The sequence below is a fragment of the Celerinatantimonas sediminis genome, from assembly GCF_046054195.1.
In the GTDB taxonomy this organism is placed as follows: Bacteria; Pseudomonadota; Gammaproteobacteria; order Enterobacterales; family Celerinatantimonadaceae; genus Celerinatantimonas.
In genome coordinates this window covers 57,672-109,857 of record NZ_JBEQCS010000015.1, presented here as the reverse complement: position 1 = coordinate 109,857, position 52,186 = coordinate 57,672, and the positions used below count along the sequence as shown (strand labels likewise).

Below are 52,186 nucleotides of genomic sequence, written 5' to 3'. Positions count from 1 at the left end.
AATCTGCCACCGGCGGCTTACCGAAAACAACTGGGAAACTCTACTTTAGAACTGTCTCATTAATGGGGAAGTGGACAGTAACCAATATCTATTTTGATAAAAAAGCAGAAAAACCAATAGAATCTCAATCAATAATAAATAAATTATTAAATAATAGTCGGACTATAATTACTAAAATCATGAATATGGTCTGTCCACAAAGGTGGTTGATAAGATTACTATTAGCAGCTATTTTTAGTGTAATCTTAATCACATTAATCATAAGTATCTGGTATTATCCTTTACGCAAATGGGTAATGAGTTTCACCTTTAGTATTTTATCCTCACTCGCCATTATAATACTTATGCTATCAATAATAGCAGACCCCTACTTTAGCGAATTTCAAGTACCTATCAGCCTTGGATTTATCATATTTATTGGGGTTATCTTGATATTTATCCGTACTCTGAATAAAGAAGGAGACAAACCTTAAATTATTTTCAAAAATTCTATAGATAACCTATGTAAAATCATCACCTTTTATAGGAGATAGATATATGCAAATTATCTCCTTTTTTATCAATCTGCGTTTTACGTACTGTAGTGATGCTTTTTCTTAAATAAAAAACCAACCGAAGTTTATCAGGATGCATTCCTATTACAACTTTAAAAACAGGCCCTTTTTTTAAAGAATATATACGAGAACCTCGATTTATCCACTTTCCATGGACATCAATAACAATACATTTTTTATCAGAAATAACAAACGAACTAACGAGGCCAATAGGTTTATTCATTTGTAACGCTGTAACTAAATCATTTAATCCTTGTTTAAAACTTATATTATTTAAAGATCCCAAGGAATTGTGTACCGATGATTTTTTATGATCATCGATAGCACTTTGCATATAATTTCTATCAGATTTTGCTCCTTCAAGCGCTAAAGAATCGATAGTATGTTCAACCACATCTTTACGAACCGTATCACGCACTAGAATTGATGATTCTATTTTTTTAGGGGTAACATCTGACTGCAATTTTGCAGTTTCATTTTCACTTTTATTTAACGTGTTCTGAACAACTTCTTGAACATCAAATAAGAAGTTATCAAAGTCTCCCCAAATTGTGAGTAAAAAAATACTCCCTGAAGCTAATAACCAAAATAAAAAAAACACCATATAAAAATTACGATACAGAACAATTTTCAATTTATTTCTCCGTTTACGTAATTACCAGCTATGTACGATAGTATTAGGAATACTTATCGGGTGAATATTTAACAAATCAACCACTGGCTCACCACCCTGGATAGAAAACCTAACATTAATAGTTGAAATATTAAGGTTCAGCAGTACCTTTTTCTGAGAGGGGAAATCATCTGGCGTAAATTTAACACTGCCATTATTAAAATCTTTAAGAAATTTAGGAAAACCAAGTTCACCAGAATACGACTTAACAAGTTCAAATTCAGGGAATTTAATGTCAATAGAAGTCGTACTATAAACTCCTTTCTTCCAATTCAATTTCTGTTGTACAGGAAAATTAAAGTTATCCAATTGAAAAGTTTTTTTAGGACTGTTGACTATGAGGCTGGTTTGATAAGGCTCAACTTTAGCACCACGATTTACTGATGTCGGAATAGCTGAAATCAAAACAGTATATTCTGGTTGAATTTGTTGAACACCTCTTTCCCCATCTCGAAGAAAATCGAAAAACTCTTCTGTAAACGGAAATTTAGTGCCATATACTGAACGAGTAGTCCATCCTTGCGCATTCCGCTCTAAAAACGGACTTGCTGCACCATCTAAAAACTTGTCAACAACACCCGTTTTACCAAATAACACATCCCGCATCTTGTTATCAGGAACATGAGTAACTTTTGATAGCACTTCACCTTCCCACATACTTTGCAGCTCATCAGCAGACTCTTGTACAGTAACATATACAATATAATCTAGTGGACCAGAGATTAACTTCCAAAAAACATCGTCTTCAGATTTAATTCCCATCAATTGCTTCAAGGTAAATAATGCTTTATCCGCAGAATTAGCAGGGCTGTTATTGGAAGGGTTTCCTGCAATAATGCTTTTAAGTAGTTGTGAAGCGGCACCAAATGCAACATCATTCGTATCAGTATACGGAACTAATGTAGTTAACACTTTCATATAGTTATCTAAATTATAATTTGCCCTTACTTGATGCTCCGCTTCTTTACCTAGTTTACCACCGAATTTTGCTATAACTTTTGTCACCCCTTCTTGTGCATCTGCTGATGCTTTATCCACGCCTTTGGATTTTCTCTGCCGATAATCATCCATTACAGAATTAAACATGAAGACTTGTTTAACCCATAACTGAGGAGCAGCTATTTTTTCGATAGGTTCTAGCTCATTTTTCATCTGTTTAATAAGCAAAAAATAAGGGTTATCAAGGGTAGACATTTTCACAGCCATTTGCCTAAACTCATAATGAGTATGAAGTAAATGGTACCCTTGTGGAAATTTAGATGAAAAGTTATGCCAAGCTTGATAATACTGTTTGGCATACCAACTCCAAAACCTTTTACTCCAAATATCAAGATCTTTACTATCTGACAAAGAAGAATGCAATCCAGCTATAAATTTTTGTAAAAATTGATATCCTGCTTTTGTAAATGCGGGAGCAACAAAGATATTGTCATTTTGTTCTGATGACACGCCCCCCCAAAAATCGCCAAGCATTACTGGAGACAATGTTTCATTCTGATTAGCCCAATTAACTAACCAAAAATAACTGGACTGTTTTAATTTAAAATCAACTAAATTCTCTAGTTTAGCTTGATAAAGAGTTTCAGATTTCTTTATGTTAGATAAATTTTCAGACCACCTTAAATAGGCCTTATAAGCGTTTATAAATAAAGGGGTAAGATCTTCTTGAAAATCAGGTATTGCATACGCAATAGCTTTACCTGACGGAGGTTCTGGTATAATAGCTTGTGTGTCACCTAAACGAACTTTTGATAATTCGATATACCATACCAAATTACGCATATATTCATTTTCTAATTCACTAGGAATTTCTTTATTTTTATCTAAAAAAGAATAATTTAATGGGTCCAAAATATGCTTCTCAAATTCTACACAATAGAATTTTTTAAATCTTTGCTCTGCATTTAGACTTACATTAATCCCCATTCTAGGTATCCACCAGTTATGATTTAGTGCTGACATCTGATCAATTTGCTGCCTAAACTGATCTAACACCAATAAATTAGAGTCAACTTTCTCTCCCAAAATAGGATGTTTAGGAAGATCATCAAACACCACTTCCATTGCTCTAGAGTTTTCTATATAGGACACACTAAACAATCCAACAATAAAAAGAAGCATTAAAAAAAGAAATGACATTCCAAGATTTCTAATTAATAACTGCCAGCGCAGAAATTCCTTAAGAGGTGTGAATATACTACGATCACTAGGTAAGATTTTTGCAAACAAGTCTCTCAAAAAAAGCCCTTTATGGGACTCAGCTCGAGATGGCTCCAATTTTTTAAATGATTGTAATTTCTGTAAAGAACAAACTGGATTACCTTCTTGCTTTCCGCTTGAGAAAAATATGCCTCTCAATAATGGGTCTTCTATATAAGAATTTGAACTAAACATAGCCTCAGTAAATTGCTTTAAACCACTACGTAAACGCTCAAATCCGCTAGAAATTAAAAGAATACTGGGATCAATAACTCCATTCTGTTCCAATAAAATGAGACGGATAGCTCTTAATCTTTCTATAACAAAATCAATTGTTTTATCAACAAATATATCGGGTGCAGCAAGAAATTTCTCATCAATCAAACCAAGTGGTTCTGAAAGTACACTTTCAGGAAGAAGATCAGAGAGGCTTTTCACTCCTAGAATAAGATCAACTTTAGTCACTAAAATATAAATTGGAAATTTAGCTCCAACTGACTTCATAAGTTCATATATTTTGCGTCGTAATGCCATTGCATATTCACGCAATTCATCAGGGTCCTCATTAAGAAGTTTTTCCACGGATACTGTTAAAATCAATCCATTTAGAGGTTCCTTCTTACGATATCGAACAAGTAAGGAAAGAAACTGTTGCCATTCACTGCTATCCCGACCTTCTTCCAATGCAACAGCATATCGTCCAGCAGTATCTAAAATAATGGCCTCTTCAAAAAACCACCAATCACAGTTTCGAGTTGTCGAGATACCAGGAATAGGCCCTACATCAGTTAAAATAGACGTCAGCTTGCTACTATTAACAGCGGTTGTTTTACCTGAATCTGATTCACCAAAAATCATATACCAAGGTAAAACATAGAGAGGATTTCCATATTTTTTTAGTTTAGATGTCTGTAAAAGTCGGATAGCTTGCATCCACCGCTCTTGTAGGCTTTGCAAGTGCTGCTGTTCTTCAGATGGTATTGCAGCGATAGCAGAATTATCTTGCTCTATAATTCTTTTTACAAATTTTCTCTCATGTCGGCGTAAATACCATTTACGGATAAATAAGACACCAACAACAAGACCGATAAGAGCACCAAACAAACAGGCTCCAATCCACCATGGCCAATCTTTATATTGCACTAATGCGAAACATCCAATAGAGACACAAACAAATAGCAATATTAGCAACAGGGCTTTTATTAGCTGAAATAAAAATTTTTTCATAAACTAACCCTTTGTAACAAAATTTACTAGCTTATTAGCCAAACCAAAGCTCTAAACTTTGTTGCAATAATCCTTGATAAATAAAGAAAATAGCTATTACAGTTAAAACTGATACTGACGCAATAACAATCGAAGAAAAATTAAATATTTTACCCATTTGAGAATTTTTGATGTTTTTATTACTTTTAACTTTTTCATCATAATTAAAAAAGTAAATTTTATTTTCTTCTTGAGGTAATATCTGCTCAACAGACTCTTTTTTAAGTTTATTCAAAAAACTACCATCTTCATTAAAATATTTTCCAGAAAATCCCATAGCTATACTTAGTGTATAGACCTCCAGCACATCCTGAATAGAAGAAAATGATTGTTCTAAAGAATCTTCTAATAATTCATTAGAATTCTCAGAAGATAGTGATAAACATTGCGCCTTAAGTTTGTCCATTCTAACGAAAAATTCTTCACCAGCATTAACCGTTCCATAATATTGACGCTGTAACGTATTTTTTATCCACTGCTTAGCGCCAATCCATGATGAACATAAAATAGTTTCATCAGCCCATGCAAAAACAGCAAATCTAGCCTGATCATATTGCTCTGGCAGTAACTCTAATTGGGTAGATTTACTATCCATTTGTTTAATGAGAAGCTCAATGTCATCTCGAACAGTTTCATAATCAGGTAGATCATCTTTAGCTGAAGAAACTAAATATTGAATAAATGAAAAAAACTCTAAAAATATTTCGCATAGATGCACAATTAACCTCCTAATACAACAAGAAAGGCAGCCATATCAGCAGGAGCTGTATCCCAATATAGAGATAATGAACCAGAAATCTCTACATCGTGCCAAGCACGAGACAAATTGTTAATTTTTAAACATACAGCATCTTTCGTTTGCGGTAACCCCGGTGGTAATGGGTCAACCTCAATGAGTTCAATACCAGAAACCGCTCGGGCCAATAGTGAACTCATCCCTTTTGTAGCAGAAAGTTTTGCAACACCCAAAATATCTTTTTTAGCTTGTTCAGGATTTTTAGTCCGAAAAATAATCCAATAGGAATAATTTGGCTCAAAAACCTGCGAAGGAATCTCAATGGTGAAATATGGATCATCAAATATAAATTGACCAGAAAACTCAGGACCAGCAGTCAGACTATCTAAAATTCGTGAAATAACAGAACGGATAGCCTCAAAACCTATTCCGGGGCTTTTATGATCATAGTCGGGAATCAATTGCTGTCCTTTAGAATCGTCGCCTAATACCGAAATATTTTGAGAAAAAATAGACAACTCACCAACAAGTTGGCGTAAAACTCCGTATATTTGCCAAGGATGAATATATGGTGTCTGAAGCAAATGATGCAAAATTGGAATGTAGCGATTCAGTGTTTGAAGAGCAAAAAGAAATATTGTTGAGGTGAAGCTCAACTCACCAGAAGTAATCCCTCCGGGACTTTTATATTCCTCCAATTTACGACACCTAGAACACAACTGATCGAAAATATTTTTAACAATATCGGTCAAACTTTGTGAAGCAGAAATCGTTAATAACGGCGGAATAAACTTTTGATCGATACTAATCCGTTCACCATCTTTGGAAAGGCAAAGCAAAGGAATCACAGTGTAATCACCTAATTTATCTAGTTCTGACTCCCAAAACAATCGCAGTACATAGCGCAAATATTTTACATGTGCTTGTGGGCCATGACCTAAATAATCAGTGACTTCTTCAGGGTTAGCTGTGGCTGAAAATCTTGTCGAAGGTTCAAAATGTGCTGTCTCGTCAAGAACAGTGACATTATCTCCTTCAGGATTAAGTTTACGCAAACCAATATATACGGGGAAGCGTTCTTCACTTTCTGGCCAATCTTTCTCAAAAGAACGGGAACAAAGTGTTGCATTGCCAGGAAAAGAAACCCAATCACCATCTTCAAATAACAGCTCAAGATTAGAGACTTCTAAAGAATTTTGCTCAAGAGCGCCTTCTCGAATTTGTAACCTAGCAATTCCCCAACAATAGGGATAGGCATACGTTTGCAATATATTAAGACGATGCTGTTGATGCAAATCCGACAACTGAAAATGTTGAGGCTGTAAAAAGAGCCCCTGATACCAAAATAACGATTTATCGACAATCACTACTTCCCTACCTTTTGTAAATGATGAGGACCCAATATTAGAATCGCTGATAATTTCCCCGGGGTATATAAAGTATCTTGCCAAAAAAATATGCCTGGTTTATCTACATTGACTGGTATAGACCAAATTTTTGAGACTCCATTTATATTTCTTTTGAAATATCCAGCTACAACTGATAAATATCTAGCCCCTTCCGCTCGATTCAAACTAAACGTAATAGTTTGACCTGGTTGAATAAACTTTTGTTGAGATTGCACAATTGATTTATCAAAGCTATTACATTGCAGTAATTTCTCTTGTCCTGATACTGTACTAATGAGTTCTGCAAATAGATTCTTATCAGAAAGTTGATACAAACATAGTGCTAAAGTATGAGGCATCTCATCATACTCATTAAGTAACTTGTCAGCCCTCACCTCAAGTGAAATTGCTTTATCTTGATAAGTCCAATGTACATCATTAGGACTAGTCGCAGGAATAACAACAGATGCAGGATCTTTTGCTTTTTTAGAGCTAGAACAACTTGCAATAAAAAATATTGATATAATAACAAAAAGTAACAAGCCTTCCCGTTGCAATTGCCTAATATGAATCATTTCCCACTCCAATATTACAGTGTGAACATAAGACATTCATAATATAAAGCTAAACATCGAAGGCTACAGTAACTCTATATTTTTATATAAACTCTACCAATAGGTATATAAATCAACTCCGAACAACCGAATAAAGACACTTGTTCAATTTAATAATTGATAGGACTTTGATCACAAAATTAAAATTTAAATCAGATAAGTTCAATTTAATTCTAACAAGTGAAGAAAACATGTATTTTTATATAAAGCAACCAGATAAAAAAAGCAACTAATTAGCAGTGTTAAAAATACAATTTTATGATAATAAAATTGATTAATATAATTTAAACGAATATAGTTCTGCTGAATCAGATTCATCATATTCTCCAAAGACAATGCTTTTAGGAAAGCCGGTCACTTTCACATAATAAGACTCACCATTACTTAATAAATTTTTCGTTGCCCAACTGAGATATAACTCATTGTTTAACTCTAATTTAATTCCTTGCATGGGATAATTAAGCACACACGATTTGGGTAATTGACCAGCACTACCAACCCCATGAGCAGCAATATCAGCATCACCACTAACGCCAAACATGGCACCTTGCCAATTTGCTCCTTTTGAGGGACCAATCTCGAACCAAAGGCCTAGCCCCGGCAAAGGATGAAGATCTAATCGATATTCCATGTCTCTTTTTAATGGAATATTGGCTTTGGCTGCAAGTTTTGCCCCCAATTTCTCTTGCTCAACATATTCTGCATGCTGAAGTATCGTCGGCAAAGACAGTGGATCAATCACACCATCATCACACAATAGGATAATGGGAAAATTTCGTCCCTTACGTGTAAAAAGTACTGACGCAAGCAGCGATAACCCACAGAGTGTCTTATCAGAAGAGTAACTTTCGAGGCTTCCTTTTATTAACCAAACACCAACATCTTCAGCACACATTTCGGGAATAGGACCAGCCCATTCCATTTTTTCCATATTATCTGACCAAAAATGTCCTTTAACAGCTAATCCATAGCGTGTAATAGTCGAAAATAGATTTTTCCCCTTTGCTTCATCTTTTTCGAGCATTGATATATATACAGTTTTTGCCATAACAGTACTCCCTATCCAAGAGTCAATACAGTTGTCTGGCTCGGTGATGATGTTACACCAACGGCATTTTCTAACGTTTCAAGTGCATTTTGGCCAGTAACACTTGTTAAACGCTGTACTGGCATACCGTCAGCAAAAATAGTGGTGCAACCCACTGAATATAACGTTTCGCCTGAAATCATATGTGAAACGACACCGAGCAAAAGACCAGCTTCATCGCCTTCGCTGACTAACGACACTGAAGATTCATTCAAGGCCGGCATACACTCTATGAGTAACGAGTCGGCGGTAGGCTCTGTAGTCGCTGTTTCAGAGATATTCGGATAAGGTACAGAGACGACGACAACAGCTTCAGTTAAACAAACGTCAATAGCCGTCACATTCATCCCGGTCCCCATAGTTAGTGCATACATGAACTCACTCCTATCCCATATGAATCAGTTCTGCATCAATTTTTACGTCTTCATCAGAGAGAATCAGCGTATTTTTACTTTGTATTGCGAGTGTTTCATCCACTAGCTGACGATGAGACTCAGCCTGGCATTCCTCGTGTTCTTTGGTAAATCGAAAATAATTAACCACTCGCCGAGTAAATTCTTGGCTAATACTTTCAATAGTGTTAGCAACAACTTTGATTCGTTCCACCTGACTTAAATATACGCTGGCGACTATAGATAGATGCTCAACACTTACCTCAGCTTTCGCAGCTGATAAACTCGCTTTTGGACTGACACAAGTTAAGTTTGTATCGGGGGCAATTGTTAATCCCCCATTTTGAACATGCAGCACAGTATCCCCTGCTGTTTCTAATACAGTCTGAGTCTGCGGCGTGCGCTCTAAAATCGACAAAACCCACACCATACCTTGAGAATCAACAGAGACTAGCACCTTATCACCCACTTGAGGCCTTACCAAGCAGCTAACGGCTCGCTCTGCATTCAATTGCCCTTCATCCGTATCGATTTTAAGTCCAGACTCAGATTGAGTAACAAAACCGTATTCCAACACTGGCTGAAGTATTTCGTGTTGTCGTGCCACATTATCCATACTATTTCTCCATCATAAATTATGAGTAGAAAACCAATTTTCAGCTTCCTCTAAATCTTTATCAGTTCCTCGCAGACCTAATAGATTAGCGCCATCCCAGTTGGTATTTTTATCGATTACTTTATGTAAACGCGCATGGGCTAATGAAGCTCTGGTAAAATTTGCATGAGTTAAATCTGCATACGAAAAATCGGCATGCTGAAGCTGAGCCGTAGAAAAATCTGTAGCCTGACAAACAGCATGCTCAAAAATGGTGTGAATCATCCGCGCACCAGAAAATCGCGCAAGGCTGGCATTTACAGCTCCAAAATACGATTTAGATAAATCAGCGTCAGAGCATTGCGCTCCCTGCATCTGCGCTCCTTTAAACATACAGCTAATCGCTTTTACATTCGATAGATTCGCCTCACTCAAGTCTGCACCAGAAAAGATAGACATACTTAAATCAGCCCCAGATAAGTTAGCCCCTTTAAGATTTGCACCAGCTAAAAGTATCTGAGAAAACTGCTGTCCAGAGATGTCTTGTCCTGCCAATTGAGCTTGGCGAAGCATAACTTTAAACCAAGAAGCACCCTTTAATTTGGCATCTAGCAAACTTGCTCCGCTAAATGATACTCGCTCAATCTCTGAGCCAGAAAAATCGACTCTATCCAGTTTGCAATGGTCAAAAAATGATTTAAAAAGTTGCATAGATTGCATAGTGGCATCAGAAAAATTTGCATGTTGTGCCATTGACCACGAAAAATCAGCTCCAGTAAAATCAGCTTTTGAAAAATCGGCTGACTGCAATAACGATTTATGAATATAAGCTTCGCGAAAAGAAGCATTAGCTAAACACATTTTTCGAAAATCAATTTTAATTAATTGTGATTTTTCAAATGAAGCGTGGGTGAAATCGCAACTTTTAAATCCTGTTTTATCAATTTTTGCCTGTGAAAGATTAGCATCGGCCAGACATACATTTTCAAAGCGCCCACCAGTTAAATCAGCCTCCGAAAGATCCAATCCTGACAGGTCACAATCTCTTAATGTGGCATTATCTGCGATAGATTTAAGCACTTGTTCTCGAGTCATAGTGCTCATTATTCTTTCTCCAACAAATCTATATTGCCATCAAGCTGACTTAATTTAAGATTACACCCCTCAAACCGAGTCTCACCCACTTCAACTTTATAAAAATTACATGCGTACAAATTAGATCCACGAAAATCAGTTCGTACTAGCCGAGATTTACGCAAGCTCCCCGTCATCAGATCAAACGCACGCATATGAGCACCTTCTAGATTACATTTGATAAATCGAGCTTTACGCGCCTTAGCACGATTAAAATCAGCATCAATAAAAATAGATGCTTCAAGAATAGCTTCAGCTAAATCCGCTTGGCGAAAATCAGCTCCGGTAAAATCAGTTTCTCTTAATCCAGCTTGATATAAATTGGTTTTCGTAAAATTAGCGTATCGAAATTCACAATTTCGACCGGTGAAGAATTTAGCTAAATCAGCACCAGCAAAATTTACATGTTCCCCAACGACTTCGTTCAATTTACAGTGATGAATAGCTCCATCGCGAAAATCGGCCTGCTCCAATGACATTTTTTTTATAAGGCATTTGCCCAAAGACGCTTGCCGAAAATCCGCTTTATTGGCGATTCCAGAAATAATTGATAAATAGAAATGAGCAGCGATACAAGATATTTGAGTAAAATTGACGTCATCAAATCCACACATACGAATATTAGCGCCATCTAAAGTAGCTCGCTCAAATACCGCTTTATTAAAAGCGGTCTTGTTTATATTGGCCTTAGATAAATTTGCATCAGTGAAATTAGCCGATTGCATAAAACTATCTTGCATTGAACAATCAAGAAGAGAAGCACCAACAAAACTAGCAAACTGTCCTTTTGACTTATTAAAAGAACTTTTATCAAGCTTGGAACTTGAGAAATTTGTTTTATTTAAATCACATCCTGAAAAATCAGCACCGGATAAATTTAAGTAAGAGAGATCAACATTCGCTAAAATGGCACCAGCTATAGGCTCTCCATTTTGATACATTTCAACCACTTCTTCTCTTGTTCTAGGGACCATTGCATCGATATTAATACCAGCTTTAGCAAATTCAGCAGCACTTTCTGGTGACACACCATTTCCATCGAATCTTTTTTTTGCCTCTGCTAATTTAGCTAATCCTTTATCAAGCATGGCACGTCCCTTAGCTTGTAAAGTTTCAGCTTGGGCACTCATAGTTGTTATTTCTTGAGCTACTTTTTTTAATGAATCTAGTTTGTCAGCGGGAACATTTTTTTGAAATTCAGTTTTATTTAACTGCTCATTAATTTTCGCTACGAATTGTTTCCCTAACTCATTTGGCGATAAATTTTTAATCGATGTTTTTTGAGTGCTAGGCTGCAACATATCTTTAAGTGTTTTATCAATATCAATCCCTTGTTTTTCCAAAACTTTTTGCGAACTACCTAGTTGGGTTTTCACCTTGTCAGCAATGTCTGCTAACTTTTTGGCTTGAGCCTCAGGGGAAAGACCATGTGCGTTGACCAAATGAGACTTAACTTCCTCTCTCACACCCGACAAAATTTCCTTTAGATTAAATGGAAAAGAAAGATCAAGTTTTTTGAGAGGAGCTAATTTATTAGCCTCTGCTGGTTTTTCTTCTGAAACATCGGCCGATGTAACATCTTTAGGCAGAGCCTCCATCACCCATTGGCGAAGATCCTGTCCCGCTGCCTGGGCATCAAAAATACTTTTTCCAACTGGTAACTCTATAGATTGCGCTTTTTTAAACGTTGCAACCCATTTACTCCAAACCATATCGAGACTTGAATTTTCAGCAGCTCCATTAGGCCGCACAACTAAAAAGACATCACTTTTTTCAATTGCCTGCTTAGCCTCTTTACTTAACGGCTGCTCAGGAGATACTAACACCAAAATAGAGATGCAATCTCCCACGAGCTGCTCCATTAAAATACCGGTCAGCTCATTATCAACACATAATATTGGAGCCCATAAAGCGGAGCAATAACCAGGAAGATTAACCGTAGTTGCACTTGGTAAAAATAGAGATATTGGATCAGATCCGGGGACCAACATCTCTTGATCCCATTTTGAATCTTTATATACGCAACGTATTCTAGCTAACTGATCGCCGATAAAATAGGGAACAATAAGCCCAGCCGGAAGAGTAAACTGTTCAGCCTTATCAAGCCCCCATAACTCTTGCGAATCAACCAAATCGTCACAATTACAGCCAAGCCAATAATTTTTTATAGTACTCGTGCTCAAACCTAGCTTTTTCAAGCTATCCAGCATATTAGGATTAGTTTCCAGGTTTTTTCGCCACTGAACAACCAACGGAAACCCTCTGTCGTGCCAAGGACCCTTCGATGGCTCAGAGAAAATATCATCAGGAATAATCGTGTTAGGGTCAAATGGCAAATCACGCCCTTTCGGCCACTGTTTTTTTAAATTTTTTGCACTCTCAGTCAACTTCTCTCGCAATATATTCATGTGCGAATTAACTGATGCTTTTGCCTCCTTTTGCTTAGTGACTAAGTGGCTGATATTTTTCTCAAAGTTTGCTTCAAACTCATCTAATGTTCGATGGCTAGTCGCAAATTGAGTGAGATCGAACTCTACAAGGTGGCCAAATTTTGAGTGTAAACGACGAGTCATTTGCTCAGACGAATCCAACAAAGCTCGTTTTTTGTTAAGTATCTGCTTTAAATTTAACAATCTCTCTTCTGGAGGGCGAGGCGGCATCGTAGGGCGATTACCTAGCGCATGTTGGCGTATCGAATTGATAACTTTTGGAAGATTTCTCACCTGAATCATACTTTCATTTGCTTGCTGCACCGCTTGATCCATCTGTTCTGAATCAATATTCACCCCACGGTTTAACAATGACATCTGCAAATCACGATAATATTCAATTGATTTTGCTGGTTCATCCATGAGTTCATGACGGATGAGTACCCGCAATACATCGGAATATTCCTCATCAATAATATCGGTTAACCCACGAAACAATAGTACCCCGCGTAAAATTGTCGGAAAAAACCACACCGTTTCTAAATGCATCAGAACTTCTTTAAATACCTCATGCTCTTTGAGCTGATGAGAAGCTAAAGAATTTACGGGAAAATCATATAACTTGAACTTTGGATTTTGAGAAACAAACAAACGCATCCGCAGCCGCGGTATATTTCCCTCGATGACAGGAAGATCAGGATGGACATTTTCTAACCGATACGGTTCCCCACCAGCAAAATAGCCCGGTAACATCTGATCACTGCTAGCGAGATTAAAAAACTCATAGTTCATATCTTCAGGAAAATAGGGCCAGCGCTCAGCCTTCCATTTTGCATCGTATGTTCCATTTTTTTTTGCACGCTGTGGCCACTGCATGTCAATCGGGCCAAAGGAGGCAGGATGAGGCCTATCTGAGGGCGCGCCTATTTGCTGATGCGAATATTCTAAATGCGGTAAATTGATCGCAGACGAGCCATCGGCTAGCACATTTTTATTGATTCCCAACCCTAAAGGATTTTGCGCAAATGCAGGACCTCCAAACGCATTTGACCAATTCAGAGCAACTGAACTAAACGGCTGAGGGTGAGTAATGACACCTTTTTTCCAATACCTAGTACCATAAATGCTAATTGTCTTATCTAACTCACCTAATTGCACTCTAACTTGCGATGCTTCGCGTGGTTGATTCCTTGGCGCAAAACAAGAACCTGTTAAAAGATACTCACCTCGAGGTTTAGGAACCCCTTGATCTAATACTAGCTGAGAACCAAGTTGCTTAGGAATATCCTTCCATAACGCCTGCTCCGTTAATAAATGCTCTGAATCAGTAAGATCAAAATACACTAAAACGCCCATAGACAAAGATAATGTATTCTGAAGTCGTAATGGCCTTGGCAATAAAGAATATTGTTTATTTTTAAAGATTTTCATAATTATAATATTTCTTGTTCGTCAACAATAGTACTTGAGCTGTCCACTATAGTAGATTGAGAATCTGCAGTGACTGTCATAGTAGATGCGCTATTAGTTTGATCCGTATAGCTTTGACTTAATTCATCTCCAATCTGTGTCTTACTCGAAACTGTCTCAGTTTGCTTATTAATAACAGTATTTTGTGTTGTTATTGTATCTTTTTTATTTTCGGCTGTATTTTTTTCACTTTCCGATATATTTTCTCTTTTTTGCGAATAGTCCTTTTGATCATCATTAGCTGTAACTACTGAATCATTTGATTTACGTACTGTTTCATCTAGCTCTGTTTTATCCTCGGATGATTCAACTAATTTACCTGTCGATTTAAGTTTTGAACGGAAATATTCTACTTTATCATCGACAAACTCAGCAGCTGATTTTTTAATAGATTTGGCGGAAGGAATACATTTAAAATCATCTTTTTTAAATGTGTGTTGGTATTTTGGATTTATTGTCAATGCCCCTCCAAAAGAAAAATCTTCCTTTAATCCCACCAAAATACTCAAATTATTTCCTAATGTAATCGATTCAATAGGTCCATAAGAAAATGAAAATCTACTTGCCATAAACTCTTTTATCTTGTCTGCATACGATTCTATATTGCTATCACTACTTATAGTTACACCATTACTATCACCGGTACCAGAAAACAGGCCAAGTTTATCAGGGTCATTATAAGCCCCGATACGCATCCACGAATTAGAAGTAGGCGATTGCATTAAAATTCGTTGTGAACCATCTTTATCTTCTATATGAATCTTATTTTGTCCAGCCGTCGTAATTTTACTCATAGTCTGATTTGCATCAGTAACTTGACTTGGCATCTCTGGATTTGGCACAGCCGCCTGAATAATGGGCCTATCTGGGTCGCCATCAATACATGTAAGCAATACTTCAGTACCTTTATGTAGTGGGAAATGCATGCCATGATCCGCCCCCCCGTATGGCTGGGCCATACGAAACCAGGCCGTGGCTTTTCCACCCGTTCGCCCCGATAAATCTAAGGGTAAAATAACTTTATAACGACCTTGGTCATCTAATTCTGCATATTTTCCAGAACCTGCTGCATCAATTTTCGCGTTCATCGAACCAAAAAATTTAGATTTTTCAGTTTTACATTCAGCTCGATATTGAGTCGTAGATGGAATACACGCAAAAGAATTATAGTAATAAAGGCCTTTTCCATCAGAGGATAACGAAATGCCTAATCCATTAGTTAAGTATGATTCCTGATTTCCCTCATGAGTTACTTCAATCGTTAGATATTGTTGATTAAAATCGCTGCGGTAATGTCCTTTAAGATTAAAAATGTAACCAGGGCGAATATAAGGCACTGACGACTCAGCATGAAAAATCTTTTGACGACAACGGATTTCGTCAGCTCTTACTTCTGCAAGCTGATTTCCTTCGTCTATGGTTTGAAAATGCTCGCCATAAATATACACTTCACCAATACCAGAAGAGCTCACAGTCGCTTCACATTTAAGCTCTAAACTAGGCTTTTGATAATTATAATCTTTAAGTAAAACTTTTTTTGGTAGTGGTTTTTGCGATAATATAAATGTATTCAGCATCTCATCCTTTTGTGCATAATCTAAATTAGTTGGTGCTGAATAAGTGAGATCATGCCCCTCGGTCATGGGTGAATGAGCAATATGAGTATCTGTAATAATCAACTTTTCATTTTGCTCATCTTGCTCAAAATAATAATACATACCATTTTTCTCTAACCAACGAGAGACAAAGGCAAAGTGAGACTCATTATATTGGCATATATACTCTTTAGTAGGGTAAGTTTTCTGAAGTTTAAATTCAAAATCCACCCCCTGATTTAATCCAGCATCTTTTAAATCATCGCTAATAAATTCATTTGCTGATTTATCTAGAAAAATTTGGTTATGTTGCGTTTGTGTTGCTCGCCATAACTTAGGAACTAAACTCACTCTATAAAAGTAATAGGTATCAACTTGCTGTAGTTGCTCAATAGAATTAATAATACCGTGATAGCTTAAATCCCCTGATTCCCGTTTAATCGTAAATACAGCTGAATTTTGTAAAATGTCATCAAAATCAATATCATTTTTTAAAGACAATAGCACAATTTCAAATTGATATAATGAAGATAATCCCTCATGACCGGTGAAACGCACAACAGTAAATGTATCATCTGCTATTGCGTTAGAGACAAATGTAAATTTTGGTTGATTACTCTGCGCCATTACCTACTCCTCAAATCAATTATTAATTTGAAAACTCAATCAGGAAAGATTCGTCCTCAGCAACTTTTAAAGTCACTCGAGAAGGCATCCCTCCCTCGGCCATTGCATGTAAAATTTTCTTAGCCATCTGTGGTAATACATTGCTATTAAGTATGTATTCAATGTTTCGCGCTCCTGTCTCAACTTCGGTACAGCGCGAAGCAATTTGATCAATAACCGCTTGGTCATAGTCCAAATGAATTTTATTATTTGCTAACAACATATTGCTGAGTTTGTGTAACTTCAGGCCCACAATTAATTTCATCGCATCAGGATTCAAACTCATAAATGGAACAATTGTCATTCGAGCCAAAAGAGCTGGTTTAAAATGCTGAGATAAAATAGGTCGAATTGCTCCAATAACGCTATCTAATGGGATATCGTCCTCCGCATTAGAAGTCATTTCTTGAATCACATCAGTCGCTAAATTAGACGTTAACAGGATGACTGTATTTCTGAAGTTAATTTCTTTGCCTTCACCATCGGTTAGGACACCTTTATCAAAGACCTGATAAAAAGTATTCATCACATCTAAATGTGCTTTTTCAACTTCATCCAATAACACAACACTATATGGCTGACGACGAACCGCTTCAGTAAGCATGCCACCTTCACCATATCCGACATAACCTGGAGGAGAACCAATTAAACGCGAAACAGTATGTTTTTCTTGAAATTCACTCATGTTGATGGTGACAACTGATTTTTCATTGCCAAAAAGGATATCTGCTAGCGATAGACCTGTTTCGGTTTTACCAACCCCTGAAGGTCCAACTAGTAAGAAAACACCTAGCGGCTGCTGCGGATCTCTAATTCCTGCTTTCGACGCCCGAATAACTTCTGCAATAGCTGACATTGCATGGTCTTGACCTTTGATTCGTTGTTGCAGAAAAGATTCTAACGCAACGACTGTATTGGCTTGATCTCGAGCAAGCTTACCTAGAGGGATCCCCGTCCAATCAGAAACAACTCTGGCAACTAAATCAGGTGTTACTTCAATTGAAATCAAAGACTCATCTGCTTGCAGTTCTTTTAGATGTGCATCAGCCTTGCTTAATTGTTCTTTGAATTTGCTTTGCTCTTGAGAGCAAGCTTCGTGTAATTTTGTCCTTAAATCTAAAACCACTTGGGCTGCTTCTTTTTCTTTAAGCCAACGTTCACGAAGTTTTACCACCGCATCCGTTTTTTCATTTATTTCAGCAAGACAATCGCGATAACGCTCCTCATCAACACAAACTTCATTTAATCTATCTCGATCAACCGCTGCTTGTTCCCGTTTTAAGGCTTGAATACTGCGTTCCATGTCTTCTAGAGAAGCAGGCTTAGCAGTTAAATTAACTTTCACTCGAGCACAGGTTGTATCGAGCAAATCAATTGCTTTATCGGGTAAAAATCGCCCGGTTATGTATCGATCAGAAAGCTGCGCTGCCGCAACCGTAGCATCATCGCGAATAATGACCTTATGTGCTTTTTCATAGCTATCACGAAGTCCACGTAAAATAACGATTGAGGTTTTAACATCCGGTTCTTTTAATTGCACAAGCTGAAAGCGTCTAGCTAAAGCGGGATCTTTTTCAAAATATTTTTTATATTCACTCCATGTCGTTGCAGCACAAGTGCGTAATTCTCCACGAGCTAACGCAGGCTTTAATAGATTGGCAGCATCAGAGCCTCCGGCCGAACCTCCTGCACCAATTAAGGTATGGGCTTCATCAATAAATAATACAATTGGTGATTCGCTGGCTTTGATTTCATCAATAACACCATGGAGTCTATTTTCAAACTCGCCTTTCATGCCAGCGCCTGCCTCGAGTAACCCCATATCTAAACCAAGCAGAGTTACATTTTGTAACACTTCTGGAACATCTTTCTCGACAATACGAAGAGCCAATCCCTCAATAACAGCAGTTTTCCCGACTCCTGGTTCTCCGACTAGAATCGGATTATTTTTGCGACGCCTTGCTAAAATATCGACCATCTGCCGCATCTCTTCATCTCGGCCAAAGACCGGATCAATTTTTCCCTCTTTAGCGCGAGCTGTGAAGTCATTACAGAATCGCTCGATAAACCCACTACCCTCTTTAACCTCAGAATTAGATGACCGGTCCGCGCTAACGGATGATGATGCTTGAGTCTCAATAGAGGCTTTAGCAAGCACCCAGAAATCTTTAAGCAGTGCATCACGGCTCATGGAGCTAAAAAGGCCAACCCAAGCTCCTTCAGCATAGAGATTAGGTTTGGCTAAGAAAGCCAACAAAAGAGCACATGTGCGAATTCGGGTTTGATTCAGATCGACAGAGGCAACCAACCAAGCTTCTTCAAATAATTGAATTAAAAGCGGAGAAAATACTGGCTTGGCAGAATTTCCAACAGGTAAATCTTCTAAAGAGTCAGATAAAGCTGCAAGTAAACGAGAAGCATCAATGCCATAATGCTGAAGAGCAAGTGAAATATCGCATTGCGGAGCCTCTAAACATTTCAATAAAAAGTGCTCCAAAGTAACCCCATAATGCGTACGAGACACACATAAGCCTGCAGCATTTTGCAAGGTACTTGTGCTGAACATGTTTAGTTTTGACAGCAACGCTCTCATATCAACATTTATCACGTTTCACTCCTTATATATGTTTGCTCATTTACCTATTGGCTCTAATTTCGACCGTTTTGAAATACAACTCCGGCATCTTTGAGATGATCAAACGAAAAGCTCCAAGTGTCTTTTCCTAAAGATGACCATTGATTGGCTCCAAGCTCAGCGACAGAAGCCACATCAGCTTTAAGTCTTAAACACAGGTCATATTGAATAGGTTCCAATAGATAACTTTTAACAATGTTATCTATTTCCTTTGCCAATTTTTCTCCGGGTAGCAAATTTAAAAATTGCTCAGAACGAAGTTCTGAAATCACAATTTCTATTTTGCTCATTCGCCCTTGTAACTCTTCTCCCAACCAAGACTGCTCGCCAATACAATTCGCTTGGACGCCTAAACAAAAGCGCTGTTCACTAGGAATTTTTTCGATACTAAGAACACATTGGTTAATAAAAACTGTTGAAATACCTAAAAAGTCTCTTAAATAAGTCTGCAAACCTAACGCACTACGTGGATATTGGGTGAGTAGACCAATATGACGTAATTGCCGACACTCTTGAGGAAAGCTCTCTCTAGTTGAGCTGTTACCATAACCTAATAAACAATTTAGCCATTCGCCCCAACGCTCATCACGCTCTTCAACAGTTTTAATCATGAGCCGAGAGCGGCTCCATACTTTAAAAAATTGAATGTAGTAATCGTTATTTACAATATCGATAAAATCACGAGTAACGGACCGATCTTCAGAAAACTCACTAAGCAGCTCTTCTGTATATATCGTTGGTAAAGGGGAAGATGCGCCATACAGTCCCATAAAAGTAGCTTCAATTAAAAATTGAACATTTTTATTGCCCTGTTCTTTAGTAAAAAGATCCGTTAAGTCTGTTGCTGGAAAACCTAAAGAAAGCTGAGGGCGTACACGCAACTGATCATGGTAAAAAGACTCTAAAGCCTCACCTGTCATATTGTGTGTATGTAAACGTAACAATCGTATAGCCTGATAAAATGAATAACTCTTGGGATTATTCAATAAATCATCTACTACATCAGAGGACGATCGCCGATCATTGCTTTCCAAATGTATGTCTCCTTACTCACAACTTCTTCAACCTTTAACTGGGTAAAACTATTTATTGACGAATACCCGGCAAAGAGCCTGTTAAGAACTGAACAAAACAAAAAAAGATCGCCTTCACTTGCAAATCCATCACGGTTTACCGCTAGATTGATTTCTCTTCCGCGCATTAAAAGGCCTCTAACTATGCGATCTTTCTCCGAGATATTAATATCTGTTATGGCATCAACACGCTTTGAATTAGCCACTACCGAACTCTTATCTGGCGTATCAGAAAAAATATAAAGCTTAGCCATTGCCCTGAGGCTATCGATATCAGCAAGTGATAAATAGTTAATATATAAATGAGAAAGTAATCGCCAAAGTACGTCTCTACCTAAAGGAGGTTGCACAGGTGCCGTAGGTTGGCGAATGTTTTCGAAAGTTGCTAGCTCTGGCGATGTCGCAGTTGCTTTGCAAATATCGCCATATCGTAATTTCGTAGGTAGATTAGAATTAGAACAAGTAAGCGCTATCGAAAGCGTTTCTCTTTTAATGTTCTCATTAGTCGAAGAATAGGCTATCGACAAAAAGATATCGACAAGGTTATGTATTGACGATCTTCGATAATGAACATTATAAATCGGACTATTGGTTACCTGCAGGTTAAACATGTGAAATGGCATATACTCTCGGCCATCCACAGAACCTTGCGCAAACCCCACTACTTTATCAACAGAATAAACTTGAAAATTATCACTATTCTTATTTGAGGGAATAATTCGATATTCTGGTTTTTTATGGTTAAGTATTATGGGATCTGCTTCATGTGCAAATAAATTAATTGCAGGTGCAGCAAAAAGACAAATATCTTTTTCTGAAAATTTTAAAGATGTCGATGAAAGTTCATCAAATTCAAAAATAAATGAAAAATTATCACTAGTGCCTCTTTGAGTCCAACGCTCTAAACCTGTGATATCAAAAAAAAGAAATTTTTCTGGGAGAATAAAATATTCCTGTAAAATTCGATAGCCAGGTAGCGATTGAGATGGATATGGCAATAAACTCTCATCATCTGCATACCCCACCTCTCGTATACAATCCGAGCCAAGCATAGTGACAATTCCCGACTCACTTGCAACGGCAACTGAACGGGTCTTTTTCATTAGAATATGATATCTATCCGCTGCTTGCCCAACTGAACCAACTAAATGAAATCTTAGCGACGAAATATCCCAATCTTTAAGCTGGATACCCTTTAATTGCATATCAATTTTTAATGTTGCGGTATTACCTACATGTTGCGTATATGTCACAGCAGAAATGACAAGTGGGTATAAATCGACATCATATGTTGTAGTAAAAGTACACGGCGTATCTTCGATAGGAATAGAGTTAATCTGAGTTCCTGCTGGTATTTTAAAGTGCTCCAACAGACTTAATTTAGGGGTAAATTTAATAATTGTTGAAGAAGGAATGGGCCGCAAATAATGGGGAAAAATAAGTTGCATAAGGCCATGAACTACCTCAGGAAACTCATCTTCAAGTTTTTGATCGATTAAACCAGATAAAAACGCTGTTCCTTCAAGCAAACGCTCCACATCAGGATCTGTTCCCGGACCGGATAGCATTGACCCTAAAGCAGGATGAGACTGTGCAAACTCTGATGCCAGCTCCCGTAAATGCGTTAATGCTCTTTGATAGTAAATATCGATCATATATGACTAATTCTCTAAAACAGAAATTTTCCCATCAGGGTCAAGTAATGTCTCAAAAATAACGGGAAATGCACTTTTTTCCAGCATAAGCTCCGCTCGTAACTTAAACTGTAACGCCAAAATATTTGTCTCATCGGGAATATACTCAACATGAACATTCTGCAACCGAGGTTCATATTTTGTAATTACTTCAGTCATCGCGATCTCAATATCGCGAACAGCTTCCAACCCTTCCGAACCAACCATGTCACCAAAATCTGGCACACCGAAATCAGGTGCTATTTCGGCATTTCCCTGTTTTGTATTCAAAACCATTCTCAGATAATTAAGAACTGAGTTCACAACGAGGCCTGAATCACCTGCAACTCGATTATCGGGATGTTCTTCATTAAAACGTAAACGCTCTAATAATCGCTGTCTGATCACAATAAACTCCATGAGTATACAGGCAATCAATGGATTCTCTGTTTATTAAAAACTATTGTTCTTGCCAAGAATCTGCGTATTCAATATTCCCGTGAGCAAATGTCCACGTTATTTTAGAATATGTGAAACTAATCTCTTCCATATCTTTAAATGGTTTATTAGATTCATCAAATGTTAATGGTTTATAATGATGAGAACGGACAATGATGGCTTCTTCAAGCTTCACAGTATAATATTTAGATTCTTCACCCGTAGGTGTAATATGATAATAATCAAGTTCAACTGTTAACTGTTCGCCTTTACAACAAGCCTGTTGTAATTTAGGACTAGATTTATCTATATGCTTGGTAATAGTTAAAGGATTATGAATACGCTGTCCAGTTGGCAATCCAGTATGAACATCTTTTGGAATTTCAACCGAATGATCAACAGCATAAACAAGAATTCTTTCTTTTTTCTCACCACCCTGGTTACAGTCTCCTTTTATATCACCTTGACTTTTACCTGTTACTTTTAAATAAGAAGTTAATGGCATTGTAATTACCCCTTTTATTGATATTGTTATTTAACATGCAATAAAGTTAAGTAAAACCTTTATCACTCCGAGTGAATGACTAACTACTCTTTATCAAGTTTACCGACTAATGAAAGGGTGAACGCTGACCCCATATATTTAAAATGAGGACGAGCTTTCAACACGACTTGATACCAACCAGGATCGCCTTCAACATCATGAACATCTATACTAGCCATGCGTAATGGTCGACGACTACGAACACCTGGAGCAGGGTTATCCATTTCCGTAACATACTGAGAAATCCAAGTATTAAGCTCTCGCTCTAAGTCTGCACGTTCCTTCCAAGTTCCAATATTTTCACGTTGAATTACCTTAATATAATGAGCTAACCGATCCATAATCATCATATATGGCAATTGGGTAGATAATTTATAATTTAACTGTGCTTCTTTTCCTTCTTTAGTATTTGGAAAAGTTTTAGCTTTCTGAACAGAATTAGCAGAGAAGAAAGCAGCATTATCGCTTCCTTTGCGCATTGTTAATCCAATAAATCCTGCTTCAGATAATTCAAATTCTCGACGTTCACTGACTAAAACTTGAGTCGATATTTTTGTCTGCATTGCTCCCATAGCTTCATATTGATATAAAGGGAGATCATCAACTGCACCACCGCCTTGAGGGCCGATAATATTGGCACACCAACGATATTTAGCAAACGAATCTGTTAGTTTCGAAGCAAATGCAAATGCTGTATTACCCCAACAAAAATCTTCATCACCATCAGAAACGGTCTCTTTATAATTGAAGTTTTTTATAGGCAACGTGTCTTCGCCATATGGTAAACGCAATAAAAACTTGGGAAGCGTTAAACCTACATTTCTAGAATCTTCAGATTCTCTAAAAGAGTTCCATTTCGCATATTGAGGCATTTCAAAAATAGATTGCAGATCTTTTAAATTAGGCAGCTCACTCCACTTCTCAAGACCAAAGAACTCTGGACCCGCAGCTGCAATAAATGGAGCATGTGACATAGTAGCAACGGAACCAACATATTGCAGGAGCTTAATATCTTGAGGACCCGGATTAAAATCATAATTAGCAATCATGGCACCAAAAGGCTTGCCACCAAACTGCCCATATTCCGCAGTGTAAGCTTGCTTATACAAACCTGATTTAGTGACCTCTGGAGCATCTTCAAAATCGTCGAGAAGATCATCTTTAGACACATTCATCATTTCAATACGAATGTTTTCTCTAAAATCGGTTCTATCCACTAAAAATCTCAATGACCGCCAAGTTGATTCCAACTTTTTAAAATTAGAATCATGAATAATCGAATCCATTTGAATAGATAACTTATCGTCAATCTGAGCTATCATGTCATCAACTAAGCCACCAGAAACCTTTGAAGTTTCCATACCTGGCTTAACTATATTTTCCAAAAAAGCCTGCAAACCAGCTTTAGTAACAGAATACGCCTCATCACTAGGTTTAAGTTTTGTGGCCTCTACAATGTCATCAAGTAGAGAACTTTCACTAGCAGTTTCTGTTGCTTCTTGTTTTTGCGAAGCTAGTCGTTCATCAGCCATGCCTACTCTCCTTCTTCAATTCCAAGTTCTTTGAGCAGCTTAGCCCGAACGCCTTGATCCTGAACTAATTCCTGTACTTTACGTCTAAATTCAGGAACATTTGATAAAGGACTTCTAAGAGCCTTTAATGCTTCTCGAAGTTCCATAAGCTTTTTCAATTCAGGGACTTGTTCAACAATTCTATCTGGATCAAAATCCTTCAAACTTTTTAGCTTTAAGTTAACAGCTAGTTGGGCATCTTCTTCATCAACTAAGTGATTAGAAACATTGAAATTTAGTTCTAAATTTTGAGCTCCAAGAACTTCATCAAAATTATCTTTATCAATATTAATAGGCGTTCTATCTTCAACCATTCGCTCATCTGCTTTTTGTGTAAAATCACTCATCACCAGAAGCTTTAAAGGCAATTCGACTTCTTCTTGGGCACCACCAGTTTCTGGTTTATAAACTATATTGACCCTTTCTTTTGGGGCTATCGTTCCCTCTTTTGCCATCTCAGTCTCCTAATTTTTATTGTGCATTTAAATAGAATTACTTATTGATTGATCATTAATGCTGCCGCTGCATCTATACTGCTTATTTGTAGTAAGGTATTTTCAGCAGCCTCTAGCGATTTATCACTACCTTCTGAAATAAATACTTCGTGAATAACTTTATATCCACTTAATGCTAATTCTGGATCCCAAAGCTCCAACTTCAGTTTTTCAATAACATCTTGTATCTTTTCAACATGAAACAATGCCAAATTATTTTTTCCCATTGAGACAAGAAGTTGAATAAGCGATAGACGTAATTGAAATTTATCTTTCCCAGAACAAGTTTCATTTATCGTAGATTGGATAAATTTTATAGCCTCAATTTTTTTCCCTTCAGAAACTATTTGAGAAAATTTCGACAACGATTTTTGAATGATTGAGTTAGAAGTATTTACAATAGGGACTGAAGATGACTTAGGTTTATCAAAACCTCTTATCCAAGATTTAGTTGCATCATCAGCAAATGGTGTTCCATCAGAAAATAGCATTTGAACAATGGAAGGCATCCGATTAACTAATATTGAAGTTTCCATTTTTATACTTAATTTTGCTTCAGTTGCAATCGTTCCTATTCCCTCTAAGGCATCATATGCCATACGACTAAGATCTAGCCAAAAAACAAATTGATTAACTCGTGACTCGACAGCTCGAATCACTCCCAAATAATCTTTATTTTGATATAACTTTATAATACCAGCCTTTTCTTCAACCTCAGGAGGAGCAATCATTGTTTTGTTATTTTCCGCTGGAGGGGAACTAACAAGAGGCATCCATGCAACAATACGTCTTAATCGACATCCAATAGCATTAGTTGGATCAGTCTTTAAAAAATAATCATCAATATGCTCAAGAGCACTGAGCTGTTGTTTTAACTCATTTCGACATTCATCAAGTGAATCTATACTTTTAGGAGTTTCATCAGTGTTAGAAACAATCAATGTGTCATTTTCTTTAGACGCATCATTCCCAGTTTTAGATAATTCACTAGTGTCAACTTTCTGTGCTATTTCGACAGATTCAGCATCTTCTACAGGAGAGATACTTTCAGTTAGTTCAATCAAATGATGAAGTGAAATAGTATTTTCAGAAATTGCACTTAAAATGTTGTCAAATTTGCAAACTTGCTCTTTTAATTGCAAAGCTAAAGAAGGCTCTATTGGTCCATTATTATAACTTGTTAAATATTTTTCAACTATATCTAACCACCAACTAAGAGAGTTAAATCTTGCTCTCAATCTCTTAACTGGTGGGAATAAACCATCCCAATATTGCTCGACCATATCAGTAATAATAATACAAGATACTAGTAGTCCTTTCATACCATACAAGTGGACTAGAGCCACACCTAAATAACACGCAACTTTTAGATCTTTAGATTTCTGAGAAAGAATTATATGAGCTAATGAAACTACATTATCCCAACTAATGTTGCCACCAGCAGCATTAGCCATTTTGTCAATTTCTGCTTGTAAGGCATCATATTCAGGCTCATATCGAGCATCAGTGCCAACTGTACTAGTTGCACTAATCGGAGTTTTTCCAACCTGCTGCAATTGTTCGAAATCATCCATTAAAAATACCTTATATTAAATATTACTAATATTCTATATTTAGACTTGGTAGACCATCATATTGACAACTGATAAGTAAAATACCAAATAGAGATATATAAAAATGACGATATCAAATATGAGATGTCATTCCTCATACTATATTTGAAAAAAATTATTATCAATAAATCAATTTATTTCAAAAATAATGAAATATATAAATAATCTTCAGTAAGAACAACACCATATAATAAAAATCAAGAAATTTATAACAATTATCAATATAAAAATTATTTATATAGATATAATTTATATAGACATATTCGTTATTATTTAACATTTGGCAAGTATTAATAAGTTTGAAATTAATTCTTTTTTATAAAAAAGAATTAAAACTAATTATCTAAAACAATATATATAACCACATAAAATATATGGTTTATTAATTTTTTATGACAATTTTATATATGGAAATATTATAAAAAATATAAATATGTTAATATTTTTTATATACATATTCGTTATGAAATTGACAATATCAAGAGAATAATTTCAGTTAATAAAATGTCGATCTAAGTCACATAAAAAAATTTTTTTATAAATGGATAAAACCAAAACTAATATTTAGTCCCAATTTAAATACAAAAAGTTGCATTTTGCATTTAAATACACATGTAGCTTACAAAATAAAAAATATTTTTACAGACTGAAATGTTCTATCATTCGATGAATATATCTAAATTCAATACCCAATATTGTTCATCTAAATGTCATCATTGATTGTCCATAATCATTGCATACTGACCAAAATCAGTCTGGAATAGGACATGCTGACATGAAGCAAACACTTTTCTTAACTCTCATGCTGCTTATGAGTTTTTCTAGTTTTTGCGCTACATATCAGAGCGAGACGTTTGAGCGCCAATGGGCTATCTGCCAATATCAAATTTCTTCAAATACCGCTCAGATTAAATGTTACGAGCATCTAATCCGCCAAATAAAGCAATTACAAACTCAGCATCAAGATGACCTAACACTTAAAACGTTACTTGCCATTAATTTAGCCTCTCTGGCTGGCGTCGATGACGCGCCAAGCCCCTTAAAATTGATTCGAGAAGCAAAAGACATCCTACAAGAGGTCATAAACAAAGATCCCAGTACCTTGCATAGTGCAGCCTATGTCATTTTAGGAGCCCTTTATTATCGCGCACCAGGTTGGCCAATTAGTTTTGGAGACAATGATAAAGCTGAAAAATATCTAAAAAAAGCTATCGCTATTCACCCAGAAAACTTAACAACACTCTATTTTTATGCTGATTTTTTAGCCACTCGAGGCAACAAGAAAGAAGCAATTACTTATTTAAACAAAGCTCTTAAATTAGACATTTCATCGAATCGAGCGATCGCCGATGCAGGGCGAAAAGCTGATATCCAAAGGCTTCTTGATAAACTACAAAAATAGAATAGCTGCAGTTATTGTCATACATTCTAAGTGGAATAGCTTATTTAATAATCAATCACAGCATTAATGATAAAATAATTAGCAATTTTTATTGACCGCTCATATAATGACACAAAGGTTAATAGCGGTAGGTCGCTATCTATCGCTTACGAGTAGTACAAATATATCTGAGTAATAAAAATGTTTGATAAATTAAAAAATAAAGCAAAATCCCTTTCCGATAAAGTTGAACAAGATCTAAACAAAGCAAAAAATCTAGCGAATGAAAAACTAGAACAAGGTTCAAAACTTGCCAGTGAGTTAAAAAAAGATTCTCTTGAAATGAAAGAGAACCTAAGTCAGTCAGGCAAAGCTGCATTAAATGCAGCCAATGCTCAAAAAGATAAACTCAGCAAAAAAATTGATGAAAAAATTGCCAAAATGGGCGATAACAATTAACAATGATGGCAACGCGACTTAATTAGTGCTTATACAACTGCACTTTTTAGGTCGCGAGTAACGATGTTCTTCGTATTCACTTAATCAGAATTTTCCGTTATATCCTTACTTATAACCCCACAGACAAACCCTCGACCTGACTTTTTACCCATTTGAACGGATAACGCTGCAATTGAGCAAACCCTGCCATTCTGTTTGCTTTGATCTGGCTATTTAGCGGATTCGTAATTCCACACAAATACCGAGTTTGTGCGCCGATGGTTGCTTTATCAGAACACGCTGACAAAAATGGCTGTAACCAAGCGCGGATTTGCTCAGGAGTAACAGCAGGTAAATGAGGTGTCTGCAATTTTGCAACTCGCCCTTTACACACACTGCAATGGCCACAGTGCTTGGGCGCATTTTCATCAGAGAAATAATGAGCCAGTTGAAAACTTAAACATTGCGAGCTTTGCAAAAAAGCCACCATCTTATGGATACGATTAATTTCGCTTTGCTCTTTTTGCTCAAACAACAGGAATAGCTCATCAATTAAAGCTTCACGTGGAATTTGTCGATTGATGAGCTTATAAACATCTGTACTTTGCGTTGTCTGAAGTTCAATCCAGCCATTCTCGTGAAAATAATCAAGCGCTGCAACGACTCGTGCTCGAGAACTATGATAGTGTTGAAAAAGAGACTCAAAATCGAGGCTATACCAAGTTCTAGCTTGGGTCGCACTGGTTAAAATAGCTTGCACAAAGGCCCTTCTCTCGCCTTTAAACTTATCGACAATAGCATCAATGCTTTCAATTAACTTAAATCGATAGGATGCAAAATAACTGTAACTAGAGGCAATAACCCCTTTAAGTTCAAGATAAACCAATAACGTTTTAAGAGGCAGTTGGCGAATATGGCTTGCTTGAGACAAATGGTTTAATACGACCTCCCACTCATCAGCACAACGGTAAATTTCATCAATCACTTGTGCAATCGCTGACTTATCGGGCGTATCGCCATAAACAAAATTTTCGAGCACATTGAGATGTTCGGTATTTGCCAGCGTAATACATTGTGCAGGATTACCATCACGCCCCGCTCGGCCAATCTCTTGCGAGTAATTTTCCATCGATTTGGGCAAATCATAGTGGATCACTCGGCGAATATCCGCTTTATCAATGCCCATTCCAAAAGCGATAGTGGCTACAATGCAAGTTGCATCGCCTTGCATAAATTGCTGTTGAATATGTAAGCGCACATCACTTTTTAATCCAGCATGATAAGCCACCGCCGAAATACCGTTAGCGGCTAACATCTCAGCCACTAACTCGGCCGTTTTTTGCAATGTCACATAGACAATGGTCGGCGCGCTGGGCGCCTGTTGAATCAGCGTTGCTAATGCAAACTCTTTTTGCGTTTCAGCGCAGGGCATAACACTTAAGTGTAAATTAGCACGATAAAAACCCGTGATGGTGACCGCGGTTTTTGCAATTGCGAACTTATGGCACATATCCTCAATCACCGCTTGAGTTGCGGTTGCTGTTAGCAGCAAAACCTGAGGGATATTCAGCTCAGCTTTATAATGTGGCAATTTGAGATAATCGGGGCGAAAATTATGCCCCCATTCACTGATACAATGGGCCTCATCAACCACCAGCAAAGAGATTGGAATTTGTGAGATAAATTCACGAAACCGCTCATTTTTAAGTCGCTCAACCGATATCATTAATATCTTCAGCTCACCACTACGAGCTTGCTGCATCACTTTTTGTGTTTGTTCACGACTTTGTGTGGAATCAATGCTCGCCGCCGCTATCCCCTTTTCATGTAAGAATTCAAGTTGATCATTAATTAATGCTAGAAGCGGTGAAATAACCAACGTTAGATTTGGCAACAACACCGCGCTCAATTGATAACAGAGCGATTTGCCCGAGCCGGTAGGAAATATCGCAGCAGCTGATTGGCCGTTTAAAATATTGCTAATCACCTCATGCTGACCATGTCGAAGGCTTTCGAAACCAAAATATTGCTTTAATGCCTGTTCCATCATTTCTACCAAAACCTAAGGATATTTTTATACTTGACGCAATGTTACGTTATTCAATAGCGTGAAATTACGCAATTATGCTGATTGAATACAGCCAACATAACAAATTCAGTGCCTGCGTGTCTGAGCTAACACAAAAAGTGCCATAAAAAAATTTGTCAGCTAGCAGCGATTGTTATACGGTTTTCTCTCAATTTAGGAAAATCAATCACACCTTTGCCCTAACTGCTGCAATATGACAGCTCTGGCCATATTTCTAGCTCATGGACAAATTCTATGGTCATTTTCCTAGAATAATTCTGCTGATCTCATTTTCTCTGCAAGCTATTCACCAAAGCTGTATTGCGCTAAAACGAGACTAAGCATCAGATCAATCAAGCTAAGCCACATCAATAACAATAAAAAAGTAGCAAGGAGAACACAATGTCAAACCAAACCATTTATCTTCCCAACTACACGGTAGGTGAAGATGCCTACACCAAAGTTGGGGCCATGACTGCAGTTTATGGCACCAAAGCGGTGGTCATTGGCGGTAAAACAGCCATGAGTAAGGCCAAAGCAGCGCTTGAAGCCGGCATTCAACAAAGTAGTCTAACGCTGTTAGATTTTCTCTGGTATGGCGGGGATGCTACCGATGAAAATGTCGAACGGCTTAAAAATCATCCACAAGTGCAACAAGCACAGATGCTCTTTGCCGTCGGTGGCGGACGCGCTTGTGATACTGTAAAAACATTAGGTTCATTAATCAATAAACCTGTTTTTACCTTTCCAACCTTGGCATCCAACTGCGCCGCTTGTACATCACTAAGCGTCATGTATAACAGTGATGGCTCGTTTAAAGAGTATTTCTACGAAGATCATCCACCGCTGCACACCTTTATTAATACGCAAATAATTGCCGAATCTCCTGCTCAAATGTTTTGGGCTGGCATTGGTGATGCGCTGAGCAAAGAGTATGAAGTCGAATATTGCTGCAGAGAGAAAAAACTTTCTCATCTGCCACTATTAGGTTTAGGGATTGCTAAAACCTGCACTGATCCACTACTTAAACATGGCCAAAAAGCATTGGAAGACTGCCGTAATAATCGGGTTTCAGCAGAGCTTGAAGAGGTTGTTTTAGATATTGTGATGCTTACCGGGATTGTCTCAAACTGCGCGGTCCACATCAGTTCACAAATCCCTGAGCAAGATCAGTATTACTACAATAGCTCACTGGCACACTGCGTTTATTATGGCTGTTCATTGATTCCTGCTTGCGAGTCTCACCTGCACGGTGAAATCGTCGCTTTTGGGGTTTTATGTCTGTTGAAATATGACCAAAACGATGCCGAATTTGATCGCATTTTAGCCTTTAATAAAGCACTTGGACTACCAACCACCATGGCTGAAATTGGCTTAAGCAGAGATGACTTAGCAACTGTCGCCAACGTTGCAGAGTCTGTTATCGAGTGGCAGTCCGCACCTGGCACACCGAGCAAAGAAAAATTTATCGAAGCGATTTTAGAAACCGATCGCATTGGCCAAACCGGTCAATAAAACCGCTAAAGCAGCACCTTTGTGCTGCTTTAGCTTGCCAAATGAAAACGATTTTAAGCTATTGCGGCACTAATCGCTTGGTCGATAATTTGCAGCGCCTTATCAATTTCCTGCTCACTTACGGTAAGCGGTGGCCCGATTCGAAAGACAGAGCCCATTTTAGGAACTCTCACCACATTCATGCTTAGGCCACGAATCAGTGCCTCATAAGCAATTTTATCGCCTAACTCTATCGCTGGCTGTTTAGTTTGCTTATCGGTCACGATTTCTAACCCCAGCAATAACCCTCGCCCACGAACATCACCAATACAAGCAAATTTTTCCTTTAATGCTTCAAGCCCTTGTTTAAGATGAGCCCCAGCAATTTTTGCATTCTCAATGAGAGATTCTTCTTCAAGGATATCTAAAACACTCACGCCAACAGCCGCTGGCAGCGGATCCGAAACATGCGTGGTTAAAAAGATAAACCCCTGCTCATAAGCTTTTTGCTCTATTTCTTTGCTGGTTAACACAGCGGCTAATGGCAACCCTGCGCCTAGTGTTTTAGACAAGGTTAAAATATCCGGCACTATGCCATCACGCTGAAAAGCGAATAGGTCGCCAGTGCGCCCCATGCCGGTTTGCGCTTCATCGAGAATTAATAACATCTCGCGCTCTTGGCATTTTTTCTTTAACGCTTTTAAATACCCCAATGGCAATTCAATGACACCACCGGATGACAAAATCGGCTCGGCAATAAATGCGGCTAGGCTTCCGGTTGATTGGCTATCAATTAGCTCAAAGGCGTAATCCAACTCACGTTGCCAATCTAACGTGCCATCACTGTGGGTAAACGTGGGTCGATAGGTATTAGGCACAGGGATAGCAAAAGAGCCGACATTGGCAGGACCACATCCTCTGCGCGCGGAACAATAAGTAGCTGATGATGCAGCGCCCGTCATCCCGTGCCAGCTTTTAGAAAATGCGACGATTTCGTGTTTGCCCGTAACACATTTGGCAATACGAATCGCAGCTTCGTTAGATTCACCGCCCGTTGATAATAACAAGACTTTTTCAAGCCCTGGCACAAAAGAGCCTAAGCGCCGAGACAACTCAATCACTGGACGAGATAGAAATCCACTAAAGGTATGATCTAACTGTCCAATCTGATTACGAATCGTTGCCACAATTTTAGGATGGGAGTGACCAAAAACAGCACTCATCTGCCCAGATGTAAAATCCAGAATGGGATTATCGTCACTATCATAAACATAGCTGCCTTGAGCATGGTCAATCAGACAGTGTTCAAATTTTGGCCCATAACGCATCACATGGTTTTCAGCGCTGGACCACAACTCTTGGTCATCCACTTTCATCATTATTCCCTCAATTACCAACGGATAATAATGAGATTACACAGCGCTTCTCATAAAGTATAATTAATAACTTGTGATTCTAAATTCAATAAATTTGATATCTATGCTATCACTCGATATACCACTACTGCGTAGTTTTGTTGCTGTTGCGCGTAACCACTCCATTAAAACCGCGGCGAATGTGATTGGTCGAACCCAGTCAGCACTGAGCATGCAGATTAAGCGATTAGAAGATGTTGTTGGGCAAAGCCTCATTCATCGAGAACGCTATGGCGTAGAACTAACCGCAGCCGGTGAGCGCTTACTAGTTCATGCGCTAAATATTTTAGAGCAGCATGACCGAGCGCTTAGCGATATTACTGGCAATGGCCTGCATGGGCTGGTTAGTATTGGGTGCCCAGAAGAATACCTCAGCGCTTATTTTCCAAAGCTACTTAGAGAATTTAATCTTAAAAACCCGCAGGTCGAGGTTGAAATTGTGTCAGCACCGACAACTGAGTTGCGTGGTTTGCTCCGCCAAAACAGAGTGGATCTTGCTCTTATTTCACTGCCTGACGGTAGCGATTCGACAACATTAATTAAAACCGAACAGTTTGTCTGGGTTGCCAACCATCCAACGCCATCGCCTTTAAAGCGAGAACTATTGCCGCTGGCATTATCGGCCCCCAATACATTGGAACATCGCGCTGCTCGCGAGGTGATAGAAAAACACCAAATCAACTATCGAATCGCCTTTGCCAGCAATAGTTTTGCCGCACTATTAGCAATGACTCGTTCAGGACAAGCCATTAGTGTAATGACGCAATCAGCGATTCCCGATGATCTGCATATTTTGACAACTCAGTTACCAAAACTGCCGCAAATTGGCGTGCATTTAAGCTATGCTTCAGCCAAACCATCGCAGCTGGTTAAAACCTGCGGAGAGTTTATTAGAACTTATCTGAGTTCATCCCCAAACCCAACGTAATTGGGGACAAAGGCAATAAATCAAAGGCTGATTTACAAACCATTGGTAAACTGCTGATGAGTCGTTGGCTCAATCTCTTTTGCTAGAGCGCCTCGAGCACTATCGCGGGTACTTTTTTCGCAAAACGCCACGAACTGGCGAGCAATTTCGTGCTTATCTACGCCAAACTGGGTTTGCGTCTGAATTGCTCTTAAGTCAATAAATAGGTCCGAATAGAGATTTTCAACCTCATCAAACAGCTCTAAATTCAGATAATGATACGGATGATAAAGGCTGTTGTGCTCACCTAATTGTTTATCAATGATATACGCCTGAGTATTCAAGTTTATAATTTCAGCGTGTTTTTCACACCGAGGCAGACAACTTCGTGTAACCTGCTTTTTACGACAACCGACAGTTTGCTGAAATAAACACTGCCGAGAAGTCAGTAAATTCAATGGATGAAACAGATGAAAGCACAATCGGAACTCATTGGGCGCGGCAATTGTTTTCATCTGCCGCGCTGATATTTCACCAGAAATAAATCCGCCACAGCAACCATATTCCTGCTTGAGACAAATCAGCGCATAGGCGTTGCTCAAATTAAGTTGTGGCCCTGCTATCCAATCAATGCCTAATGTCTTGGCTAACATGCCAACCCCGGCGTTGTCACTGACAATTAGAGCTGGATGCACTTTAGTTAAAAAACGTTTGGCCGCACTATAATCTTGCGCCATTAATACCGCAGGAAACCATGGAATAAGCCAAACATGCGAAGTAAATAGCTCAATGAGCGCCTCGACGCTAGATTGCAATGCGCTTGGTAGCTGATAATACAAAGCTGCATCAATATCAGCATAAGTCTCAATTTCTTCAGGCTTTGAAATTAATATATTAAGCTTCGGTGATGCTATCTCTTTTGTATAATCTCGTTTGATAACGGGCACTCGAATATCGGCGGTTTTATATCGACTAGGTTCACTCTCATATTGACGCTGTTCAAGTTCTTGAATACGCATTTTCATAGTCTGAATAATCTGGGTATTCTCATCATAAACTTGGCGTTTAATGAGCTGCTTTTCATCTAAAGTTATGGCATCAGCTTGCTTGGCAAAATGCACAGGCGCGTGATTTCGCGGATCATCAATATACATCTGCCTCGATATTTCGCCATCTAGATAGCCTGCTGAAAAGTCGCGATTAAACACCTGATATAAAGGCGTTAAATCGTGGTTTAAGGGCTCATTTGCTTCAAAACTATCAATCTGCTCTCGCCACTTTTGCACCACCGTATAAACATAGTGAGACTGCTTCATTCGCCCTTCAACTTTAAGCGAATAAACGCCCGCTTTAGCAAGCTCGGCAAACTTATCAAATACGCTGATATCTTTAAGATTAAGTGGAAAATTTGCGCCAGCTTCGGTCATTTGATATGGATCACGACAAGGCTGACTGCAGCGACCTCGATTGCCTGATGCACCATTGCGCTCGGAACTGATGTAACACAATCCCGAAAAACCAATGCAATGCGAGCCATGAATAAATACTTCAGTCAGTACCTTTCGTTGTTTAGCGTATTGGCTAAGCTCACGAATCTGCGCTAAATCCAGCTCTCGCGATAAGTTCACTCGGCTTACCCCAAGATTGGCAAGAAACTCAATTTGCCCTTCATTGTGAGTATTAAGCTGTGTTGAAGCATGTACATCTAACATTGGGAAATAATGTTTTAGGATATATCCAAGCCCTAAGTCTTGAATAATAATGCCGTCAATATTGGTATGAACCAGTTTATTGAGCAGGCGAACCACAGCTCGAATTTCACTTTCCAGCAGAATGATATTAAGAGTTAAAAAAATCTTACAATCATAATGATGAGCCATCGTTGTGATGACTTTTAGCTCATCTAACGAAAGATTAGACGCTCGGCTTCGAGCATTAAAGCGCTCTAAACCACAATAGATTGCATCGGCACCGGCTACAATTGCAGCTTTAATTGACTCTAAATCACCACCTGGAGCAAGCAACTCAAACTGACTACGACTCACAAAATATACCTTAACAGCTCAACTAAGTGGGCCATTTTACGCAAGTTTCATAAGCATTCGCTGATCTATGATAAACACCAACAAGATGCAGGATAAGACATAACCCCACAACAGAAACAAGAAATGTTATATCACTCTAAAAAGCCATAATAAGTAAGCGCTAATATAATTAGAAACTGCTAGTCGTTGGCGGTTAGCTCAGAGCAATCGGCACTAGCGAATGGATTCAATTAATTTTTGATGTATTTTCAATCAATGAACAAAGTCATACTTATTGAGTTGTTAACTGATATAGAAGTCAGCTTGAAACATTTTGCGCCTTATTCATCAAAAATTGCAAAAATCCATAACTTAGTTATTAACCTTAAAAAGGAAAATTTAGCAGTTTTCAATGCAAGTAACTTCGGCGCATTTGATGACGTAACCGAATTACTGGGTGTATTAAAATCAGAGCTTATTTTTGCTCAAGCAGGAAATAAAGATGAGTTAATGCAGCGAATTGACAAACTGGTGAAACCATAAATTATGACAGCTCAAACTCCAGAGAAAATTATCATTAATGGCCGTGAACAATCACTTTACAGCCAGCCCATTATTCCCTCAAATTGCGAAGCAATTGATGACTTAGAGGAAATATTAGGCGATCCTCGAGCTATCTTCGATGCTGAATATAAAAAGCAATTTAATATTACTGATGAACTGTATACAAAATTACATAGTGTTGAGAGCACTTGTTGCTGGCGCCAATATATAGGAACTTGGCAAATTACCAATAGTAGGTTGTACTTAGTTAAAGTCGAAGGAAAGTTTCTTATTAAGCAATCAGCACCGCTATTTGCCGACTGGTTCAGTGGTGACCTCTTAGTCGCTGATGAACATTGCCGCGCTTATTTTAACGAGTCCGAAGGTTGGATTTGTTCATCTCACAAATGTATTCATGTGAAAAATGGCATTATCACCACAACTGATATCAGAAAGAACCCAGAATTTAATCGAGATTAACTAAATAATCTCAAAGGTTCACTCACCAGATTTTTATTCAGTGATAAGAGGTGCCAGACAAATGGTGCAACATCCATGTTGCAACTGTCATTCTTAAATACACTTAAGAAGCTTTAATCGCTTATTTAAGTGAATTTAATACTCTATTTAAATGCGCTTTATATCTCTCAAAATCCTGTTCAACCTGTGGATTTTTAATGACGTCATTACACATAAATGTTTCAAGTGGTACCATCCCTAAAAATTGATGCGCTTTATGCGTTGCTATGTATACGCCATCGACCCCAACACCGCCAAAAAATTGAGACGGGTCGTTAAACGCCTCTTCTGGCGCATTCCAAGTCACTGAAAGCATGTATTTCTTCCCATGCAGCAGACCACCAGAACCATATTTTTTTTCAGCATCTTTTCGGCTTCGACCATCACTTTGGTACAAGCGCCCGTGCCCGATGGTAAAAATGTCATCAATGTATTTTTTAACAATCCACGGAGGCCCCATCCACCAGCCAGGCATCTGTTGGATAACAACATCAGCCCACAGCCATTTGGCAATCTCTTGCTCAATGTCATAACCATTATCTATCTGTGTGACCTGAACCTCATGATTTGAGCTTTCTAAATAATCCTGAGCACAATCTGTCAACGATTGATTCAGTTGACCTTTGGAATGAGCAAATGCCTTTGCACCATTTAAAATTAATATGTTCGACATTATTAACCTACTTAAATTAAAAATTACGCTACGTCTAATCATGAGTCATCGTCAATTTCCACCTTATGGGAGTACGGATGCCCCGTGAAATAACGTAATGCATCTACATGCAGATTGTTAAATCAGGTAAATGGGTGACCCACCTTTAGACGATTAACGTAAGCGCTTCGTGAATTGGGAATCAATGTACGAATCAGAGTGATTGATGTAAAGTTAACAATATACAATTGTAAATTGACTTAAAATCAACAATGAAAGCCACTTTAGATGAAATGGAAACCTTTATCACGGTTGTCGATACAGGCTCGATACGCACCGCAGCAGAAACACTTTCCATTACCCCTTCAGCTGTGAGCAGAACGATTTCCCGTTTAGAAACAAAGCTTGAAACCACGCTATTAAATCGAACCACACGCAAGTTAGATGCCACCAGCGAAGGCATTACTTACCTAAATAAAGTGCGTCAGATCCTAGAAGATGTCGAGTCAGCAGAGTTGCAATTACAGCAGCAAAAACAAACCCCTGCGGGAATTCTCAGAATCAACGCCGCAACACCTTTTTTGCTCCATGTCATCACGCCATGTATTGCGAGCTATCAAGAACGTTATCCTGAAGTAGAAATCGAGCTCTCTTCAAATGAAGAAAATATTGACCTTGTCGGTAAGAAAGTAGATATAGCCTTTCGTATCGGTCAGCTCAAGAACTCAACGTTAAGAGCAACCTTTCTAGGCAACAGTCGAATCCGAGTGGTGGCAAGTCCGAGTTATCTTAAAAAAGCCGGAACTCCGAAAACGATTAAAGAGCTCTTAAGGCATAAATTACTGGGATTTAGTAAGCCTGAAGTATTAAAAGACTGGCCGCTACTAGATGAACATGACAAGCTTTTAAAAGTTAATAGCAATCTTCGAGCGGATAATGGTGAAACGATTAGAAGCTTGGCATTAAATGGCGCCGGGATTGCCTGCTTATCTGATTTTCTGACATACGAAGATCGCAAGGCCAGTCGTTTAATCGAACTGTTTAAAACATCATCCTTAGCCATGCAGCAGCCTATCCATGCTGTTTACTACAAAAATACCTCAACGTCTGCTCGCATCACGTCCTTCATCAATTTTATTAAGTCCCAACTTAAAACCAAAAACTCAGAGTTTTTATAACCAACAGGCTTATGTTTATGTCATCGGATTAATAAGTTATTAGGCCATTAAACCAATAGTTGGTTTACGAAGCCCAATAAAAAAGCCTGCCATTATTGGCAGGCTTAACTATTTGTCTTAAATAGGGTTAATGGAATACTTGCACAATATGGCCAAGCAAAATACCAACCACACCAAAGTCAGAATCGCTGAAGGTTGTATTCGAATAACCAAGGCTGCCAAGAACTGGTAATAAGAATACTGGCAAGAAGGTAATCAATAATCCTTCACAAAATGAGCCGATAATCGCTCCGCGACGTCCGCCCATTGCATTACCAAAAACCCCTGCAGTTGCGCCAATAAAGAAGTGCGGCACAACACCAGGAATGATAACGGTAATATGAGCAACATAGCAGATAAACATACCCACTAATCCAGCGATAAAACTGGTGATAAAACCGATGAGTACAGCGTTTGGTGCATAAGGGAATACGATTGGGCAATCCAATGCTGGTTTCGAATTAGGCACCAGTTTATCGGAGATCCCTTTAAATGCAGGAACGATCTCGGAGATCAACATGCGAACCCCTTGTAGAATGATATAAACCCCTGCTGCAAAGGTAATCGCTTGAATGAGCGCAAATACAATCCAGTATTGTCCGCCACTAACTCCGTTCACAAAATCTTTGCCTGCAAAAGCACAAGATACTAAAAAGATCACCGCCATCGTGCACGAAATAGCAACCGGGGTATCACGTAAAAACATCAGTGATTTTGGCACCTCAATATCTTCGGTCGATTTAGATTTGTTGCCAACTCGTTTAGCGATAAAACCTGATAGAACATATGAGAACGTTGAAAAATGCCCTAAGGCAATATCATCCGAACCGGTAATTTCCCGCATATAAGGCTGCGCCAAAGCTGGCATTAGCACCATAATAATGCCCAAAACGACAGCACCCAGAGCAATCAGAGCAACACCGCTCATACCGGCAGCAGTTAAAATTGCAGCAATCATCACCGCCATATATAAGATGTGATGTCCGGTCAGGAAAATATATTTCCAAGGAGTAAACCGCGCAATAACAATATTGACGATCATCCCAAAGAACATAATTAACGCCATTTCCTTACCGAAAGATTTCTGCGCAATGGCAACAATCGCTTCGTTAGTTGGAACAACGCCATGAATCCCAAAAGCAAATTGGAAGATTTTTGAAAAGTCCCCCAATGAAGCAATAACGATCCCAGCGCCAGCGCTAATGATCAAAAACCCCATGGTGGTTTTAATGGAACCCTTGATACATTCATCGACTGATTTTTTCTGCACTAATAGACCAATCAGTGCAATTAAACCAACTAATACTGCGGGAACTGACAGAATGTCATAAATAATAAAGTGAAAAAATGAACCCATAACCCTGCCCTCCTATGAATTAAGTTGGTCGATGGCAGCAAGGATTTTCTCCTTCATCGCCCCTTGATTCACCGCATTATCAAGCGAAACAACTAATCCGGAATCAGTTGAAAACTGGCTGGTAATATCTTTAGTTCCAATAAAGATATCAGAACGAGTTCCATGCACAGATGATAAATCAACGTGATCAATTTCATATTGAATGTTCTCAGCATCCAATATTTTTTTAATCATCATTTCCATCATCAAACTGCTACCTAATCCATTTCCACAAACAACTGTAATTTTCATGACGGTTCTCTCTTTCAGTATTTTTTTATAATTGAATAAACTTCATTCACGTCTTTGCATTTAATTAACTTACTTATATCTTCTTCGTTTAGAAAAAGTTCTGAGACACTAGCAATAATATCGATATGCGAATTTTTATCTGTCGCAGCTAATGTGACAATTAAATAAACGGGGTCATTATCTTCTGAGCCAAAACAAACACCATCTCTGACAATGGTCATTGCCAGCGATAATTGATTAACGCCATCTTCAGGGCGTGCATGTAATAATGCTATTTTTGGCCCAAGCACATAATAAGGTCCAATTTCGTGATGCATTTTAAAAATAGCTTGCTTGTAGGATTCATTAATACAGCCATCATCCAACAACGGCTGTAAAGATATGTTGACAGCGTCTTGCCAGTCAGTCACGGAATCAATTAAAACAATTCTTGATTTAGGTAAAATAGAGGTCAGCATAGGGTGCCCTTAATAACGTCTTTTTAACATTATTAGCGGCAATCGACACATTTATTGTGATTAAAATCACTTAAATGAAAAGGTTTATGTTATCTATAACATAGATTGGCTAGTTTATATCAGATATGTGATATACATATCATATTCACTCAAGAGATGAGATGACTTGTGGAAGATAAAAAAGTGAATCGCAAGAAAAGCGTCACTCTGGCAGATATTGCTAAAGTGGTAGGAGTGGGCAGTATGACCGTCTCAAGGGCCTTTCGCACGCCAGAAAAGGTCTCCGACGCACTGCGTGAGCAAATCGAGAAAGTCGCTTTAGAGTTGGGCTATCAAATTCCGATTCATAGTCAATCCGTCCGCCAAAGCGGCCTTATGTTGATTTATGCCTCGGATTATCTGGCCTATAGTGAATTATTCTTAACTCTTAAAAAATTACTCGCCGCAGCCGCAATTGATTTTATCATCGATACCTCCATTACCAATGCTAATGAAGAATATAATAAATTACAGACACTTGCCTTACTCAAACCAGAATTTGTAATTTTATCATCGGCTCCACATAACGGTGAAACTGTCACGCTGTTAAAAAACCTAAATATTCCAGTTATCGAAATACTCTCGCAAACCCCAGTTCCTATCGATATCAATATTGGGATTTCTCAGCAAAAAGCGATTTATGAGCTTACGTGTAAACACATAAACAAAGGGTACTCACAAATCTGTTTTATCTGTGAGAACCACGAAAATTGGAAAAGTAAGCAACAAATTATTGGCTGGCAGCGCGCCATGATTAACTATGGGTTGAACCCAGACAAAACCTTGAGTCTGACCGAAGATTTCTCCTACACCAAGGCGTCTTCATTATTGCCTGAGATCTTACTGCGCTGGCCAACGACTGAGCTGGTTTTATGCGGCAATATGAATATGGTCAATGCGTTAATTTGCGAATGCTTTCGCCGGAAAATCAAAATTCCAGAGGTACTTTCCATTGCCAGCATTGGTAGCCACGACCTTGCCCAAAGCTTGTTTCCAAGTATTAGTAGTGCTGATATTCCACTTCGAGAATTAGCCGAAACTATCTTTAAAGTGATAAAAAAATGCATTAATGGCATCGATATTGAGCAAAAAGTAATGATCAGCGAAACCGCTATTCACCTGCGTGAAAGCTCATGTTCGCCAACCAAAGAACGATTTAAACAAAATGACTGGATGTAGCGCCTAATTGGCCTGCAATAATGATTCAAACCCTATAGCGCTTAATGAATGCTCCATCAGCTCAATTACGCGGCCAGTTGTGCTTGAGGGCAACAGTTCTGAGTGGCATTTACCCGCTAAAATAAGCGATGAAATATGTTCAATTTCATATTCAAAACCACCGCCACGCTCAGTCGTTGTGATTTGATGGCTCTTGGCTTGATAAACAATATCAATCGTTTTGGGATTCCACCATTTTTCATGGATTATCGCTGAAAAATCAGGTCCTTTAATAATGGCTTGGCGCGGCATGTCAGTGCTGATAGATGCGCCAAGCAATCCCCGAATAGAACCGGAAAAATTGTATTCAACCGTCTCATCGACTCGCGCATCAGCATTACATTGAGTATGAGTGACAATAGGATTAGGAACCGCTTCTGCCACCAGAGCGCACAAATCAGCATATAACCATAAAGGATAAACGCCTACATCCAGCGTTGCTCCGCCACACAAATGTGGATCAAATATCCGGCTTTGAACATCTAATGGATTGGCATTACCAAAGCTGGCTTCGATGGAGTCAATCTTAATATGATTACGCTTTATAAACTCTTTAAATTGTCGATAAGCCGGGAATGTCACCGATTTCATCGCTTCGGCTAATATTCGCTTTTTACTGCTTGCCAAAGCGCACATTTCGTCCCAATCGGCAACAGTGGTAAACGCAGGCTTCTCAACTAAAACATGCTTACCATGGTTTAAAAACAGCTCAGCCATCGCCCGATGCTGGGGATGAATACTGGCGATATAGACCGCATCGACATCTGGGTCTTGCGCAAGTTGCTGGTATGAGCCGTAATATTTGGGACTTTGGTAGGTTTGTGCAAATTGCTTCGCTCGTGATAACTGGCGAGCAGCCACTGCCTCCAATCGAGCATTAGGAACGTGTTTGAGTAAATCTTTGACAAAACGCTGAGCAATATTACCAAGACCTGCGATAGCCCAGCGAACGTGTGTCTTAGGCATTTATCTCTCCAAAGCTATCGTTGAGCTCATCCAATCGAGCTTTTGTTAAAAAGTCTTGCCTCAATACTAAGAGATACAATCACCCTTATTGATACAAGCACTAACGATGCCGACCAATTAAGTTAAGGATCGCCCCACCAATAATTAAAATGCCACCGATGACCGTCCACAGAGTTGGAATATTGCCGAACATTGCCCAACCTAAAAATATTGCGAACACAATCTGAATATAGGAGTAAGCAGATGCTTTACTGGCTGACTCACTTTGCATGGCTTTGGTCATTCCGACCTGCCCCATCTGCGTGAAAATGCCCACCAACACCATCAGAACAATTACTTTAAACGACGGCCAAACAAACGTGTGAAGCATCAATACGCCTGATATTGGCAGAGCAATTAACGGAAAATAAAAAATAATAACAGAGCTATCTTCAACATTGCTTAAGCGCTTAACGATGACATAAGCAACTGAGCTTCCCAATGCGCCTATCAATGCAATAATGATACTGAATAACGGAACATGACCATCGATGGATGACGATAAACTTGGGCTAACCATCACCACCAGCCCAACCAAGCATAAAATAATACAAACAATCGTTGAGAAATAAAGCCGCTCACGCAGGACAAAAAAGCTGATACAGGCAATGAAGACTGGATTAATATATTGCAGGATGGTCGCCTCGGCCAACGACAGCGTCGAGACCGCATAATAACCACATAACAGTGCAATCGTGCCGATAAAACCGCGGGCTAATAACCACCCTTTGCTCGTTCCCCACACGGAAATTCCCTTTCGTTTAACATCTGCATAACTGATAACTAGCGAGACAATCGCTCGGCCAGCAACAATCTCAAATACCGGGATGCCATAGCTGTAAACCAGTTTGACAAATGCCGACATCAGAGAAAAACCTAACGCAGAAAAGAGAATAAACCGCACACTGCGAGGAATACGGTAAAACGCAGACCAAAACATAAACGACTTAAAAATCAGGTGACTGAGCACAATAGATAGCAGAGCCTACCACTGCGCCGTTAAGCCGCCAATCAAATAATCAGCCATTATTTCGATTTAAAAATATCAACCAAAAATCCGCGGCATTGCCCTATTAAATGGTAAATTTATTCACTAAAAAGGGATATTCACTGCCTTATTTCTGCCCGCATAAAACCAATAAAAGCAAGTGATTGGCTGATTAATTAAGCAACAGCTCTTTATCGATTGGGATATATCTATCAGCAGCATGACAAAGCGCCGCTGCCGTTAGATGAGCAACACCATAAACCTCAACTTGCTTGTTTCTTTTATGGCGTAAATGCTCCGCTAATATTGCAAAATCACCATCGCCAGAAACCAATACGACGACATCAGCTTGCGCGCAATATTCAAGCGCATCAATAGTGATCCCGACATCCCAATCACCTTTTGCCGAGCCATCAGAGCGCTGAATAAAAGGTTTGAGTTTTACATCAAAACCAATGGCTCGCAAAATATTCTGAAACTCTTGCTGTTTTTTATCACCGCGGTCCACTGCATATGCAATCGCTTTTACAACGTGGCGCTCATGTGTGACCTGCGCCCAGAACTTGTTGTAATTAAAGTTCTTAGCAAACGTTTGGCGCGTCGTGTAATAGACATTTTGAACATCAACCAATATTAAAATATTTTGCATAACTACTCTGCTAATCCCTTTATATTAAACGCCGCTATTGAGTGACACCCGATAGATAAGAGAGTCATAAATTTTTAAGCCGAGCCGAAAGCACAACACAACTTAAGCTAGCCTAAAACCAAATTTTTACAACACTCGCTCTGAATCAATATTACCTTGAGTGACAGCCGCTTTATACATCAAAGATGTGATGAGTTCTCTATGGCGAATCAATTAGAGCAGGCAAGACTGAGTGCTGTAATCCTAGCCATAAAATTCAGACAATAATAAAACCCAATGATTTCATTACTTATTTATTCACACCACATGAAGTGATTCAAACGGTTGTTCTGGCAAAAAGATAGCAATTTCATCGCCACTGTTTACCACCCCACCCACGAGTACAATTGCCATAACACCCGCTTTTCGACTCAATCGTCCTGACTCATCACGACTTAATACCGCGTCAAGTAAGCCATTTTGAAAGTTTTCAATTTGCGGACAAGGATTGCGCAGACCAGTTATTGCAATTTGAGCCCCACTTGGAAAGGTTAAAATCGTCCCTTTCGGTAGAGATAATAACTCAACTCCTTGCGTGGTAATATTTTCACCAAGAGCGCCTGGTTCAACAGTAAAACCACTCTTGTTGAGCTCATCGAATAACTCCTGATGAATCAAATGCACCTGCCGAAGATTAGGCTGTGTCGGGTCAGCTTTGACTCTTGAGCGATGTTGAACTGTTTTGCCTTGATGCGCATCGCCTTCAACACCTTCACCTCGAATCAGCATAATTGAAGATAAAACTGTTTTTGAAAATGAATGACTGTGACTTTTACTAACTGAGACAACTTTGGCCATACGCCTTCCTTTTGCTATCTAAGTAATAACAGTATGCAGGTAGATACCGTAACCCATTACATTAAATGACAAAACGAACCTTAATGGGTTGCTTAAAAAGATGCAATTACCTCGAGACTACTTGAGCAAATCAATTGTGCCCCTAAATGAGTTAGCCTCGTGATTTTTGGCTAACTCTAGCTTCTAAAGACTGACCAAATTTTTGTAATACTACAAAATGACTACCGCCTTATTAATGATTGCTAGTTATCGCAGTGGTGGATGGGTATCTCCAAGGGCATCCACTTAACGAGATTGTGAGTCACGATAGAGTCAACAAAAAATATGTATATATGAACAATATTATTTATCTGAGCGAGTAAATAGAGGATTTTTTGCTTTTATGTGCACACTTTGTTTCCCGTGGTATGAATAAAACCCAATAAATCAGAATGTTATGAAATTGCCTTGCGAAGATGTTGTGCACGCACACTTTATTTCGAGATGTATTTCAGTAGCATCATGTATCTATCTGATATAATAAAGATTATAGAAATTTAGGGTAAAAGTGTGCAGGCAGTTTTTGAGCGCGCACAATATAAAAATGTTAAGCCTACAAGGTGAGTATTTAGATTATGGATATCGAACAAGAAATTAAAACTTTTCTTTACGATTCGATGAAAGAAAATGACCAAAAGCACAGAGATATACAAGTAATACTATTTTTCTTTGGTTTTATGGAAGAGAGTTGGCCAACTTTAGATGCAACAGCAATAAGGTTCGAAATTGGTGAGTCAGATAAATACACCGAAAGCGCCTAAAATACCGGCTAGATTCTGTGGGGCTGGGATTGGCAATTTTAAAAAAGCAAACCCACCTCCCATGATGATCCCTACTAAAAGAGCCCAAAGATTCTCCATTCTTATCACTCCTTCTTATTGCTAATCACAGTCAGAAATTCATTTAGCTGAGTCGCCATAAATTGCTGTGCCTTTTCATCTTGTAACTTGCCATTCACGATTTTATTGGCAATAGATGCAATAGTGATTTCAGGAAGCGGAACTAACTCGCAAAGCATGGATGATAAAGTCTCGCGTAATTGATATTGAGCTCTGACGCCACCGAGTGCCCCTGTCGATTGAGAGATAAACAACACCGGTTTATGTTTCATTGCGCTTGCTCTGACAGGACGAGAAAGCCAGTCTAGTGCATTTTTTAGAACACCAGGAATACCATGGTTATATTCTGAGGTGACAATAATCACTGCATCACAATCTTCAATGAGCGCGCGCGCCTGATGAATCAATTCAGGCAAAGCATCTTGTTCTAGATCTTGGCTGTAATGAGGATATGCGCCGATGGGTAGCTGTGAACATGTCGCTCTATCACTAATCAACTCAATGACACTACTCATTACCGCTTGAGAGTTGGACTGTTTACGGATACCGCTACTAATACAAACGATCTTGATGGACTTCATTTTATTTCCTTTATCTTACTAAATACGGTTAAATGAATAAGTTGTATTTTAAGTAAAATTGATGTTTATTCTTTATTGAATCAGCCAACCTTATTCTCTAAACAGCCAATTAACCGTAGCTAGGCCATCATGTCAGACATATACGTGCCCATAGAAAAGTCCTATTTAACGCACGAATCAGGAACAGAAGTTGATTTTCACACTCATCAGCGTGGCCAGTTGACCATTGCAAAACGCGGTTCAGTGAGAATTCAAACACAACAGGGATGGTGGCTTGCCATCCCCGGAACTGCTATATGGGTCCCAGCGGGAATTCGGCACAGAGCGGCTTATACAGAAACCTCTGAATTGTTAAATCTGCGTTTTGAAGCTAGTCAATTAAAAATACCAGAACAGGTGTCATTACTGGTGGTCTCTGCTCTTTTGATGGCTTTGGCCGAACAAGCTCAGCAATTAGCATCTTCACAGACTGAACAGCTGGATTTGATTCGACAATTGCTCGGATTTCAGTTGCAGGACGCTTATTCATCCTCAAGTTTTTTTATCGCTGATGGAAAAGACAAGCGGCTTCGCGCCATAACCAAAATGCTCAAAGAGAATCCGGGTTGTTCGATGACGTTGGGACAGTTGGCATCATTTGCCAATTCCAGCCAGCGAACGATTGCCCGCCTTTTTGAGAAAGAAACTCAGATGAGTTTTACTCTTTGGCGCGAAAGACTGAGGATCATGACAGCGATTGAGCGACTTATTATTGGAGAGCCCATCACGAAAGTTGCATTCGATATGGGGTTTCAAAGTTCAAGCAGTTTCTCTACTGCGTTTCGTAAAATGATAGGGGTTCCTCCCAGTCAATATATTCGCCAATTACAAACACGCTCAATCGCAGACAATAATGATGAAACAAAACTTCATTTACTATGAATGCTAGTCTTTTAACGATATGAAATCTATATAAAAACCAGATTCCACCATTTTTTGAACTATGAGTTTCGATTTCTATATGCTAAAAAATTTTAAGAATTACTTGAATAGGAAACAAATATTTCCTATTATAATTTAAACACAAATCGGGAACATTGTTGATGACTGCATCACCAGGAAGGCCAAGAACGTTTGATACTGATGTTGCATTGTCGGACGCGATCAAAGTTTTTAGTGCCAAAGGTTATAATGGGACATCCATCAAAGACTTGAGTGAGTCACTCAATTTGACAGCTGGGAGCATTTATAAAGCGTTTAAAGATAAACGAACGCTGTTTCTAAAAACTCTTGATTACTATAAAAATCAGCGAGATACACTAAGTCAAAATCGAATTGCTCAAGCAGACTTAGGTAAAGATAAGATACGCAAACTACTCGAAGGTTATGCTCAAGATAGTTTGGGTGAGTCGGGGCAAATCGGCTGCATGGTGGTTGCCACAGCTATAGAATTAGCTAGTGAAGATAGTGAAATAAAACAAAAAATTAATAGGCTGTTTCACTCAGGCATCAAAACGATTCGTGAACTTATCATGCTGGGTCAACAAGATGGGTCAATTCCAGTGACGATAGACCCAGATAAAATGGCTCAAACACTCCATAGTATTACCCAAGGAATGCGGGTAATTGGCAAGGCTAACGTAGACAAAAGTCATCTCGAAAACATTGTTTCAACTTCGATGAGCCTGCTTGATTAAGTAGAGAATGTCCTCTAAATAACCTGAAATTTTCAATTGGCTATCCAATTTATTGCGTAGCCATAATTTTTAACCAATTAGGAAATAAATATTTCCATAATAGGATGTGATATGCAAAATATTAAATTTAATGAGCAACAGTTTTGGCAGCAATTTTCTCATGGGGTGGTAAGAACACAAATGGGGCGAATGCACTATGTCTCAGGAGGACATGGCTCAACAGTATTGCTATTACCCGGATGGCCTCAGAGTTGGTATGCCTGGCGCTATCTGATGCCCATACTCGCCAACTCAGGTAAACGAGTAGTAGCACTCGATCTTCCAGGCATGGGCGACTCTGATCATCCAGATGGTGGATATGATTCAACCAGTATTGCTTTAACATTACGTTCAGTTATTAAGAGTATCGCCACACAAGAAAAAGACGGTATTGAAATCATCGCACATGATGTAGGCGCGTGGATGGGTTATGCACTTGCTTCAGATCACCCAGATTGTGTCAAAAAACTAGTGTTAATGGATGCTGCAATACCTGGACTCAGCACACTTCCTAGTGGTGAGCTAACCGATGAGCAAGTCATGCGGACTTGGCATTTTGCTTTCAACAGACTCAACGATCTACCAGAAATTTTGATAAAAGGCCGTGAAGAACCATTCCTACAATGGTTGTTTTCAACCAAAGCTGAATATGGTTGGATGATTGATGAGAAGGCGCTGGCCGAATATGTTCGAGTAAACCGACTTCCAGGAGCACTCCGTAGTGCATTAAGTTACTACAGACATGCATTCTCCAAGCAGGACATAGAAATAAACAAACTGCGGGCAAAGAATCCACTGTTAATGCCGGTATTAACCATCGGTGCACAATATGGCGTATCTGATTTACTCTACAATACACTATCTGCTCTATGCACTGATATTCGAGGGGAAGTTATTCAAGGCGTCGGGCATTATTTGCCAGAGGAAAGCCCCCTGCAACTTGGCACTGTGTTAAACGAGTTCCTATCATGAAAGTAATCAGTATAGTTCTCGCTCTTTTCGCTGGGATCATGTTGCCAGTCCAATCGTTAATGAATGCGCAGTTAGCGAAAGGACTCCATTCAAGTTTATGGGCAACAGCCTTTTCTGGTGGCATCCTCACCATTATTCTTTCTCTTGCTGCATACTTCACGGCCGGAGGTCTGCCGATGATAAGAGCAACGATAGGATTGCCTTGGTGGGTATGGTTGGGTGGAATATGTGGATGTGTTGTATTATCGGTAACGGCGATCGTAGTGCCTCAACTGGGAGCGGCGAGAATGATAGCTCTCGTTATGGTTGGGCAAGTACTAAGTTCTTTGGTGATTGATCGATTTGGTTTATTCGGTGCTAATGTTGTTGATATTGAACCTACTCGAGTCATCGCGTTCGTTTTTCTTATGATTGGCGCAAGTTTATTAGCGTAAGCTATATACATTCAGAATGAGTCTCGTTAGTAATCTGTTGATCGAACTTAATAGATCACTAGGCAGTGTTAGCGGTTCACCCGATTAGATTAGGTAAGTTATATTATGTCAGTATTCCCAGAAGTAACCATTCCCAACACAGAAGTTCATATACTTCGCTCTTCTAATATGGAACAAGAGTATAAGCTGTTTGTCTCTTTACCGCCGGGCTATCATGATTCAAATGATAGTTATCCAGTTCTTTATGTAACGGATGCCAATTGGGTTTTTAGCATTTTTGCGAGTCCGGTATTTAGATGGCTTCCAATTGCACCAATGATCTTGGTTGGGATTGGCTATCCTACTGACGATGATGATGATATTTCACGCCTTCGTAGCCGAGACTTTCTGCCAACACATGACGAAAAACGCGAGAAATTAATCAAAGAGCAGTCCCAAATGATCATCGAACCTGGCAAAGGTCGTCATTTCTTAACCTTTATTCGTGATGAACTATTTAGCTTTATAAACACCCAATATCGCACCAAACCTGATAACCGGACACTCTTTGGATTCTCATGGGGCGGGACTTTTGGCTTATATACGCTTTTTAACCAACCCGATACGTTCCAGCGCTACATCGTCGGAGCCCCAGATTTAAGCTGGGATAATCAGGTGTGTTTTTCTTATGAAAGCAACTATGCCGACAATCATGCTGATTTACCAGTCAAGCTTTATCTTGCCGTAGGGAGCTTGGATGAAGATCTAATTGAATATAATTGTTCATTGCTTGTTAAATTTCATGCACAAATGCAAAGTCGAAATTATCAGGGATTGGATATGAAATTTGATCTTTTCGAAGGTGAGACTCATATATCCGCTATCGCACCAACCGCTTCCAGAGGGCTGAGAGCTGTATTCGATTAAGTGATTGGTAAAGATGACTACAGCAGATTTAGACAAAGCAAACATTTTGCCGTGAAGTTATTGGCCTCAAAGAACCTTTAACGCGGGATAATCTGCCTCAGATACTGCCCTTTGGATTCATTTAAACGCATCTTGAACTTTGTAGCCCCCCTGCTTAAAGCAGACTGCGCCTCGTTCAAAATGCGTTTAATTAAAACAAAATTCAATCGCCCCTAGTTGTCACTAAACGTTTTGTAAGCTTGCTGCGCCAGAGATTCAAGATGCGCATCAAGCTTTGAGACCATTCTTATGATGCGCGGAATTTTTGTCACAACATGAATAATCAGAAAACAGACGGCAACAGCAATACCGATGACGGCCG

General features: G+C 38.7%; 47 protein-coding genes and 1 pseudogene (1 of these 48 running past the window's edge). 15 read left to right on the top strand and 33 right to left on the bottom strand.

Annotated elements, in window-relative coordinates; all coding sequences use genetic code 11:
• A pseudogene (locus tag ABTQ23_RS15980) lies at nucleotides 1-473 on the top strand (hypothetical protein); the annotation flags it as partial.
• A gap of 40 nt (nucleotides 474-513) precedes the next feature.
• Here ABTQ23_RS15980 and ABTQ23_RS15975 read toward each other — a convergent pair.
• From ABTQ23_RS15975 to tssA, 19 genes are all read right to left on the bottom strand, one after another.
• Entirely contained in the window at nucleotides 514-1,188 is a 675-nt protein-coding gene (locus ABTQ23_RS15975; protein WP_408616744.1) for an AMIN domain-containing protein, read from the bottom strand.
• 21 nt (nucleotides 1,189-1,209) lie between these two features.
• Nucleotides 1,210-4,653 (bottom strand): type VI secretion protein IcmF/TssM N-terminal domain-containing protein, encoded by a 3,444-nt coding sequence (locus ABTQ23_RS15970; protein ID WP_408616743.1) that lies wholly within the window; start codon nucleotides 4,651-4,653, stop codon nucleotides 1,210-1,212.
• 34 nt (nucleotides 4,654-4,687) lie between these two features.
• The gene (locus ABTQ23_RS15965) at nucleotides 4,688-5,410 is read right to left on the bottom strand and encodes a DotU family type IV/VI secretion system protein (protein ID WP_408616742.1); all 723 of its coding nucleotides are present in this window, start codon (nucleotides 5,408-5,410) and stop codon (nucleotides 4,688-4,690) included.
• 2 nt (nucleotides 5,411-5,412) lie between these two features.
• Nucleotides 5,413-6,795: a type VI secretion system baseplate subunit TssK gene (gene tssK, locus ABTQ23_RS15960; protein ID WP_408616741.1), complete on the bottom strand. Its 1,383-nt coding sequence runs from the start codon at nucleotides 6,793-6,795 to the stop codon at nucleotides 5,413-5,415.
• The gene (locus ABTQ23_RS15955; protein ID WP_408616740.1) at nucleotides 6,795-7,391 is read right to left on the bottom strand and encodes a type VI secretion lipoprotein TssJ; all 597 of its coding nucleotides are present in this window, start codon (nucleotides 7,389-7,391) and stop codon (nucleotides 6,795-6,797) included. Before ABTQ23_RS15955 ends, tssK begins: the two co-directional genes overlap by 1 nt.
• A 313-nt stretch (nucleotides 7,392-7,704) precedes the next feature.
• A complete protein-coding gene (locus ABTQ23_RS15950; protein ID WP_408616739.1) occupies nucleotides 7,705-8,478 on the bottom strand; it encodes a hypothetical protein in 774 nt (257 codons plus the stop codon).
• Between the two features lie 11 nt (nucleotides 8,479-8,489).
• Nucleotides 8,490-8,891, bottom strand: a complete 402-nt coding sequence (locus ABTQ23_RS15945) for a DUF4150 domain-containing protein (protein ID WP_408616738.1) — start codon at nucleotides 8,889-8,891, stop codon at nucleotides 8,490-8,492.
• A 10-nt stretch (nucleotides 8,892-8,901) separates the two neighbouring features.
• Nucleotides 8,902-9,525: a DUF3540 domain-containing protein gene (locus ABTQ23_RS15940; protein ID WP_408616737.1), complete on the bottom strand. Its 624-nt coding sequence runs from the start codon at nucleotides 9,523-9,525 to the stop codon at nucleotides 8,902-8,904.
• 12 nt (nucleotides 9,526-9,537) lie between these two features.
• On the bottom strand, nucleotides 9,538-10,608 hold the full coding sequence (locus ABTQ23_RS15935; protein WP_408616736.1) for a pentapeptide repeat-containing protein: 1,071 nt from the start codon (nucleotides 10,606-10,608) through the stop codon (nucleotides 9,538-9,540).
• Nucleotides 10,608-14,498: a DUF2169 domain-containing protein gene (locus ABTQ23_RS15930; protein WP_408616735.1), complete on the bottom strand. Its 3,891-nt coding sequence runs from the start codon at nucleotides 14,496-14,498 to the stop codon at nucleotides 10,608-10,610. The genes ABTQ23_RS15935 and ABTQ23_RS15930 overlap by 1 nt, the downstream gene beginning before the upstream one ends.
• 2 nt (nucleotides 14,499-14,500) lie before the next feature.
• Nucleotides 14,501-16,759: a type VI secretion system Vgr family protein gene (locus ABTQ23_RS15925; RefSeq protein ID WP_408616734.1), complete on the bottom strand. Its 2,259-nt coding sequence runs from the start codon at nucleotides 16,757-16,759 to the stop codon at nucleotides 14,501-14,503.
• Nucleotides 16,760-16,781: 22 nt separating this feature from the next.
• Complete coding sequence (gene tssH, locus ABTQ23_RS15920) at nucleotides 16,782-19,406, bottom strand: type VI secretion system ATPase TssH (protein WP_408616733.1); 2,625 nt, start codon at nucleotides 19,404-19,406, stop codon at nucleotides 16,782-16,784.
• 41 nt (nucleotides 19,407-19,447) lie between these two features.
• Nucleotides 19,448-20,467: a type VI secretion system baseplate subunit TssG gene (tssG, locus tag ABTQ23_RS15915; protein ID WP_408616732.1), complete on the bottom strand. Its 1,020-nt coding sequence runs from the start codon at nucleotides 20,465-20,467 to the stop codon at nucleotides 19,448-19,450.
• Nucleotides 20,431-22,161 (bottom strand): type VI secretion system baseplate subunit TssF, encoded by a 1,731-nt coding sequence (tssF, locus tag ABTQ23_RS15910; RefSeq protein WP_408616731.1) that lies wholly within the window; start codon nucleotides 22,159-22,161, stop codon nucleotides 20,431-20,433. Before tssF ends, tssG begins: the two co-directional genes overlap by 37 nt.
• A 6-nt stretch (nucleotides 22,162-22,167) precedes the next feature.
• On the bottom strand, nucleotides 22,168-22,587 hold the full coding sequence (gene tssE, locus ABTQ23_RS15905; protein ID WP_408616730.1) for a type VI secretion system baseplate subunit TssE: 420 nt from the start codon (nucleotides 22,585-22,587) through the stop codon (nucleotides 22,168-22,170).
• A 52-nt stretch (nucleotides 22,588-22,639) separates the two neighbouring features.
• Nucleotides 22,640-23,122, bottom strand: coding sequence for a type VI secretion system tube protein TssD (tssD, locus tag ABTQ23_RS15900; RefSeq protein WP_408616729.1), 483 nt, complete (start codon nucleotides 23,120-23,122; stop codon nucleotides 22,640-22,642).
• An 83-nt stretch (nucleotides 23,123-23,205) separates the two neighbouring features.
• On the bottom strand, nucleotides 23,206-24,693 hold the full coding sequence (tssC, locus tag ABTQ23_RS15895) for a type VI secretion system contractile sheath large subunit (RefSeq protein ID WP_408616728.1): 1,488 nt from the start codon (nucleotides 24,691-24,693) through the stop codon (nucleotides 23,206-23,208).
• 2 nt (nucleotides 24,694-24,695) lie between these two features.
• The gene (tssB, locus tag ABTQ23_RS15890; RefSeq protein ID WP_408616727.1) at nucleotides 24,696-25,187 is read right to left on the bottom strand and encodes a type VI secretion system contractile sheath small subunit; all 492 of its coding nucleotides are present in this window, start codon (nucleotides 25,185-25,187) and stop codon (nucleotides 24,696-24,698) included.
• A 41-nt stretch (nucleotides 25,188-25,228) separates the two neighbouring features.
• Nucleotides 25,229-26,800 (bottom strand): type VI secretion system protein TssA, encoded by a 1,572-nt coding sequence (tssA, locus tag ABTQ23_RS15885; protein ID WP_408616726.1) that lies wholly within the window; start codon nucleotides 26,798-26,800, stop codon nucleotides 25,229-25,231.
• 814 nt (nucleotides 26,801-27,614) lie between these two features.
• On the opposite strand from tssA, the gene ABTQ23_RS15880 reads away from it, so the two are divergent.
• Together ABTQ23_RS15880 and ABTQ23_RS15875 are read left to right on the top strand one after the other, a co-directional pair.
• Nucleotides 27,615-28,241, top strand: coding sequence for a tetratricopeptide repeat protein (locus tag ABTQ23_RS15880; RefSeq protein WP_408616725.1), 627 nt, complete (start codon nucleotides 27,615-27,617; stop codon nucleotides 28,239-28,241).
• A 180-nt stretch (nucleotides 28,242-28,421) separates the two neighbouring features.
• A complete protein-coding gene (locus ABTQ23_RS15875) occupies nucleotides 28,422-28,679 on the top strand; it encodes a hypothetical protein (RefSeq protein ID WP_408616724.1) in 258 nt (85 codons plus the stop codon).
• A 109-nt stretch (nucleotides 28,680-28,788) separates the two neighbouring features.
• On the opposite strand, the gene ABTQ23_RS15870 is transcribed toward ABTQ23_RS15875, so the two are convergent.
• Nucleotides 28,789-30,708, bottom strand: coding sequence for a RecQ family ATP-dependent DNA helicase (locus tag ABTQ23_RS15870; RefSeq protein WP_408616723.1), 1,920 nt, complete (start codon nucleotides 30,706-30,708; stop codon nucleotides 28,789-28,791).
• A gap of 420 nt (nucleotides 30,709-31,128) precedes the next feature.
• Between ABTQ23_RS15870 and ABTQ23_RS15865 the strand changes: the two genes are divergently transcribed.
• Nucleotides 31,129-32,241, top strand: a complete 1,113-nt coding sequence (locus tag ABTQ23_RS15865; RefSeq protein ID WP_408616722.1) for an iron-containing alcohol dehydrogenase family protein — start codon at nucleotides 31,129-31,131, stop codon at nucleotides 32,239-32,241.
• A gap of 53 nt (nucleotides 32,242-32,294) precedes the next feature.
• Here the strand turns inward: ABTQ23_RS15865 and ABTQ23_RS15860 are convergent, their stop codons facing one another.
• Nucleotides 32,295-33,599: an aspartate aminotransferase family protein gene (locus ABTQ23_RS15860; RefSeq protein WP_408616721.1), complete on the bottom strand. Its 1,305-nt coding sequence runs from the start codon at nucleotides 33,597-33,599 to the stop codon at nucleotides 32,295-32,297.
• Between the two features lie 100 nt (nucleotides 33,600-33,699).
• Between ABTQ23_RS15860 and ABTQ23_RS15855 the strand changes: the two genes are divergently transcribed.
• The gene (locus ABTQ23_RS15855; RefSeq protein ID WP_408616720.1) at nucleotides 33,700-34,563 is read left to right on the top strand and encodes a LysR substrate-binding domain-containing protein; all 864 of its coding nucleotides are present in this window, start codon (nucleotides 33,700-33,702) and stop codon (nucleotides 34,561-34,563) included.
• A gap of 32 nt (nucleotides 34,564-34,595) precedes the next feature.
• On the opposite strand, the gene ABTQ23_RS15850 is transcribed toward ABTQ23_RS15855, so the two are convergent.
• Nucleotides 34,596-36,587 carry a peptidase U32 family protein gene (locus tag ABTQ23_RS15850; protein WP_408616719.1) on the bottom strand — a complete coding sequence of 664 codons (1,992 nt, stop codon included), beginning with the start codon at nucleotides 36,585-36,587 and terminating at the stop codon, nucleotides 34,596-34,598.
• Between the two features lie 255 nt (nucleotides 36,588-36,842).
• On the opposite strand from ABTQ23_RS15850, the gene ABTQ23_RS15845 reads away from it, so the two are divergent.
• Both ABTQ23_RS15845 and ABTQ23_RS15840 read left to right on the top strand, forming a co-directional pair.
• Entirely contained in the window at nucleotides 36,843-37,109 is a 267-nt protein-coding gene (locus ABTQ23_RS15845) for a hypothetical protein (RefSeq protein WP_408616718.1), read from the top strand.
• A 3-nt stretch (nucleotides 37,110-37,112) separates the two neighbouring features.
• Nucleotides 37,113-37,589: a hypothetical protein gene (locus ABTQ23_RS15840; RefSeq protein ID WP_408616717.1), complete on the top strand. Its 477-nt coding sequence runs from the start codon at nucleotides 37,113-37,115 to the stop codon at nucleotides 37,587-37,589.
• A gap of 121 nt (nucleotides 37,590-37,710) precedes the next feature.
• On the opposite strand, the gene ABTQ23_RS15835 is transcribed toward ABTQ23_RS15840, so the two are convergent.
• Nucleotides 37,711-38,301, bottom strand: coding sequence for an NAD(P)H-dependent oxidoreductase (locus tag ABTQ23_RS15835; RefSeq protein ID WP_408616716.1), 591 nt, complete (start codon nucleotides 38,299-38,301; stop codon nucleotides 37,711-37,713).
• Between the two features lie 251 nt (nucleotides 38,302-38,552).
• Between ABTQ23_RS15835 and ABTQ23_RS15830 the strand changes: the two genes are divergently transcribed.
• Nucleotides 38,553-39,458 (top strand): LysR substrate-binding domain-containing protein, encoded by a 906-nt coding sequence (locus tag ABTQ23_RS15830; protein ID WP_408616715.1) that lies wholly within the window; start codon nucleotides 38,553-38,555, stop codon nucleotides 39,456-39,458.
• 127 nt (nucleotides 39,459-39,585) lie between these two features.
• Here ABTQ23_RS15830 and ulaA read toward each other — a convergent pair whose 3' ends face one another.
• The 3 genes from ulaA to ABTQ23_RS15815 are packed head-to-tail and all read right to left on the bottom strand — an operon-like array spanning nucleotide 39,586 to nucleotide 41,603.
• Complete coding sequence (gene ulaA / locus ABTQ23_RS15825) at nucleotides 39,586-40,854, bottom strand: PTS ascorbate transporter subunit IIC (RefSeq protein ID WP_408616714.1); 1,269 nt, start codon at nucleotides 40,852-40,854, stop codon at nucleotides 39,586-39,588.
• 12 nt (nucleotides 40,855-40,866) lie between these two features.
• Nucleotides 40,867-41,145, bottom strand: a complete 279-nt coding sequence (locus ABTQ23_RS15820) for a PTS sugar transporter subunit IIB (RefSeq protein WP_408616713.1) — start codon at nucleotides 41,143-41,145, stop codon at nucleotides 40,867-40,869.
• Between the two features lie 14 nt (nucleotides 41,146-41,159).
• Nucleotides 41,160-41,603, bottom strand: coding sequence for a PTS sugar transporter subunit IIA (locus ABTQ23_RS15815; protein WP_408616712.1), 444 nt, complete (start codon nucleotides 41,601-41,603; stop codon nucleotides 41,160-41,162).
• 168 nt (nucleotides 41,604-41,771) lie between these two features.
• On the opposite strand from ABTQ23_RS15815, the gene ABTQ23_RS15810 reads away from it, so the two are divergent.
• Complete coding sequence (locus ABTQ23_RS15810) at nucleotides 41,772-42,821, top strand: LacI family DNA-binding transcriptional regulator (protein ID WP_408616711.1); 1,050 nt, start codon at nucleotides 41,772-41,774, stop codon at nucleotides 42,819-42,821.
• Between the two features lie 3 nt (nucleotides 42,822-42,824).
• Here the strand turns inward: ABTQ23_RS15810 and ABTQ23_RS15805 are convergent, their stop codons facing one another.
• From ABTQ23_RS15805 to ABTQ23_RS15790, 4 genes are all read right to left on the bottom strand, one after another.
• The gene (locus tag ABTQ23_RS15805) at nucleotides 42,825-43,826 is read right to left on the bottom strand and encodes a Gfo/Idh/MocA family protein (RefSeq protein WP_408616710.1); all 1,002 of its coding nucleotides are present in this window, start codon (nucleotides 43,824-43,826) and stop codon (nucleotides 42,825-42,827) included.
• 100 nt (nucleotides 43,827-43,926) lie between these two features.
• Nucleotides 43,927-44,805 carry a DMT family transporter gene (locus ABTQ23_RS15800; protein WP_408616709.1) on the bottom strand — a complete coding sequence of 293 codons (879 nt, stop codon included), beginning with the start codon at nucleotides 44,803-44,805 and terminating at the stop codon, nucleotides 43,927-43,929.
• 220 nt (nucleotides 44,806-45,025) lie between these two features.
• Nucleotides 45,026-45,502, bottom strand: a complete 477-nt coding sequence (locus ABTQ23_RS15795; protein WP_408616708.1) for a LabA-like NYN domain-containing protein — start codon at nucleotides 45,500-45,502, stop codon at nucleotides 45,026-45,028.
• Between the two features lie 297 nt (nucleotides 45,503-45,799).
• Entirely contained in the window at nucleotides 45,800-46,339 is a 540-nt protein-coding gene (locus ABTQ23_RS15790; RefSeq protein ID WP_408616707.1) for an MOSC domain-containing protein, read from the bottom strand.
• Nucleotides 46,340-46,953: 614 nt separating this feature from the next.
• Here ABTQ23_RS15790 and ABTQ23_RS15785 point away from each other — a divergent pair.
• Nucleotides 46,954-47,139, top strand: a complete 186-nt coding sequence (locus tag ABTQ23_RS15785; protein WP_408616706.1) for a hypothetical protein — start codon at nucleotides 46,954-46,956, stop codon at nucleotides 47,137-47,139.
• Here ABTQ23_RS15785 and ABTQ23_RS15780 read toward each other — a convergent pair.
• Together ABTQ23_RS15780 and ABTQ23_RS15775 are read right to left on the bottom strand one after the other, a co-directional pair.
• Nucleotides 47,113-47,202 (bottom strand): XapX domain-containing protein, encoded by a 90-nt coding sequence (locus ABTQ23_RS15780; protein WP_408616749.1) that lies wholly within the window; start codon nucleotides 47,200-47,202, stop codon nucleotides 47,113-47,115. The two genes, ABTQ23_RS15785 and ABTQ23_RS15780, sit on opposite strands and share 27 nt — an antisense overlap.
• A gap of 41 nt (nucleotides 47,203-47,243) precedes the next feature.
• The gene (locus ABTQ23_RS15775) at nucleotides 47,244-47,798 is read right to left on the bottom strand and encodes an NADPH-dependent FMN reductase (protein ID WP_408616705.1); all 555 of its coding nucleotides are present in this window, start codon (nucleotides 47,796-47,798) and stop codon (nucleotides 47,244-47,246) included.
• A 129-nt stretch (nucleotides 47,799-47,927) separates the two neighbouring features.
• On the opposite strand from ABTQ23_RS15775, the gene ABTQ23_RS15770 reads away from it, so the two are divergent.
• The 5 genes from ABTQ23_RS15770 to ABTQ23_RS15750 all read left to right on the top strand — a co-directional run bounded on the left by ABTQ23_RS15770 (nucleotide 47,928) and on the right by ABTQ23_RS15750 (nucleotide 51,825).
• Nucleotides 47,928-48,719, top strand: a complete 792-nt coding sequence (locus tag ABTQ23_RS15770; RefSeq protein WP_408616704.1) for a helix-turn-helix domain-containing protein — start codon at nucleotides 47,928-47,930, stop codon at nucleotides 48,717-48,719.
• A gap of 161 nt (nucleotides 48,720-48,880) precedes the next feature.
• The gene (locus tag ABTQ23_RS15765) at nucleotides 48,881-49,474 is read left to right on the top strand and encodes a TetR/AcrR family transcriptional regulator (RefSeq protein ID WP_408616703.1); all 594 of its coding nucleotides are present in this window, start codon (nucleotides 48,881-48,883) and stop codon (nucleotides 49,472-49,474) included.
• 111 nt (nucleotides 49,475-49,585) lie between these two features.
• Nucleotides 49,586-50,485: an alpha/beta fold hydrolase gene (locus tag ABTQ23_RS15760; protein WP_408616702.1), complete on the top strand. Its 900-nt coding sequence runs from the start codon at nucleotides 49,586-49,588 to the stop codon at nucleotides 50,483-50,485.
• On the top strand, nucleotides 50,482-50,919 hold the full coding sequence (locus ABTQ23_RS15755; RefSeq protein ID WP_408616701.1) for a DMT family transporter: 438 nt from the start codon (nucleotides 50,482-50,484) through the stop codon (nucleotides 50,917-50,919). The genes ABTQ23_RS15760 and ABTQ23_RS15755 overlap by 4 nt, the downstream gene beginning before the upstream one ends.
• A 105-nt stretch (nucleotides 50,920-51,024) precedes the next feature.
• On the top strand, nucleotides 51,025-51,825 hold the full coding sequence (locus ABTQ23_RS15750) for an alpha/beta hydrolase (RefSeq protein WP_408616700.1): 801 nt from the start codon (nucleotides 51,025-51,027) through the stop codon (nucleotides 51,823-51,825).
• Nucleotides 51,826-52,037: 212 nt separating this feature from the next.
• On the opposite strand, the gene ABTQ23_RS15745 is transcribed toward ABTQ23_RS15750, so the two are convergent.
• Nucleotides 52,038-52,186 carry the final stretch of a hypothetical protein gene (locus tag ABTQ23_RS15745; protein WP_408616699.1) on the bottom strand. Its footprint extends 586 nt past the window's final position, so only the last 149 of its 735 coding nucleotides appear in the window; the start codon falls outside the window, past its right edge; its stop codon occupies nucleotides 52,038-52,040.

What these genes read in the sequence shown, in the direction of transcription:
- ABTQ23_RS15970 (WP_408616743.1), bottom strand. Translation starts at nt 4,653, where the DNA reads ATGAAAAAATTTTTATTTCAGCTAATAAAAGCCCTGTTGCTAATATTG.
- ABTQ23_RS15955 (WP_408616740.1), bottom strand. Translation starts at nt 7,391, where the DNA reads ATGATTCATATTAGGCAATTGCAACGGGAAGGCTTGTTACTTTTTGTT.
- ABTQ23_RS15950 (WP_408616739.1), bottom strand. Translation starts at nt 8,478, where the DNA reads ATGGCAAAAACTGTATATATATCAATGCTCGAAAAAGATGAAGCAAAG.
- ABTQ23_RS15945 (WP_408616738.1), bottom strand. Translation starts at nt 8,891, where the DNA reads ATGTATGCACTAACTATGGGGACCGGGATGAATGTGACGGCTATTGAC.
- ABTQ23_RS15940 (WP_408616737.1), bottom strand. Translation starts at nt 9,525, where the DNA reads ATGGATAATGTGGCACGACAACACGAAATACTTCAGCCAGTGTTGGAA.
- ABTQ23_RS15935 (WP_408616736.1), bottom strand. Translation starts at nt 10,608, where the DNA reads ATGAGCACTATGACTCGAGAACAAGTGCTTAAATCTATCGCAGATAAT.
- ABTQ23_RS15930 (WP_408616735.1), bottom strand. Translation starts at nt 14,498, where the DNA reads ATGAAAATCTTTAAAAATAAACAATATTCTTTATTGCCAAGGCCATTA.
- ABTQ23_RS15925 (WP_408616734.1), bottom strand. Translation starts at nt 16,759, where the DNA reads ATGGCGCAGAGTAATCAACCAAAATTTACATTTGTCTCTAACGCAATA.
- tssF (WP_408616731.1), bottom strand. Translation starts at nt 22,161, where the DNA reads ATGATCGATATTTACTATCAAAGAGCATTAACGCATTTACGGGAGCTG.
- tssD (WP_408616729.1), bottom strand. Translation starts at nt 23,122, where the DNA reads ATGCCATTAACTTCTTATTTAAAAGTAACAGGTAAAAGTCAAGGTGAT.
- tssC (WP_408616728.1), bottom strand. Translation starts at nt 24,693, where the DNA reads ATGGCTGATGAACGACTAGCTTCGCAAAAACAAGAAGCAACAGAAACT.
- tssB (WP_408616727.1), bottom strand. Translation starts at nt 25,187, where the DNA reads ATGGCAAAAGAGGGAACGATAGCCCCAAAAGAAAGGGTCAATATAGTT.
- tssA (WP_408616726.1), bottom strand. Translation starts at nt 26,800, where the DNA reads ATGGATGATTTCGAACAATTGCAGCAGGTTGGAAAAACTCCGATTAGT.
- ABTQ23_RS15880 (WP_408616725.1), top strand. Translation starts at nt 27,615, where the DNA reads ATGAAGCAAACACTTTTCTTAACTCTCATGCTGCTTATGAGTTTTTCT.
- ABTQ23_RS15875 (WP_408616724.1), top strand. Translation starts at nt 28,422, where the DNA reads ATGTTTGATAAATTAAAAAATAAAGCAAAATCCCTTTCCGATAAAGTT.
- ABTQ23_RS15870 (WP_408616723.1), bottom strand. Translation starts at nt 30,708, where the DNA reads ATGATGGAACAGGCATTAAAGCAATATTTTGGTTTCGAAAGCCTTCGA.
- ABTQ23_RS15865 (WP_408616722.1), top strand. Translation starts at nt 31,129, where the DNA reads ATGTCAAACCAAACCATTTATCTTCCCAACTACACGGTAGGTGAAGAT.
- ABTQ23_RS15860 (WP_408616721.1), bottom strand. Translation starts at nt 33,599, where the DNA reads ATGATGAAAGTGGATGACCAAGAGTTGTGGTCCAGCGCTGAAAACCAT.
- ABTQ23_RS15855 (WP_408616720.1), top strand. Translation starts at nt 33,700, where the DNA reads ATGCTATCACTCGATATACCACTACTGCGTAGTTTTGTTGCTGTTGCG.
- ABTQ23_RS15845 (WP_408616718.1), top strand. Translation starts at nt 36,843, where the DNA reads ATGAACAAAGTCATACTTATTGAGTTGTTAACTGATATAGAAGTCAGC.
- ABTQ23_RS15840 (WP_408616717.1), top strand. Translation starts at nt 37,113, where the DNA reads ATGACAGCTCAAACTCCAGAGAAAATTATCATTAATGGCCGTGAACAA.
- ABTQ23_RS15835 (WP_408616716.1), bottom strand. Translation starts at nt 38,301, where the DNA reads ATGTCGAACATATTAATTTTAAATGGTGCAAAGGCATTTGCTCATTCC.
- ABTQ23_RS15830 (WP_408616715.1), top strand. Translation starts at nt 38,553, where the DNA reads ATGAAAGCCACTTTAGATGAAATGGAAACCTTTATCACGGTTGTCGAT.
- ulaA (WP_408616714.1), bottom strand. Translation starts at nt 40,854, where the DNA reads ATGGGTTCATTTTTTCACTTTATTATTTATGACATTCTGTCAGTTCCC.
- ABTQ23_RS15820 (WP_408616713.1), bottom strand. Translation starts at nt 41,145, where the DNA reads ATGAAAATTACAGTTGTTTGTGGAAATGGATTAGGTAGCAGTTTGATG.
- ABTQ23_RS15815 (WP_408616712.1), bottom strand. Translation starts at nt 41,603, where the DNA reads ATGCTGACCTCTATTTTACCTAAATCAAGAATTGTTTTAATTGATTCC.
- ABTQ23_RS15805 (WP_408616710.1), bottom strand. Translation starts at nt 43,826, where the DNA reads ATGCCTAAGACACACGTTCGCTGGGCTATCGCAGGTCTTGGTAATATT.
- ABTQ23_RS15800 (WP_408616709.1), bottom strand. Translation starts at nt 44,805, where the DNA reads ATGTTTTGGTCTGCGTTTTACCGTATTCCTCGCAGTGTGCGGTTTATT.
- ABTQ23_RS15795 (WP_408616708.1), bottom strand. Translation starts at nt 45,502, where the DNA reads ATGCAAAATATTTTAATATTGGTTGATGTTCAAAATGTCTATTACACG.
- ABTQ23_RS15790 (WP_408616707.1), bottom strand. Translation starts at nt 46,339, where the DNA reads ATGGCCAAAGTTGTCTCAGTTAGTAAAAGTCACAGTCATTCATTTTCA.
- ABTQ23_RS15785 (WP_408616706.1), top strand. Translation starts at nt 46,954, where the DNA reads ATGGATATCGAACAAGAAATTAAAACTTTTCTTTACGATTCGATGAAA.
- ABTQ23_RS15780 (WP_408616749.1), bottom strand. Translation starts at nt 47,202, where the DNA reads ATGGGAGGTGGGTTTGCTTTTTTAAAATTGCCAATCCCAGCCCCACAG.
- ABTQ23_RS15775 (WP_408616705.1), bottom strand. Translation starts at nt 47,798, where the DNA reads ATGAAGTCCATCAAGATCGTTTGTATTAGTAGCGGTATCCGTAAACAG.
- ABTQ23_RS15770 (WP_408616704.1), top strand. Translation starts at nt 47,928, where the DNA reads ATGTCAGACATATACGTGCCCATAGAAAAGTCCTATTTAACGCACGAA.
- ABTQ23_RS15765 (WP_408616703.1), top strand. Translation starts at nt 48,881, where the DNA reads ATGACTGCATCACCAGGAAGGCCAAGAACGTTTGATACTGATGTTGCA.
- ABTQ23_RS15760 (WP_408616702.1), top strand. Translation starts at nt 49,586, where the DNA reads ATGCAAAATATTAAATTTAATGAGCAACAGTTTTGGCAGCAATTTTCT.
- ABTQ23_RS15755 (WP_408616701.1), top strand. Translation starts at nt 50,482, where the DNA reads ATGAAAGTAATCAGTATAGTTCTCGCTCTTTTCGCTGGGATCATGTTG.
- ABTQ23_RS15750 (WP_408616700.1), top strand. Translation starts at nt 51,025, where the DNA reads ATGTCAGTATTCCCAGAAGTAACCATTCCCAACACAGAAGTTCATATA.